The sequence below is a fragment of the uncultured Faecalibaculum sp. genome, from assembly GCF_910588395.1.
In the GTDB taxonomy this organism is placed as follows: domain Bacteria; phylum Bacillota_I; class Bacilli_A; order Erysipelotrichales; family Erysipelotrichaceae; genus Faecalibaculum.
Genome location: NZ_CAJUPA010000007.1, coordinates 1 through 57,671, shown reverse-complemented (window position 1 = coordinate 57,671; position 57,671 = coordinate 1). Strand labels below are relative to the sequence as shown.

The 57,671-nt window shown below is 55.7% G+C and carries 53 protein-coding genes and 3 tRNA genes (1 of these 56 running past the window's edge); 37 read left to right on the top strand and 19 right to left on the bottom strand.

What is annotated here, in order from left to right; translation table 11 throughout:
* From ligA to QZ305_RS03150, 10 genes are all read left to right on the top strand, one after another.
* A protein-coding gene (gene ligA / locus QZ305_RS03195; protein ID WP_294730049.1) for an NAD-dependent DNA ligase LigA crosses the window boundary here: on the top strand, positions 1-1,699 show its 3' portion. It extends 299 nt beyond the left edge of the window; 1,699 of the gene's 1,998 nt are visible here — the last part of the coding sequence; the start codon falls outside the window, past its left edge; its stop codon occupies positions 1,697-1,699.
* Entirely contained in the window at positions 1,689-2,753 is a 1,065-nt protein-coding gene (locus QZ305_RS03190) for a CamS family sex pheromone protein (protein ID WP_294730047.1), read from the top strand. The genes ligA and QZ305_RS03190 overlap by 11 nt, the downstream gene beginning before the upstream one ends.
* An 18-nt stretch (positions 2,754-2,771) precedes the next feature.
* Complete coding sequence (gene gatC, locus QZ305_RS03185) at positions 2,772-3,065, top strand: Asp-tRNA(Asn)/Glu-tRNA(Gln) amidotransferase subunit GatC (RefSeq protein ID WP_294730046.1); 294 nt, start codon at positions 2,772-2,774, stop codon at positions 3,063-3,065.
* 1 nt (position 3,066) lies between these two features.
* Positions 3,067-4,413, top strand: a complete 1,347-nt coding sequence (locus QZ305_RS03180; RefSeq protein WP_294730045.1) for an amidase family protein — start codon at positions 3,067-3,069, stop codon at positions 4,411-4,413.
* Positions 4,406-5,833, top strand: a complete 1,428-nt coding sequence (gene gatB / locus QZ305_RS03175; RefSeq protein WP_294730044.1) for an Asp-tRNA(Asn)/Glu-tRNA(Gln) amidotransferase subunit GatB — start codon at positions 4,406-4,408, stop codon at positions 5,831-5,833. Before QZ305_RS03180 ends, gatB begins: the two co-directional genes overlap by 8 nt.
* A gap of 61 nt (positions 5,834-5,894) precedes the next feature.
* Complete coding sequence (locus QZ305_RS03170; protein WP_294730043.1) at positions 5,895-6,500, top strand: hypothetical protein; 606 nt, start codon at positions 5,895-5,897, stop codon at positions 6,498-6,500.
* 113 nt (positions 6,501-6,613) lie between these two features.
* The gene (locus QZ305_RS03165) at positions 6,614-7,108 is read left to right on the top strand and encodes a GNAT family N-acetyltransferase (protein WP_294730042.1); all 495 of its coding nucleotides are present in this window, start codon (positions 6,614-6,616) and stop codon (positions 7,106-7,108) included.
* Positions 7,105-7,773 (top strand): Type 1 glutamine amidotransferase-like domain-containing protein, encoded by a 669-nt coding sequence (locus tag QZ305_RS03160; protein ID WP_294730041.1) that lies wholly within the window; start codon positions 7,105-7,107, stop codon positions 7,771-7,773. Before QZ305_RS03165 ends, QZ305_RS03160 begins: the two co-directional genes overlap by 4 nt.
* An 872-nt stretch (positions 7,774-8,645) precedes the next feature.
* Positions 8,646-11,240: a cation-translocating P-type ATPase gene (locus tag QZ305_RS03155; RefSeq protein WP_294730040.1), complete on the top strand. Its 2,595-nt coding sequence runs from the start codon at positions 8,646-8,648 to the stop codon at positions 11,238-11,240.
* Positions 11,241-11,416: 176 nt separating this feature from the next.
* The gene (locus QZ305_RS03150) at positions 11,417-11,635 is read left to right on the top strand and encodes a hypothetical protein (RefSeq protein WP_294730038.1); all 219 of its coding nucleotides are present in this window, start codon (positions 11,417-11,419) and stop codon (positions 11,633-11,635) included.
* A gap of 157 nt (positions 11,636-11,792) precedes the next feature.
* On the opposite strand, the gene QZ305_RS03145 is transcribed toward QZ305_RS03150, so the two are convergent.
* The 9 genes from QZ305_RS03145 to QZ305_RS03105 form a co-directional block, all read right to left on the bottom strand.
* Positions 11,793-13,922 carry a sensor histidine kinase KdpD gene (locus QZ305_RS03145; protein ID WP_294730037.1) on the bottom strand — a complete coding sequence of 710 codons (2,130 nt, stop codon included), beginning with the start codon at positions 13,920-13,922 and terminating at the stop codon, positions 11,793-11,795.
* The gene (locus tag QZ305_RS03140) at positions 13,919-14,620 is read right to left on the bottom strand and encodes a response regulator transcription factor (protein WP_294730036.1); all 702 of its coding nucleotides are present in this window, start codon (positions 14,618-14,620) and stop codon (positions 13,919-13,921) included. The genes QZ305_RS03145 and QZ305_RS03140 overlap by 4 nt, the downstream gene beginning before the upstream one ends.
* Positions 14,595-14,717 (bottom strand): hypothetical protein, encoded by a 123-nt coding sequence (locus QZ305_RS03135; RefSeq protein WP_294730035.1) that lies wholly within the window; start codon positions 14,715-14,717, stop codon positions 14,595-14,597. The genes QZ305_RS03140 and QZ305_RS03135 overlap by 26 nt, the downstream gene beginning before the upstream one ends.
* Before the next feature lie 241 nt (positions 14,718-14,958).
* Positions 14,959-15,294, bottom strand: coding sequence for a GNAT family N-acetyltransferase (locus QZ305_RS03130; protein WP_294730034.1), 336 nt, complete (start codon positions 15,292-15,294; stop codon positions 14,959-14,961).
* Positions 15,295-15,414: 120 nt separating this feature from the next.
* Positions 15,415-15,849, bottom strand: coding sequence for a MarR family winged helix-turn-helix transcriptional regulator (locus tag QZ305_RS03125; RefSeq protein ID WP_294730033.1), 435 nt, complete (start codon positions 15,847-15,849; stop codon positions 15,415-15,417).
* A 335-nt stretch (positions 15,850-16,184) separates the two neighbouring features.
* The gene (locus QZ305_RS03120) at positions 16,185-17,519 is read right to left on the bottom strand and encodes a dienelactone hydrolase family protein (protein ID WP_294730031.1); all 1,335 of its coding nucleotides are present in this window, start codon (positions 17,517-17,519) and stop codon (positions 16,185-16,187) included.
* 289 nt (positions 17,520-17,808) lie between these two features.
* Entirely contained in the window at positions 17,809-19,671 is a 1,863-nt protein-coding gene (locus tag QZ305_RS03115; RefSeq protein WP_294730030.1) for an ABC transporter ATP-binding protein, read from the bottom strand.
* Positions 19,661-21,400, bottom strand: a complete 1,740-nt coding sequence (locus QZ305_RS03110; protein WP_294730029.1) for an ABC transporter ATP-binding protein — start codon at positions 21,398-21,400, stop codon at positions 19,661-19,663. Before QZ305_RS03110 ends, QZ305_RS03115 begins: the two co-directional genes overlap by 11 nt.
* On the bottom strand, positions 21,394-21,876 hold the full coding sequence (locus tag QZ305_RS03105) for a MarR family winged helix-turn-helix transcriptional regulator (RefSeq protein ID WP_294730028.1): 483 nt from the start codon (positions 21,874-21,876) through the stop codon (positions 21,394-21,396). Before QZ305_RS03105 ends, QZ305_RS03110 begins: the two co-directional genes overlap by 7 nt.
* Before the next feature lie 120 nt (positions 21,877-21,996).
* Between QZ305_RS03105 and rlmD the strand changes: the two genes are divergently transcribed.
* The gene (gene rlmD / locus QZ305_RS03100) at positions 21,997-23,289 is read left to right on the top strand and encodes a 23S rRNA (uracil(1939)-C(5))-methyltransferase RlmD (protein ID WP_294730026.1); all 1,293 of its coding nucleotides are present in this window, start codon (positions 21,997-21,999) and stop codon (positions 23,287-23,289) included.
* A gap of 93 nt (positions 23,290-23,382) precedes the next feature.
* Here the strand turns inward: rlmD and QZ305_RS03095 are convergent, their stop codons facing one another.
* From QZ305_RS03095 to QZ305_RS03085, 3 genes are read right to left on the bottom strand one after another with little or no spacing between them, the layout of a single operon-like run.
* A complete protein-coding gene (locus QZ305_RS03095) occupies positions 23,383-24,213 on the bottom strand; it encodes a Cof-type HAD-IIB family hydrolase (protein WP_294730024.1) in 831 nt (276 codons plus the stop codon).
* Positions 24,214-24,271: 58 nt separating this feature from the next.
* Entirely contained in the window at positions 24,272-25,597 is a 1,326-nt protein-coding gene (locus QZ305_RS03090; protein ID WP_294730023.1) for an MATE family efflux transporter, read from the bottom strand.
* Entirely contained in the window at positions 25,594-26,040 is a 447-nt protein-coding gene (locus QZ305_RS03085) for a MarR family winged helix-turn-helix transcriptional regulator (protein WP_294730021.1), read from the bottom strand. The genes QZ305_RS03090 and QZ305_RS03085 overlap by 4 nt, the downstream gene beginning before the upstream one ends.
* A gap of 185 nt (positions 26,041-26,225) precedes the next feature.
* Between QZ305_RS03085 and QZ305_RS03080 the strand changes: the two genes are divergently transcribed.
* Positions 26,226-26,311: transfer RNA gene (locus QZ305_RS03080), tRNA-Leu, on the top strand.
* A gap of 13 nt (positions 26,312-26,324) precedes the next feature.
* Positions 26,325-26,409, top strand: a tRNA-Leu gene (locus QZ305_RS03075).
* Between the two features lie 385 nt (positions 26,410-26,794).
* On the opposite strand, the gene QZ305_RS11770 is transcribed toward QZ305_RS03075, so the two are convergent.
* Positions 26,795-27,010 carry an aldo/keto reductase gene (locus tag QZ305_RS11770; protein ID WP_366096603.1) on the bottom strand — a complete coding sequence of 72 codons (216 nt, stop codon included), beginning with the start codon at positions 27,008-27,010 and terminating at the stop codon, positions 26,795-26,797.
* A gap of 38 nt (positions 27,011-27,048) precedes the next feature.
* The gene (locus tag QZ305_RS11765) at positions 27,049-27,462 is read right to left on the bottom strand and encodes an aldo/keto reductase (RefSeq protein ID WP_366096605.1); all 414 of its coding nucleotides are present in this window, start codon (positions 27,460-27,462) and stop codon (positions 27,049-27,051) included.
* A 141-nt stretch (positions 27,463-27,603) separates the two neighbouring features.
* On the opposite strand from QZ305_RS11765, the gene QZ305_RS03065 reads away from it, so the two are divergent.
* The 9 genes from QZ305_RS03065 to xpt all read left to right on the top strand — a co-directional run bounded on the left by QZ305_RS03065 (position 27,604) and on the right by xpt (position 37,771).
* The gene (locus QZ305_RS03065) at positions 27,604-28,485 is read left to right on the top strand and encodes a LysR family transcriptional regulator (RefSeq protein ID WP_294730019.1); all 882 of its coding nucleotides are present in this window, start codon (positions 27,604-27,606) and stop codon (positions 28,483-28,485) included.
* The gene (locus QZ305_RS03060) at positions 28,482-28,739 is read left to right on the top strand and encodes a SemiSWEET family transporter (protein WP_294730017.1); all 258 of its coding nucleotides are present in this window, start codon (positions 28,482-28,484) and stop codon (positions 28,737-28,739) included. Before QZ305_RS03065 ends, QZ305_RS03060 begins: the two co-directional genes overlap by 4 nt.
* 225 nt (positions 28,740-28,964) lie before the next feature.
* Positions 28,965-30,641: a potassium-transporting ATPase subunit KdpA gene (locus QZ305_RS03055; RefSeq protein WP_294730016.1), complete on the top strand. Its 1,677-nt coding sequence runs from the start codon at positions 28,965-28,967 to the stop codon at positions 30,639-30,641.
* Between the two features lie 9 nt (positions 30,642-30,650).
* On the top strand, positions 30,651-32,681 hold the full coding sequence (gene kdpB, locus QZ305_RS03050; RefSeq protein WP_294730015.1) for a potassium-transporting ATPase subunit KdpB: 2,031 nt from the start codon (positions 30,651-30,653) through the stop codon (positions 32,679-32,681).
* Positions 32,682-32,693: 12 nt separating this feature from the next.
* Positions 32,694-33,275: a potassium-transporting ATPase subunit C gene (locus QZ305_RS03045; protein ID WP_294730014.1), complete on the top strand. Its 582-nt coding sequence runs from the start codon at positions 32,694-32,696 to the stop codon at positions 33,273-33,275.
* Between the two features lie 54 nt (positions 33,276-33,329).
* Entirely contained in the window at positions 33,330-35,972 is a 2,643-nt protein-coding gene (locus QZ305_RS03040) for a sensor histidine kinase KdpD (RefSeq protein ID WP_294730013.1), read from the top strand.
* Positions 35,941-36,639: a response regulator transcription factor gene (locus tag QZ305_RS03035; RefSeq protein WP_294730011.1), complete on the top strand. Its 699-nt coding sequence runs from the start codon at positions 35,941-35,943 to the stop codon at positions 36,637-36,639. The genes QZ305_RS03040 and QZ305_RS03035 overlap by 32 nt, the downstream gene beginning before the upstream one ends.
* Position 36,640: 1 nt before the next feature.
* Positions 36,641-37,138 carry a pyridoxamine 5'-phosphate oxidase family protein gene (locus tag QZ305_RS03030; RefSeq protein WP_294730010.1) on the top strand — a complete coding sequence of 166 codons (498 nt, stop codon included), beginning with the start codon at positions 36,641-36,643 and terminating at the stop codon, positions 37,136-37,138.
* Between the two features lie 33 nt (positions 37,139-37,171).
* On the top strand, positions 37,172-37,771 hold the full coding sequence (xpt, locus tag QZ305_RS03025; RefSeq protein ID WP_294730009.1) for a xanthine phosphoribosyltransferase: 600 nt from the start codon (positions 37,172-37,174) through the stop codon (positions 37,769-37,771).
* 197 nt (positions 37,772-37,968) lie between these two features.
* Here xpt and QZ305_RS03020 read toward each other — a convergent pair whose 3' ends face one another.
* Positions 37,969-38,577 (bottom strand): histidine phosphatase family protein, encoded by a 609-nt coding sequence (locus QZ305_RS03020; protein ID WP_294730008.1) that lies wholly within the window; start codon positions 38,575-38,577, stop codon positions 37,969-37,971.
* 282 nt (positions 38,578-38,859) lie between these two features.
* Between QZ305_RS03020 and QZ305_RS03015 the strand changes: the two genes are divergently transcribed.
* The 4 genes from QZ305_RS03015 to QZ305_RS03000 all read left to right on the top strand — a co-directional run bounded on the left by QZ305_RS03015 (position 38,860) and on the right by QZ305_RS03000 (position 45,287).
* The gene (locus QZ305_RS03015; protein WP_294730007.1) at positions 38,860-39,432 is read left to right on the top strand and encodes a helix-turn-helix domain-containing protein; all 573 of its coding nucleotides are present in this window, start codon (positions 38,860-38,862) and stop codon (positions 39,430-39,432) included.
* 224 nt (positions 39,433-39,656) lie between these two features.
* Positions 39,657-41,624, top strand: coding sequence for a TerB N-terminal domain-containing protein (locus QZ305_RS03010; protein ID WP_294730006.1), 1,968 nt, complete (start codon positions 39,657-39,659; stop codon positions 41,622-41,624).
* Entirely contained in the window at positions 41,617-42,945 is a 1,329-nt protein-coding gene (locus QZ305_RS03005) for an ATP-binding protein (RefSeq protein ID WP_294730005.1), read from the top strand. Before QZ305_RS03010 ends, QZ305_RS03005 begins: the two co-directional genes overlap by 8 nt.
* Positions 42,942-45,287, top strand: coding sequence for a DEAD/DEAH box helicase (locus QZ305_RS03000; RefSeq protein WP_294730004.1), 2,346 nt, complete (start codon positions 42,942-42,944; stop codon positions 45,285-45,287). Before QZ305_RS03005 ends, QZ305_RS03000 begins: the two co-directional genes overlap by 4 nt.
* Before the next feature lie 254 nt (positions 45,288-45,541).
* Here QZ305_RS03000 and QZ305_RS02995 read toward each other — a convergent pair whose 3' ends face one another.
* Together QZ305_RS02995 and QZ305_RS02990 are read right to left on the bottom strand one after the other, a co-directional pair.
* Complete coding sequence (locus QZ305_RS02995; protein WP_294730003.1) at positions 45,542-46,138, bottom strand: hypothetical protein; 597 nt, start codon at positions 46,136-46,138, stop codon at positions 45,542-45,544.
* Between the two features lie 108 nt (positions 46,139-46,246).
* Positions 46,247-46,331 (bottom strand) — tRNA-Leu (locus tag QZ305_RS02990).
* 243 nt (positions 46,332-46,574) lie between these two features.
* Between QZ305_RS02990 and QZ305_RS02985 the strand changes: the two genes are divergently transcribed.
* From QZ305_RS02985 to lgt, 9 genes are all read left to right on the top strand, one after another.
* The gene (locus QZ305_RS02985; protein ID WP_294730002.1) at positions 46,575-46,913 is read left to right on the top strand and encodes a hypothetical protein; all 339 of its coding nucleotides are present in this window, start codon (positions 46,575-46,577) and stop codon (positions 46,911-46,913) included.
* Entirely contained in the window at positions 46,910-47,173 is a 264-nt protein-coding gene (locus QZ305_RS02980) for a hypothetical protein (RefSeq protein WP_294730001.1), read from the top strand. Before QZ305_RS02985 ends, QZ305_RS02980 begins: the two co-directional genes overlap by 4 nt.
* Positions 47,174-47,364: 191 nt before the next feature.
* A complete protein-coding gene (locus tag QZ305_RS02975) occupies positions 47,365-47,742 on the top strand; it encodes a GntR family transcriptional regulator (protein WP_294730000.1) in 378 nt (125 codons plus the stop codon).
* Positions 47,739-48,626, top strand: a complete 888-nt coding sequence (locus QZ305_RS02970) for an ABC transporter ATP-binding protein (RefSeq protein ID WP_294729999.1) — start codon at positions 47,739-47,741, stop codon at positions 48,624-48,626. Before QZ305_RS02975 ends, QZ305_RS02970 begins: the two co-directional genes overlap by 4 nt.
* Before the next feature lie 16 nt (positions 48,627-48,642).
* Positions 48,643-49,263 carry an ABC-2 transporter permease gene (locus QZ305_RS02965; protein ID WP_294729998.1) on the top strand — a complete coding sequence of 207 codons (621 nt, stop codon included), beginning with the start codon at positions 48,643-48,645 and terminating at the stop codon, positions 49,261-49,263.
* Positions 49,264-49,498: 235 nt separating this feature from the next.
* A complete protein-coding gene (locus QZ305_RS02960; RefSeq protein WP_294729997.1) occupies positions 49,499-49,756 on the top strand; it encodes a hypothetical protein in 258 nt (85 codons plus the stop codon).
* A 92-nt stretch (positions 49,757-49,848) separates the two neighbouring features.
* Positions 49,849-50,529 carry an AzlC family ABC transporter permease gene (locus QZ305_RS02955; protein ID WP_294729996.1) on the top strand — a complete coding sequence of 227 codons (681 nt, stop codon included), beginning with the start codon at positions 49,849-49,851 and terminating at the stop codon, positions 50,527-50,529.
* A complete protein-coding gene (locus tag QZ305_RS02950; protein WP_294729995.1) occupies positions 50,526-50,825 on the top strand; it encodes an AzlD domain-containing protein in 300 nt (99 codons plus the stop codon). The genes QZ305_RS02955 and QZ305_RS02950 overlap by 4 nt, the downstream gene beginning before the upstream one ends.
* 85 nt (positions 50,826-50,910) lie before the next feature.
* The gene (lgt, locus tag QZ305_RS02945) at positions 50,911-51,684 is read left to right on the top strand and encodes a prolipoprotein diacylglyceryl transferase (protein ID WP_294729994.1); all 774 of its coding nucleotides are present in this window, start codon (positions 50,911-50,913) and stop codon (positions 51,682-51,684) included.
* A 126-nt stretch (positions 51,685-51,810) separates the two neighbouring features.
* On the opposite strand, the gene QZ305_RS02940 is transcribed toward lgt, so the two are convergent.
* Together QZ305_RS02940 and QZ305_RS02935 are read right to left on the bottom strand one after the other, a co-directional pair.
* Positions 51,811-52,797 (bottom strand): MATE family efflux transporter, encoded by a 987-nt coding sequence (locus tag QZ305_RS02940; RefSeq protein ID WP_294730065.1) that lies wholly within the window; start codon positions 52,795-52,797, stop codon positions 51,811-51,813.
* Between the two features lies 1 nt (position 52,798).
* Positions 52,799-53,179 (bottom strand): MATE family efflux transporter, encoded by a 381-nt coding sequence (locus QZ305_RS02935; RefSeq protein WP_294729993.1) that lies wholly within the window; start codon positions 53,177-53,179, stop codon positions 52,799-52,801.
* Positions 53,180-53,407: 228 nt separating this feature from the next.
* Between QZ305_RS02935 and QZ305_RS02930 the strand changes: the two genes are divergently transcribed.
* Together QZ305_RS02930 and QZ305_RS02925 are read left to right on the top strand one after the other, a co-directional pair.
* Positions 53,408-54,430 (top strand): aldo/keto reductase, encoded by a 1,023-nt coding sequence (locus QZ305_RS02930; RefSeq protein WP_294729992.1) that lies wholly within the window; start codon positions 53,408-53,410, stop codon positions 54,428-54,430.
* 938 nt (positions 54,431-55,368) lie between these two features.
* Positions 55,369-57,297 carry a hypothetical protein gene (locus tag QZ305_RS02925; RefSeq protein ID WP_294729991.1) on the top strand — a complete coding sequence of 643 codons (1,929 nt, stop codon included), beginning with the start codon at positions 55,369-55,371 and terminating at the stop codon, positions 57,295-57,297.
* Positions 57,298-57,671 lie beyond the last annotated feature (374 nt).

The following is a 57,671-nucleotide window of genomic DNA, read 5'->3' as shown; positions in this document are numbered from 1 at the left end:
ATATCCGGATGCGCAGTTTGTTGCGGAGTGCAAATACGATGGTCTGGCCATGGCCCTGCACTACGAAAACGGCCGGTTCATCCGGGCAGTGACCCGGGGAGACGGCATGACCGGCGAAGTGGTCAGCGCCAATGTACGCACGATCCGGTCGATTCCCATGTATATTGACGAACCGGGATTTGTGGAAGTCCGCGGAGAAGTCTATATGCCGAAAAAAAGCTTTGAGACACTCAACGAACTGCAGACCACACTGCATTTTCCGCTCTTTGCCAACCCCCGCAATGCCGCAGCGGGATCCATCCGCAACCTGGATACCTCTGTGGCAGCGAGCCGGAATCTGGACATCTTCCTGTACTGGTACCAGAACGGACCGGAGCACGGGATCCGGACCCAGAGCCAGGCACTGCAGGCGATGCATGAGCTGGGCTTTCCGGTGAATATGGATTTCTCGGTGTGTGACACGGTGGATGAGATCTGGGCGTTCATTGAAAAGACCGGCGCACAGCGGGCCAGTCTGCCCTATGAAATCGACGGGGTGGTCATCAAGGTGAACAGTCTGGAACAGGAAGCGGCTCTGGGACTGAATGCCAAAACCCCCCGGTATGCCATTGCCTACAAGTTTCCGGCGCAGGAGGTGCAGACAACCCTGGATGATATCTTCCTGACCATCGGCCGCACCGGGGTGGCCACACCCAATGCGGTGCTCACACCTGTGCGGGTGGCCGGCACACTGGTGTCGGCTGCCAGTCTGCACAATGAAGACCTGATCCGGGACCGGGATCTGCGGATCGGGGATACGGTGATCGTGCGCAAGGCCGGGGACATCATTCCGGAGGTCATTGCCAGCGTGAAGGAGCGCCGCACCGGCAGTCAGATCCCGTATGTGTTCCCGAAAACCTGCCCGGTGTGTGGCAGCGAGCTGATCCGGCTGGAGGGGGAGGCAGATCATTTCTGCACCAATCCGGACTGTCCGGCCCAGGTGCTGGGCAGCCTGATTCATTTCGTGAGCCGGGAAGCCATGAACATTGACGGACTGGGTGAAAAGAAAATGGCGCAGCTTCATGAAGCCCATCTGCTGGATACCATTCCGGATATTTACCATCTGGCTGAAAAGCGGCAGGATGTTCTGGCTCTCCGGGGCTGGAGCGACAAGGGGTTTGACAAACTGCTGGCAAACATTGATGCCAGCCGGCAGCGGCCCCTGGCGGATCTGCTGTTCGGTCTGGGAATCCGGCTGGTGGGAAAAAAGGCAGCCAGTCTGCTGGCAGACTCCTTCGGTTCCATGGATGCCGTCATGGCAGCGGATCAGGAGACACTGGCTGCGGTGAAATTCATTGGCCGGACCACGGCGGAAAGTCTGACCACCTGGTTTGCCCAGCCTGCCAACCGGCAGCTGCTGGCGGCTTTGAAGGACGCCGGACTGAACATGACCCAGGAGAAGAAGGAAGCAGCGCCGGCGGATTCTTTCTTTGCCGGCAAGACTGTGGTGCTCACCGGTACGCTGACAGGCATGAGCCGCAGTGAGGCAAAGAAGCTGCTGGAATCCCTGGGGGCCACGGTAGCCGGATCGGTATCGAAAAAAACCAGCCTGGTGATATATGGTGAAAACGCCGGCAGCAAACTGGCCAAAGCACGTGATCTGGGTGTGGAAACCATGCCGGAAGAGACGTTTCTGGCGGAGGCCGGACATGCGGCGTAGCGCAGGTCTGCTGGCTCTGGCGGGTCTGCTGGCCCTGAGCGGCTGTCAGGCGGATTCTGCTGCATCCGTACAGGCGGATTACCGGGCCGCCCAGCCCTTTGCGAATTCCGACAGCACCGCCAAGCACATCGGTCTGCTGGGCAGCGAAGATGTGCGGTTCGAGGCGGAGCGGGGACTGATGGATCTGTCCAGGCAGTACTTTCCGCCTTCGGATGTGGCCTTCCGGACCCATACCTTCCTGGATTTCGATGAACTGGACGCCACCGATGGCTCCCGGGGTCTGCTGGGGACGCTGCGGGATGACAACCCCAATGGCCTGAACCCCAATAACAACGAGGCCTTCGATACGGGAAACGGCGTGGTGCAGGGCGCCATCATTCTGGTGGATATCTATGAAGTGGACTGGTACAAAGGCGATACGCTGGCGGGTATTTCTCTGGGTCTGGTGGTCAATGACACACTGTCTCAGAATGGGGAAGACCACAAAATCGGGGACGAACAGCTGCGCAGCTACATCGAAGTCACCTCCAGCAAGCTGGTGACCTACATGCGGGAGCGGTTCAATGAAGTCTCCAGCCGGGTCCCCATCCTGACAGCAGCCTACCGGCTGGATACCTCGGAAGCGGCATCCAATGGGGGATATGTGATGGAAGGCTGGTTTGCCCAGGGATCGGCTCAGGGAAAATTCACAGCCGTGAAGGAGACCAATGTGACGGTTCCTTCAGCGCAGTTCACGGCAGATGCCCCCGAACTGGCTCAGGAATTCACCACCTTCAAGGATGATGTGCGTTCCGTCCTCTCCAACAACACCTATGTCACCGGCACCTGCCGGCTGCTCAACAATGAGCCCAGCCGGCTGGATCTGACCATCACGACCCACGGGAAAATGCTCTCGGAGGTCATGGCAGCCGCCCAGGCTGTGGAGAACAGTTTCGGAACTTTCACCGATACGGATGTGGAGTATCATGTCACAATCATCAACAATGACGAGCCCTATGCCCTGGGGCACCGTCTGTCCCAGAGCAAAGAGCTGAAAATGGTGACGGCGGGATAACAACTGGAAAGGAATTGCATGGAAAAATTCAGTACGGAATATTTCCGGAAGCTGGCTTCAGATCTGAAGTTCGAGCTTTCGGATGAGGAAATAGAGGCGCTGAAAAAAGACTTCGAGGCGGTGGAAGCCCAGGTGGAGCTTTTCAGCCAGGTGGATACAGAGGGTGTGGAGCCGATGATCTGGCCCTTTGAAACGCCGACGGTCTTTCTGCGTGAGGATGTGGAGTGCGAAACGCTGAATCAGAAAGATGCTCTGGCAAATGCGGGAGACATCCGCATGGGACACGTGCATGTGCCCAAGGTGGTGAAATAAAATGGCGTTTGAACAGACAATCAGTGTACAGGAGAGTCTCCGGCGGATTCATGAACTGCAGCCGGAACTCAATGCCGCGGTGACCATCGTGGATGATGCCCCCGAAGCAGGCATTCCCGTGATCCTGAAGGACAACATCAGCACGAAGGGCATCCGGACCACGGCCAGCAGCCGGATCCTGGACAACTATGTCCCGGTCTATGACGCCACCATTGTGACAAAGCTGAAACATGCAGGTTTCACACCGGTGGTCAAAGCCAGCATGGATGAGCTGGGCATGGGGGGCACCAACCGCAACGCAGCCACAGGTCCGGTGCACAATGCCTGGGACCAGGACCGCATTGCCGGTGGTTCTTCCGGCGGCAGCGCTGTGCTGACAGCCAGAGCAGCCGCACCCCTGGCCATTGGCACGGACACGGGAGACTCTGTCCGCAAGCCCGCCAGCTACAACGGCGTGGTGGGAGTCAAGCCGACTTATGGCCGCATTTCCCGGTACGGGATCATTCCCTATGCCTCCAGTCTGGATCATGTGGGGTATTTCACCACCAGCGTGAAGGATGCCGCTGCTGCCCTGGAAATTCTGGCGGGCCGGGATGACCATGACATGACCAGCAGCCTGGAACCGGTGGGGGAATACGAAGCCTGCCTGAATCCGAATCTGGCCGGGAAGAAAATCGCAGTCTTTGATACGGTTGCCGATGCCCTCAGGGACGAGGCCATTGCCGCTGCCTTTCAGAAACTCGTCAGCGATCTGGAATCTGCAGGGGCAGACGTGACGCATGTGACCATGCCGGAGCAGCTGATGGATCTGATTGCCCCGGTATACAAGACCATTGCCAACAGTGAAGCTGCAGCCAACCACTCCAACCTGGATGGCATCCGGTTCGGTGTGCGCAAACCCGGTGAGAGTGTGGAAGATGTAATGACGGCTTCCCGGACCGCCGGCTTTTCCAGCTATGTCCGGGCCCGGTTTGTGATTGGTTCCTATTCTCTGTTCGAGGAAAACCAGGACCGGCTGTTCCGGAAAGCCCAGAAGATCCGCCGGCTGATCTGTGAGGCCTATGCTTCACTGTTCCGGAATGTGGATGCCGTGATCTGTCCGGCGGCTCCCACTGTGGCCCCGCTGCTGGCGGAAAGCAGCGATGTCCGCTTCGGACAGGATGAGTTTGTGGAAGAGCACATGCAGCTGGCAAACTTCTCCGGCTATCCCTCCATGGTCATTCCTCTGGGAAAGAAGGATGGCCTGCCCTTCGCGGTGGAAATCGCCGCGAAGCCCTTTGAAGAGCAGACAATGTTTGATGTGGCAGCGGGTATGGAAGCGCTGCTGAAGGAGGGCCGTCATGAGTAAGTACAGGACAACCATCGGCATTGAGATCCACTGCGAGCTCAAGACCGGGACGAAGATGTTTTCCGGGGCGCCGGTGAAATTCGGAGAAACCGCCAACACCTGCACCAGCGTGGTGGACCTGGCCATGCCCGGCACGCTGCCCTGCGTGAACCGGGAGGCGGTGAAGCTGGCCATCAAAGCCTGCACCGGTCTGCACTGCGAGATCGATCCTCTGGTGAAGTTTGACCGGAAAAACTATTACTATTCGGATCTGCCCAAGGGATTCCAGATCACCCAGCAGTTCCATCCCGTTGGCCGGGACGGCTATGTGGAAATCGAGACGGAAGACGGCGAACGGAAGAAGATCCGGATCGAGCGCATTCATATGGAGGAAGACACCGCCAAGCAGTTCCACCGGGATTCCGGCACCTACATTGACTTCAACCGGGCGGGTGTCCCCCTGGTGGAAATCGTGTCCCGTCCGGACATGCATTCCGCTCAGGAAGCGGCAGCGTATGTGGATACCCTGCGGCAGATCCTGCTGTATCTGAACGTATCCGATGTGAAGATGGAAGAAGGCTCCATGCGCTGCGATGTGAACATTTCCCTTTCGGCGGATGACACACTGGGCACCAAGACGGAGATCAAGAACCTGAACTCCATTGCCAATGTGCAGAAGGCGGTGGCTGCGGAAATCGAGCGGCAGAGCCGGATTCTGGATGAAGGCGGCCAGGTGGAGCAGGCGACCCGGCGGTATGATGAAAGTCAGAAGACCACGGTGCTGATGCGGAAAAAGGAAGGGACTGTGGATTACAAGTATTTCCCGGAACCCAACATTTTCCCGATCCAGCTGGATCCCGCCTGGATCCGGGACATTCAGGAGAACATGGAAGAACTCCCCGGTCAGCGCCGTGCCCGGTTCATGAAGGAGTATGGCCTGGGCGAATACGATGCGCAGGTGCTGGTGGCAGATCCGGCCATGGCGGATTACTACGAGGCGGCGGTCAAAGAGGCAAAGGATGCCAAGAAGACAGCCAACTGGGTCATGGGTGATCTGACTGCCTGGCTGAACAAGGAAAACCGGACCTTTGCCGATCCGGGTCTTAAACCGGCATATCTGGCACAGCTGGTGAACCTGGTCAGCGATGGATCGATTTCCGGCAAGCAGGCCAAGACGGTCTTCGAGGAAATGATGGCCTCCGGCAGGGAGCCTTCCGTGATCGTGGAAGAAAAGGGCATGAAGCAGGTCAGTGACGACGGTGCAATTCTGGCACTGGTCACCGAGGTGCTGGATGCCAACCCGAAGTCCATCGAGGATTACAAGGCAGGCAAGGACAGAGCCATCGGATTCCTGGTGGGCCAGGTGATGAAGAAGTCCCGTGGAACAGCCAACCCGAAACGGACCAACGAGCTGATCCGGGAAGAACTTGCAAAACGGTAAGAAACCGCGAAGGACGCAGGTGCAGTCGGTATGGTATACTGACCGTTGACAGGAGGAAGCGATGGCAGAACCAAACAAAACCTCAGGCAGCAGAAAGCGGAAGGTCAGAACACCCAGACAGCCGAAGCAGAAGCAGGGTCATCTGCTGGTGTGGATCACGCTGATCATCATAGCGATTCCCTGTGTGATCGTGGGATATGTACTGCTGACTTCCATGGAGGAACAGAATCAGCCGGTGGTGGGTGTCCGATTTGATTCCGGAGACCTGAATCCGAAAATAGAACAGTCTCAGCTGGATCAGATTCAGCAGGAGCTCTCCGGCATTGGCGGTGTGGAGGCTGTGACGGACAATCTGAAAAGCGCCACGCTCCGGATTCATCTGAACATGGCAGATGATGCCGGCAGAGATACGGTGGAAGCGGCGCTGCATCAGGCCCGGGATGTGGTCAACAGCATCCTGCCTTTCGATACGTATTTCACGAATACGGAAAACGGCAAGAACTACGATGTGGAGATTGACTGCTACAACTGGATCGTGGATGACAGCCATCCGGCAGACGGGCAGATTTATTTCAAACTGACGAAAACCGGTGCGGGCAGTGAAGTGGTGGATGTGATTACGGAAGCCAAGGATCCGGATCTGGTGAGCGAAATCGTCAGAGAGTAAGCGGCAAAATGTACAGAAGGAGCAGGAACAGTCTGCTCCTTTTGCCATATCCGGACCAGCAAAGACAAACCGGGCAGGACAGAAAACGGGAAGAACAGGAAAGGGAAGAAGATATGAAGGCAAGGATCCGTGAAGTGGAACAAAGAGACAATGCGGCAGTGGAAGCAATCATCCGGTACTGTCTGAAGGAATACAGCGGTGATCACGAGGGGACAGCCTGGTGTGATCCGGATCTGGGACGGTTTTCCGAGATCTACGGAACACCGCAGATGCGGTACTGGGTGGCGGAGGATGAAACGGGAACAATTGTGGGCGGTGCCGGATACGGTCCGCTTCCCGGGCGCCCGGGAGTCTGTGAGCTGCAGAAAATGTATACGCTGCCGGCAGCCCGGGGCACCGGCGTAGCCCATGCGCTGGTGGAGAAGGTGCTGGAAGAAGCAGGCCGTCACTATGATCTCTGCTACCTGGAGACCTTCGGGAACATGAAACGGGCGCAGCGGTTTTATGAAAAGCATGGATTTGTCCGCAGCGATGCACCCATGGGTAGCACTGGCCACATTGCCTGTGATGTGTTCTTTGCAAAACCGCTGAAGGAAGAAACGGCATGATCCGGATCCTGACAAACACCGGAGACATTGCCAGGCCCTGGGCGAAAAAGCACCTGCAGAAGGTGCTGAAGCCGGGAATGAAAGCCTGTGTGGTGGCCATGTCGGATTTTGCGGATGTCCATGATCAGAAAACCTGGGAGCGGGACTATGGCGCCGGAGGGATCTGGAAGCGGGCGTATGAAGAGCCGCTGCGGTCTTTCGGGATCCGGGACGTGACCTGGATTTCACCGTACCGGGAATCCAGGGACGAGATGGTGAAAGCCATCGATGAGGCAGATCTGCTGATTCTGCCTGGTGGCGCACCGGATCTGTTCATGAAGAAAATCCGGCGGTTCGGACTGAAAAACGTCATCCGGCAGAAGGATCGGATCTGGGGGATCTCCGCAGGCGCCATGGTGCAGCTTGGGGACTATCACATTACGCCGGATGACGACTATGACACCTTTTCTTGGCAGACCGGGCTGGGGATACTGGACTTTGATCTGGAATGCCACTTCACAGGCAGTCGCCATCAGCGGGAGAGCATGGCCCGGGCCATGGCGGAAAGAGGCCTGGAGACCTGGGCGCTCTATGAAGAGGGAGGTCTGCTGATCCGGGATGGGGAAATCACGGTGATGGGGCAGGTGGAGCATCATCGGGCTGCAGATGTGTGTGCAGGAGCATAGGAAAAGACCGGGGGAACAGGTCAGCTGATATCCTCCGGGTTTTTTATGTGTTTTCAGATCATTGCAGTTGCAGCAGGCTTTGATTTGCCGGCTCTGCGAAGCAGAAGCTGTTGAAAGAGTCCATCTGCAGGACTTCAAATCAGTTTTGCAGTTGCGAGGTTTCAGGATTGAACCGGCTCGTTTCTGCTGTCCAGCTGTCTCAGAGCAATTTCAATGAGGCGATCTGTCTGATCTGCCAGATAGAGCGGAATATTCAGAAGATTGTTGTTCAATGTCAGGTTTTCCCCACCTGCCTGACTCCCCGCAGGACAAGAGGCTTGCGGGATGCAGATTCCTTCCATTCCAGCAGTTTGTTCATAGCTGTCCGCTTCATGATTGTCCCCCTTTCTGCTCTGTTTACTCTGCTAACAGTATACCCGATTCCGGAGGGAAACGGGAATTACGTGATATAACTCACGTTATTCCATGGAATTCTGTGATAACACTCACGTTATTCCGCGGAATTCCGTGATAAAATTCACGTTATTCCGTGGAATTTCGTGATAAATCTCACACTATTCTCGGGAATTCCGTGATGAATCTCACACTTTTCCCGCTTTCCGGTCAATCCCGTCAGTTGAACAGAATATTGCAACCCGACATTTCCGGACTGGACAGAATCCGGCAGCTGTCACACTTTGCCGGGTCAGCAGAAGTGGCAATTTTCTCCGTTCACGTTACAATGGTTTCAAATGAGGGAGTAGTCACCTGCTGCCATGGGCATCAGGCAGTTCAGTCAACATCCCGTACCCTGGTACTGGCTGGACTCTCAGGACAAGACTCATGGGACATCACGGCCCATCGGGTCTTGTCCTTTTTTGAAGGGAGCGTATATGAAACCTTACTATCAGCAAAGCACACAGGATGTGTTCCAGGAACTGCACACCAGTCCCAAGGGACTGAGTCCGGCACAGGTGGTGCAGAATCAGGAAACCTACGGCATCAACGAACTTGTCCAGGAAAAACCGGCCAGTCCGCTGAAAATCTTCCTGGGACAGTTCAAGGACCTTCTCGTCATCGTCCTGATCATTGCCGCCATCATCTCCGCATTCTCCGGGGAGCTGATCTCCACACTGGTCATTCTGGTGGTCATCACCCTGAATGCCATCCTGGGGACCGCCCAGGAAGTGCAGGCACAGAAATCTCTGGAAAGCCTGAAAAGCCTGTCCAGTCCTCATGTGAAAGTGATCCGGGATGGCCGGCTCACTGAAATCGAATCCCGTGACCTGACCGTGGGAGACATCGTCTATGTGGAAGCGGGGGATGTGATTGAAGGAGACGGCCGGCTCTTTGAAGCCGCCGCCCTGCAGGTCAACGAATCCGCTCTCACCGGCGAACCGGTACCGGTGGAAAAAACCACAGCGCCCATTGACCGGGAAGTGCAGATCAACGACCAGACCGACATGGTCTTCTCCTCGGGACTGGTCACCAACGGAACCGGAAAGTACATCTGCACCGCCGTGGGCATGGACACGCAGATCGGCAAAATCGCGGGCATGATCAACGAAGCCAAAGAACGCAAGACCCCGTTGCAGAAGAGCCTGGAGGATTTCTCCAAAAAGCTCACCATTTACATCGGACTGCTCTGTGTGATCCTGCTGTTCCTTCACGTCTTCGTGAACCATGAACCCTTCCTGCAGGCGCTGATGGTGGCCGTGGCCCTGGCCGTGGCAGCCATTCCCGAAGCACTGAACTCCATCGTGACCATCGTTCTGTCCATTGCCACGCAGAAAATGGTGAAAAACCACGCCATCATGAAAAAGCTGGATGCAGTGGAAAGCCTGGGGTGCATTTCCGTCATCTGTTCGGACAAAACCGGAACCCTGACCCAGAACAAGATGACCGTCATGGAAGTCTTCACGGACATGACCCCCTATACCGTCGAGCTGATGGATGCCCGGGAGAATTATCCCCAGGAAATTCTGCTGAAAGCTGCCAGACTGAACGCAAATGCCGTGGTCAATCCGGATGGCACCTCCATCGGGGATCCCACGGAAATTGCCCTGATCGACATGTTCAATCAGTACCAGAAAGCGCATCCGGAGTTTGTGATCAAAGCCGAACGGGTGGAAGAGGTGCCCTTTGATTCCGAACGGAAACTGATGTCCGTCTCCAGCCGTCACCACATCTACACCAAAGGAGCTCCGGATGAACTGCTCAAGCGCTGCACCGCTGTGCTTATGGGAAAGGAAAAGCGCCCCATGACGCAGCAAGACCGGGATCTGATCCTCACACAGAACGACCAGTATGCCAGTCAGGGACTGCGGGTACTGGGATTTGCCTACAGAGATCTGCCGGAGGATGCAGAAAAAATCGGTCTGGCAGACGAACAGGATCTTTGTTTTGTGGGACTCGTGGCTGAGCAGGATCCCCCCCGGGTGGAATCTGCCGCAGCGGTTCATACCGCCCGCAAAGCCGGCATCAAGCCGGTGATGATCACCGGGGATCACGTGGTGACAGCCCGGGCCATTGCGGAAAAAATCGGCATCTATCAGCCGGGGGATCTGGCGGTGGAAGGCAATGAACTGGCCCACATGTCGGATGCGGAACTGGCTGACAAGCTCAGCAGCATTTCGGTGTATGCCCGTGTGGCACCGGAGCACAAGATCCGGATCGTCAAAGCCTGGCAGGAAAAGGGTGACATTGTGGCCATGACCGGTGACGGCGTCAACGATGCACCGGCGCTGAAAGCCGCGGATATCGGCATTGCCATGGGCATTACCGGCACGGAGGTCTCCAAGGATGCAGCGAAGATGATTCTGACGGATGACAACTTTGCAACGATCGTCAAAGCCATAGAATCCGGCCGGAATGTCTACAACAACATCAAAAACGCCATTATTTATCTGCTCTCCGGCAACCTGTCGGCAATCATCACGGTGGTGGTGACAAGTCTTGTCTTCCTGCCGGATCCCTTCACGGCGGTTCAGCTGCTGTTCATCAACCTGGTCACGGATTCTCTGCCGGCGATCGCCATTGGCATGGAACCGGATCACCCGGATGTGATCGACCAGAAACCCCGGCGGTCCGATGAATCCATCCTGAACCGGGATGCCATTGCCCAGATCGGCATTGAAGGCATCATCATTTTCCTGGCGGTCATGGCTTCGTATCTGATTGGTCTGAAGATCAGTGCCGGCATGGCCACCACCATGGCATTCTCCACACTGACTTTGTCCAGGCTTCTCCACGGGTTCTCCCAGCGGGGCAGCAAGCCGGTCTGGGAACTGCCGTTCAACAAGTTCAGTGTGTATGCCTTCCTGGCTGGAGGTCTGCTGCTGATGGCAATCCTGAACATCCCGGCTTTGCAGCCGATTTTCGATGTGACCCCGATGCCGCTGGTCAACGCGGCGCTGGTTGTCCTGTTTTCTCTGGCAAGTTTTGCCGGTGTCCAGCTGTACAAAATACTGAGCAGCCGCAGCCACTGAGAATGATGGCGGCTGCCATCATTCTCAGACGCTGCGTTGCGGGTTGTGGTGGAGTGTTGAGGATGATGCCTGAATTATTAGAGTGGGTGGAGTTACCTGTGGATGCACTGGAATGCTGATGTAAAGAGCCATTGATCCCGCAGTTTTGAAATGGAACACTCATGGAGGAAAGAATCATGACGAAGGAAGAACTGAGAGACATGAATGAGAAATACGGTGATTATTTCACAAAGACATTCATGGATACAGACAATGGGCAGCACATGGACTGGAAGGAACAGGTGCTGCTGGACCTGAAGGCGGGGAAGAAACCGCCGGAAATTCCGCATTACAACGATGTCTTTGACAAAGAGAATCCGATGCCGGAGAATCTGGCAGATCTCTTCGTAAAGTAAACCCCCGCATGACAAAGGACTCTGATGGATGCACCGGAGTCCTTTTCATTTGCAGGATTTCATCCGGTCGTCGCTTCGTGTTCCGGAATTCCACCGGTGAAGCCCTGTCCAGGCCTGCAGCGCAGGCCGCATCGGCAGACAAAAGAAAAGAACCGCATCACTGCGGTTCAGATATTACCGGCGTCTCATCCTGTTCACTCACGGGAACCTCCGGGAGTTTTTCCGGTTTGGGGAGGATCACGATGGCACGGAAGAGATCGCCGTCGATTTCAATGCGGAAGCGCCCGCGCTGTACCTCGGCGAAGGACTTCACAATGGCCAGCCCCAGCCCGGAGCCGACTTCATGCCGGGATTTGTCGCCCCGGACGAAGCGTTCCGTGATTTCTTCTGCGGTGAAGTTCAGGGGAGCGGCGGAGGTGTTTTTGACGCTGACCACGTAACTGGACGGCGTTTCCTTCAGGTCCACAAAGACCCGGGTGGAGGGAAGGGCGTACTTTGAGATGTTCGAGAAGAGATTTTCGAAGATCCGCATGGTCTTATCCGGATCCAGGTGCACCTGGGCGTCCTGGAGGGAGATGACCGCCTGCAGATCCTTTTTCTTCCAGTTCTCCTCGGCTTCTTCCAGCGCCTGAGAAATCAGCTGGTCCAGCGACAGGTGCACTGGTTCCAGGGGCAGGGAACCGGCGTTGGCTTTGGAGACGTCGAAGAGATCCGTCACCAGGGAATCCAGCCGGCTGGTATACTGGCTGATTTTCCCGGCGTATTTGCGCATCTGTTCCGGGTCGTCGGTGAGCTGCAGCAGCTCGGAGTAGGAGCGAAGTCCCGTCAGCGGGGTTTTCAGGTCGTGGGAGACGTTGGAAATCAGCTCGTTGCGCATGTTGGTGCTTTCAATGCCCTCCTGCAGCGCTTTCCGGAAACTGCGCCGGACGGCCAGCAGCCGGTCGTAGATGGGTTTGAAGAGCGTCGGATCGCCCTGGGGTTCGGATTTGAAGTCACCGTTGGCCAGCTGATCGGCTTCCCGGGAGACAGTGATCCAGCCTTTGTGGACAATGATTGCCAGGGAAATCAGAACTGCGGTGAGAATGAGTCCGTATACCACAGCGACACCCGGGCTGCCGGTGAGAATGATGACCAGCAGGAAGAACAGATTCAGCACCACCGGGAAGGTGAGACTCCGGTCAAGGGCGCTTTTTGCCAGACTCACGGAGTACCGCTGCAGGTCCACCAGAAAACGGGATCTTTCGCCGATGTAGGTCACAGGGCCCCGGGTGAAGATTTCCCGGATCCAGAACAGCGGAAGACTGCAGTAGTACATGATGAAGATATAGCTGACAAACAGGACGGTTCTGGCGAAAACGATGCCGGTTTTCCCGCCGCCGGCGACGCCCAGAGACATCAGGTCTCCGCCCTGGGCGAGATGGGCGAGCAGTGAGAAGGCTGTGCCGGCGACCAGGGAGAGCATAACCAGCAGGAAGGCGTTGGCTTCCAGGCTGTTGCGGGCAATGAGCGACCAGGGACTGGTGTGTTCTTCCACCTGCAGGGGGACCCGGATCAGCACGATGAGCTCCAGAAGCAGGCCCAGAAGGAAGATGGCGATGGCAGCGATGGTGGACATATTGTTGTCCACCAGAACGTTGTAGAGATAGCTGCTGCTTCTGGCGGAATACACCGGCTGCTGCGGGATGGAGTAGGTGAAGGTCAGATTTTCGGGAAAATGGAAGCGCAGGTCTTCGGGTATCTCATAGCTGCGCTCTGTGTATTTCCCGGTCTCTTCGTTGTAGAGCGCGGTTCCGCTTCCGGCTTCCAGGGAGTCCCGCAGTGACTGGGATGTTTCCGGCGCAAATCCGTATCCCAGCAGGGAACCGGAGCCTTTCAGCTTGCCGTCTTCGAACCGGAAGGTGACGGAGTAGCTGCTGTTGCTGTCGGTATCCGGTTTTTCCACAGACTGCAGGGCGACATCCTTGCCGGTGACGGAGTAATGGAAGTTGGGGTCCCGGGAAAGCAGGTCATAGCCCACGGCGGTGTTGTCCAGCATGGTGTTCTGGATCTGCTTGAGGTCGGTGTCCTTGAGATTGGTGCCGGATACATAGGAGAAATCCGGTTCCAGCCGGTAGGCTGCCTGAAGCGTGAAATCCTCCAGAGAATCCATGAGATGGCTGGCGGTTTCCACGCTGTCATACAGTGACTGATAGGTGCGAAGACTGGTGAGGGCCCAGGTAAGTCCCATGGCGCTGATCACTGATATCAGGGCGATGGCGATGACAAGAAATTTCCGGGTTTTCGTCATGTGTCTTTCCTGATTTTATAGCCCACGCCCCAGACCACCTGGATGTACTGCGGCCGCCGTGGCTCCGCTTCGATTTTCTCCCGCAGTTTCCGGATGTGCACGGTGATGGTTTCCGTGGTGATGGCTTCTTCTTTCCAGATGCGTTCATAGATCTGCTGGGCGGAGAACACCTGTCCCGGGTGGCGCATGAGCAGTTCCAGGATGGCGAATTCCTTGGGGGTCAAGTGCACGGGATCGCCGTTCACGAACACTTCCTTGGAGGCAGGATTCAGCTCCAGTCCGCCGTTGGTGAGCACCGCCGGGGCCTCTTCGCCATTTTTCAGCTCCAGGATCTGCTCGTAGCGGCGCATCCTGGCTTTGACTCTGGCCACGAGTTCCACGGAGGAAAAGGGCTTGGTGAGATAGTCGTCCGCGCCGATGGTGAACCCGTGGAGTTTGTCCACGTCTTCGCTTTTGGCGGAGAGAAACAGAACGGGGATGTCCGAGGTTTCCCGGATTCTGGAGACCATGGTAAAGCCGTCCATTTCCGGCATCATGATGTCCACGACAGCCATGGCCGGGTGGTGTTTGCGGAAGACTTCCAGGCCTTCCAGCCCGTTTTCAGCCTGCAGGACGTGAAAGCCTGCGTGCAAGAGGTATATGGCGATGGCTTCACGGATGCCTTCATCGTCTTCAACAACCAGAATCTCGTGATTCATAGATTTCTTCCTCCTTGATGTGGTGCAGAAGCAGCCCGGCGGCGGTCCAGAGGACACCGGCGGTAATCAGCGCTGCCTGTATATAAAACATCATCATGATACAATGCTCCTTTCCATGAATGCATTGTATCTGTCGAAAATGAAAGAAACCGGGCGGTATTTCTTAAGAAAAGAAAAAGACACGACCAGCCGGCAGCTGCGCCAGAGTCGCAGACCGCCGGCACGTCGTGTCCTGTCAGATCGTGGAAGACGTTGACAGGGGGAAAGTCATGCGGGCTGGTGAAGGTGAGTGAGAATGCATGGGATTCCGCTGCATCAGTTATCCTGGACAAACAGCGTTATGCCGGTATGAATTCCAGGGCGATGTCGGCCCGGCTGTAGGGGGCTCCAGTCACGGCGATTTCCCTGAACCCGCATTTCGCATAGATGTGCAGTGCGGGCTTCAGTTTCCGGTTGGAGTAAATCAGCAGCCGTCTGGCACCATGTTCCAGCGCCCAGTTCATGCAGGCAGTGAAGACAGCCTGACCGGCTCCCCTGTGGGGAACATCGGGGTTGGAGCCCATCTTTTCCAGTTCCCATTCGCCATCCGACAGAGGGACGGCGCCGCAGAAGGCCAGAACGGTTCCATTTTCCACTGCGAAAAAACATACCGCCTTTTGCCAGAGATTAGTCAATCTGATCAAATGAAGCCAGGTCGGAGGGCTGCCAGCCGGCCGAAGTTATCCAGTATCCAGCGGCTGTTCAGGTCAATGAAGGTCTGTCTGTAAGACTCCTGAAACGGTACGGTTTTCATGTCATTTTTCCTTTCCAAGTATCTGCATGATGTCTGTCATGGCCTGCTGCAGGCGGATCTGTTCTGCCTTTGTCAGTCCCTGGATCTGCTCCCGGATGCGCCGGCTGGTGAGCTCGATCAGCGCTTCGGCGGTCTTGCGGCCGTTTTCCGTCAGCCATAGCCGCTGTACCCGGCGGTCGGTTTCAGATGGTTCAGACATGAGCAGACCTTCTTTCCCGAATCTGCGCAGGATCCGGCTGGCATAGCTTTTGTCCAGATGCAGCCCGTTGACAATCTGGGACTGTGTACAGCATTCTCTTTCGTGCAGTTCATACAGCACTCTTGTTTCGGCATTGGAGAGACTGGAATCCAGATAACGGGAATTCAGCAGATCCATGGCCGGCAGGTACATCCGGTTGAATTCCCGGATGACTTCAACGGTGTTTTCAGACTTCATGGTGTTCCTTTCTGACAACATCCCTGCAGCTTCAGATAGCCTGCGATCATAAGGCCGGAGCGGCTGTATAGTGGACATCGTCAACTATTATATACGCCAGAAAGTGGACACAGTCAACTATTATTCGGACCTGTCCGGACTTCCGGACGCAGTATTTGTGGCACAGAATACGAAAAAGCTCCATCCCCGCTTTGCGGTTCCGGATGGAGCTGAATGTTTCACAAGACCCTGAGTCAGACTGAACAGCCACACAGGATCTTCACAGTAACTGTATCGCAGCAGACGACCGGTCAGAATCAGACAGGACCCAACAGGACTGTCGATTCTGACGGGTCTTATTTCACTTTTTCACCAATCCAGTCAAAGACTGTCTGCTTTCCGTCCTCATGGGCCTGGTTGTGCACAAAGTCGAACCAGGAGAAGTGACCGTCATATTCCACCGGATCGCCGTTTTCATCGGTGATGCCGTTTTTGTCCAGCACCTTGTCCGGGTTGTAAACGGTGATGTCCTTTGCACCGGCATCCAGCAGCCGCTGAATCGTGGGACGTTCGTACTGATCCGGATCCACAGTCGGATCGCTGGAAGCAAAGATGAAGTACATAGGCAGATCCTTCATCGTTTTGATGTCCTCGTCAGTGATGTACTCGTTTTTCATCGCTTCGGCGATGGGCACATAGGCATCATAGGCACCCGCTTCTTCCATGGCCAGCATCATGGCCATATAGCCGCCGTTGGAGTAGCCCGCAATGACCACTTTTTCGCTGCCGGTTTCTTCCTTCACCTTGTCAATGAGTTCCACCAGAGACTTCGTATAGGCAGATTCCCGGTAACCGTAATCCAGACATTCCGCACCGATTTCCTTCGTGCCATCCGGATCCATCCAGTAAGTCGGACACATGGGAACCAGCACATTGGCACCGCCGGTGGCTTTCTGGAAATCCGCGCCGGTGAAGAAAGAAGCGTCACCTGCCAGTTCGCAGACTTTCAGATCCGTGGCATCCTTCGTGGTGTAGGATCCGCCTTCCCCCTGTCCATGGAGCCAGACAAAGAGGGTACTGGCTTTTTCAGCGGGTTCATACAGACCATAGTCATAGGAAATGCCATCCGAAGCCTTGAACTGCGCCTCTTTGTATTCATCCACCGCCGTGGTCTTGCCGGTGGCTTTTTCGTCAATGGTCACACTGGTCAGGGGATTGCCCTCTGATTCCAGTTTCTGGCCTTCCGCCACCGTGAATGTCAGAGTGTAGGGGTCGGCCCAGGTGTTGTAGCCGGTTTCACCGGAGAAATACAGAGGGTTGCCCCGGTCCAGTTCCGGTTTCAGCTTCAGGGTGACGTTTTTGGAAGGTTCTTCTGTTTTTTCACCTTTGTCATCGGTGAGCCAGGCCTCGCTGATAGTCAGATCGTTTTCTTTGGTCTTGCCGTCATCGGTTTCCACGGTTTCCTTTACATCAAAGGTTTCCGGAGTCACTTTGTCCAGGGGTCTGTCCAGCGACAGGGTGACTTCATCGACCCGGCCTCCCCAGTCATAACCGCCGATGTGATAGGCATAGGTGCCGGCTGCTTCAGCAGGGGCAGCCCCGGAGGCAGCGGGAGCGGAAGAACAGGCAGCCAGGGACAGTGCCAGACAGCCCGCAGCTGCCGGCAGCAGGAATCGGAAGTGTGTTTTCATAGTCGTCTCTCCTTTTCACGAACTGCCCCAATGGTACAGAAAATGACGCGGATAGGCACGTTAAACGCTTACAAAGACGATTCGTATGCGAATAATGGATATTTTTCGCGATTCTGTCACTCGTTTCGAAATGCTGAATGGTCTGCGGATCTGCGTTCCGGAAGAAATGACCAGGTCCCTGAACAGTGGGCCTGTATTCTGCCCGGGCACAGCCAGCCAGCAGAAAAGGAGCCCGGAGGCTCCCTGACAGTTTCAGATTTCGTCTACCCGTCCCGTCTGTGTCCGGACATCAGTCCATTTCCAGCTTGCCGGTATACAGCTGATAATACGTGCCCTTCTGTTCAATCAGGTCATCGTGGTCGCCGCGTTCAATGATCCGGCCGTTGTCCAGAACCATAATCGCATCAGAGTTCATGATCGTGCTCAGCCGGTGGGCAATGACAAAGGTTGTCCGGCCCTTCATCAGACGGTCCATGCCTTCCTGCACCAGCCGCTCGGTGCGGGTGTCAATGGAAGACGTGGCTTCGTCCAGAATCAGCACCGGCGGGTTGGCCACTGCGGCCCGGGCAATGGCAATCAGCTGCCGCTGTCCCTGAGACAGGGAATCACCAGATCCCTCGATCACCGTTTCATAGCCATGGTCCAGATGCCGGATGAAATCATCCGCACGGGCGAGTTTTGCCGCGGCGATGCACTCCTCATCCGTGGCATCCAGCTTGCCGAACCGGATGTTGTCCATGATCGTGCCGGAGAACAGGTTGGTATCCTGCAGCACGATTCCCAGGGAATGACGCAGGTCATCCTTCTTGATCAGCTTGATGTCAATGCCGTCATAGGTGATCATGCCGCTCTGGATGTCGTAGAACCGGTTGATCAGATTGGTGATCGTGGTCTTGCCGGCACCGGTGGCACCCACAAAGGCAATCTTCTGACCGGGTTTGGCAAACAGCGAGATGTCGTGCAGGATCTGTTTCTTCTTCGTATAGCCGAAGTTCACATCATCAAACCGGACATCGCCCTTCAGTTCCACCAGCTGGGTTTCTCCGTTGGGACGGGGGTGCTTCCAGCACCAGTGACCTGTGTATTCCTGCGTTTCGACCCAGTGACCGTTTTCCTCTCTGGCCCGCACCAGCGTCACGATGCCTTTGTCCACCTCGGAAGGCGTATCCAGCAGAGCGAAAATCCGCTGCGCGCCTGCGCCCGCCATGACCACGGCGTTGACCTGCTGGGAGATCTGGACAATGGGGTTGTTGAACGACCGGTTCAGCTGCAGGAACGCGGCAATGGTCCCCAGGGTCATACCGAACATGCCATTGATGGCGAACAGAGCGCCCACCAGGGCTGTCAGCACATAGGAGATATAGCCGATGTTCATGCAGATGGGCATCAGGATGTTGGCGAATTTGTTGGCATTCGTGCTGGCATCGCAGAGCCGGTCATTGACTTCGTCAAAGTCTTCCACAGATTTCTTTTCGTGGGTGAACACCTTGACCACCCGCTGGCCTTCCATCATTTCCTCGATGAAGCCGTTGACCGCACCCAGCTGTTTCTGCTGTTCCCGGAAATACCGTCCCGAGCGGGAAGAGATGAAGCGGCTGGCGTACAGCATCACGCCGCCCATCACCACCGTGACCAGTGCCAGCTGCCAGTTCATGATAAACATGGACACCAGCACAAAGACGATCTGTGCGCCGGAGGACAGCACCTGGGGGGCAGACTGGGAAATCAGCTGCCGCAGGGTGTCGGTATCGTTGGTGTAGATCGACATGATGTCGCCGTGTGCATGGGTGTCGAAGTAGGAAATGGGCAGGGTTTCCATGTGGGAAAACAGGTCTTCCCGGACATCGTTCAGGGTGCCAAGGGAAATGTTGACCATCAGCCTTGCCCAGGACCATGTGGCCAGGATGCCGGCCAGATAGATGCCTGCCATGCCGGCGATGGCCTTCAGCAGGGAACCGAAGTCCGGATTGGCCTGGGTGGACAGCGGTGTGATGTACTGGTCAATCAGCGTCTGCAGGAAAGTGGAACCCAGTACATTGGCCAGAGCGGAGAAGAGGATCAGGCAGACAACCGCCACAACCTGGATTCTGTAGTTTTTCCATACCAGGGAAAACACCCGTTTCAGGCCGCCCTTGTTCTGGTTACTGTTCATCAAAGTCTCCTCCTTTCTGCTGCTGTTCGTAGGTCTGCCGGTAAATCGGGCAGGTCTTCAGCAGTTCTTCATGGGTGCCCGTGGCAGCCACTCTGCCTTCATCCAGCACCATGATCATGTCGGAATCCTGGATCGAGCTCACACGCTGGGAGATGATGATCCGGGTCGTATTGGGAATCTTTGTCTGGAACGCCTCCCGGATCAGCTGATCGGTCCGGGTGTCCACTGCGCTGGTGGAATCATCCAGAATGAGGATCTTCGGCTTTTTCAGCAGGGCCCGGGCAATGGTCAGACGCTGCCGCTGACCGCCGGATACGTTGCTGCCGCCCTGTTCGATGTAGGTGTCATATTTGTCCGGCATCTTCTGAATGAATTCATCCGCCTGCGCCAGTCTGCAGGCTTCCCGGATTTCATCCAGCGTGGCATCTTCCGCACCCCAGCGCATGTTGTCAATGATGGAACCGGAGAACAGCACGTTTTTCTGCAGCACCATCGCCACGTTGTTGCGCAGGTCCTCCAGATCATAGTTGCGGACATCCACGCCGCCCACCAGGACAGAGCCTTTCGTGGTGTCATAGAGCCGGGGAATGAGCTGCACAAAGGACGTCTTCCCAGAGCCGGTGGCTCCCAGAATGCCGAAGGAGGATCCTGAAGGAATCGTGACGTTCACATCCTCCAGAATGTACGGATCAGCCGGATCCCCTGCGTAGTTGAAGCTCACATGATCGAACTGCACTTCTCCGTCCTTCACTGTGGTGATGCCGTTGGCCGGGGACTGCAGGCTGGAAACCTGAGTGATGACATCCACCACACGCCGGGCGCTGGCCATGGACATGATGATCTGAATGAACACCATGGAGAACATCATCAGCGACATCAGCAGCGTCATGATGTAGGTGAAGAGCGACATCAGGGAGCCTACCTGCATGGAGCCTTCCACCACCTGCTGGGCGCCGATCCAGCAGATCAGCAGGATGCTGGAATAGACAGCCAGCTGCATCACCGGCTGGTTGAGCACCAGCAGCTTTTCGGCTTTCTTGTTGATGTTGTAAATGTCCTTGCTGGTGGTATCGAAATGATCGATCTCATAGTCTTCCCGGACAAAGGACTTCACAGCCCGGATACCGGAAATGTTTTCCTGGGTGAACTCGTTGAGCTTGTCGTACTTTTTGAACATCTTCATGAAGATGGGGTGCACGAGCTTCATCATGCCGAAGATCACGAAGGCCAGCAGGATCAGGATCACCACGATGATCCATCCCAGTCTGGCGGACGCAGAGAAGATCATGAACAGGGAAGCCAGCATCATGAAGGGGGTGCGGACTGCAACCCGGATCACCATCTGGTAAGCCATCTGCAGGTTGGTCACATCGGTGGTCATCCGGGTGATCAGACCGCCGGTGGAGTATTTGTCCATGTCTTCAAAGGCGAAGTTCTGGATGTTGCGGAACTCTGCATCCCGCAGGTTTTTCGCAAAACCGCAGGAAGCCGCCGCAGCGTATTTGCCGGAGAGACCGCCCAGCACCAGGGCAATGATGGCACAGAGCAGCATGAAACCGGCGTACAGCCAGGTGGTCTGCATGTCTCCTTTGTTGATGCCGTCATCCACAAGTCTGGCCATGAGGAAGGGAATCAGAATGTCGAACACCACTTCTCCCATGACCAGAATCGGTGTCTTGATGGAGTCGGCTTTGTATTCCTTGATTTGTGCCAGAAGCACTTTCAGCATGTGCTTTCCTCCTTTATTTCTTCAGTCAGCAGTGCAAGCAGCCGGTTGAGCCCGGCCAGCAGGTCACGGTAAGCCGTTTCACCGTATTCCCGGCGGAGACGGTCTTCCGTTTCCAGATGTGCTTCCCAGAGAGATTTCTGAATCCCCCGGGCTTTTTCCGTGGGGCGGATATACCAGATCCGCCGGTCCTGTTCACTTCGGGTCCGCACCACATAGCCTTTCTGCTCCAGCCGGGAGATGATCCCGGAGACAGAAGGATTGGAAATGCGGAAGTAGCGTTCGATGTCTTTCTGCATCGTTTCCAGTTTGTCCCGGTCCTGCCTTCTGAAGATCCAGAACAGCACATCAAACTGCGAGGCTGTCAGATCGTACTGCTGCAGTTCCAGAACCCGGAGCTTTTCATACTGCCGGTTGATGCGGTGGACATAGTAGCTCAGTTCCTCGGGATGTTTCCCGTCAGTGTCGCATTCGCACACGGTATCCTCCTTCCAAAGCCCGCCGCCATAAAACATAGCAGGCTATTGAATAGTACGCTATGAGTTTATCCGCTGTCGCCAAAGTTGTCAATCCGGATACCGCAAATTTATAATGGGGCCATGAAACGAAACGAAGAATTCACCGGAGAGTGTCTGGACCTCTCCGATCAGGGTTACGGCGTGCTGCGGCACGACGGGGAAGTGGTATTCGTTCCCGGGCTGCTGCCACAGGAAAAAGCCAGGATCCGGGTGATCCTGGCTAAAAAATCCTTTGCCATCGGCAAAGTCCTGGAACGCCTGACCGACAGCCCCGACCGGGTGAAGGCCCCCTGTCCGGTGTTCGGCAAATGCGGCGGCTGCGCCCTCCAGGACCTGAACTATGAACAGCAGCTGGCCTGGAAGACAGACTGGATGAAGCGGAAATTCGCGGGCATCGAAGTCCGGGATATCCTGGGCATGAGAGACCCGTACCGGTACCGGAACAAAGCCCAGTTCCCGGTGCAGGTCACGGAGCAGGGACAGGTCATCACCGGTTTCTACCGGCCGAATTCCCACACCATTGTGGATACGGACACCTGTCTGATCCAGGATGAACGGCTCAATGAACTCTACCAGTATATAAGGAAAGCGCTGACACCCGAAACCGCGGCAGGACTCCGGCACATTTTCCTGCGCCGCAGCCGGAAAACCGGCCAGAGCCAGGTGGTGCTCATCGGCGAAGAAAACCATTTCCGGGAGCTGACCAGCCAGCTGGTCCGCCGCTTTCCGGAGCTTGTCAGCGTGGTGTTCAATCACAACAGCCGGAACGACAACGTGATCCTGGGAGAAGAATACGACGTCCTGCACGGCAGTGACAGCATCGAGGAAGACTGCCTGGGGATCCGGATCCGGCTGCATTTCAAGAGCTTTTTCCAGGTCAATCCGGAGATGATGGAGGTTCTGTACAAAACAGCGCTGGAGGCCGCGGATATTCAGCCTGGAGACCGGGTCATTGACATGTATTCCGGAACCGGCACCCTGGGGCTGCTGGCAGCCCGCCAGGGAGCCAGTGTCACCGGCGTGGAAATCGTGCCGGAAGCCGTGGACAACGCCCGTCACAATGCCCGTCTCAACGGTATTGACAACGCGGATTTCCGCTGTCAGGACGCTTCGGCGTTTGCGAAAGAGAATCAGGAACCGGCAGATGTGCTGATCGTGGATCCACCCAGGAAAGGCCTGAGCGAACAGGGCATCCGGGACATTGTGCGGATCAGCCCGAAGCGCATTGTTTACGTCAGCTGCGGCCCGAATACGCTGAAACGGGACCTGGAGCGCTTTGCCCAAGGCGGCTGGCAGGCCAGGTGGATCCAGCCGGTGGATATGTTCTGCCAGACACCGAATGTGGAAGCTGTCTGTCTGCTGGAGAAGGAATAACAATCATGAGGAAGTCTGCGGGCTTCCTTTTCTTTTCCTGCCGATGATTGCCGGGGCTGAAAAAGGCAGAAGAAAAAGAGGCAGGATCGCCTCTCAGGATTGCGGATTCAGACAGAAGCGGCTGATGGCTTCCGCCACTGCTCCTTCGTCATTGGTTCTGGTCAGGATGGCATCACAGAGATCTTTCATATCGGGATGGGTGTTGGCCACGCCCAGACCGAGTCCTGCAGCCTGGATCATGGGCAGGTCATTGAAGTTGTCGCCAATGGCCATGGTTCCTTCCCGGGGAATGTTCAGAAGATCTGCCAGCCGCAGCAGGGCAGCTCCTTTGTTCACACCCCGCTTGTTGAATTCCAGATACCGGTTGGAGGAATAGGAAATATCTACCTGTTCCCGGATGTCGTCAAACTGTGCTTCCAGGGATTTCAGGTACTCATAGTCCGTGTTCTCGAACAGCACTTTGATGATTGTCTGGCCTTTCAGGAAACCCAGATCCGTATCCTCAAACTCCCGGTAGTCCATCCGCCCGTCCAGAAACGCCTTCTCCTGGGCATTGATGTGCCAGATCCAGACAGTATCCGGGGTATATACATGAGCGCAGACATCGTAAGGAAGACCCCGCTGGAAAATGAGTTCGGCCAGATCGGAGTCCATGGGTTCCATGTGCAGGATCCGGTTGTTTCTGTTCTCCGTGATCACGCCGCCGTTGAAGGAAATGGTGTATTCCTCCGGCAGATCAAAGGCACCGATTTCCTTCAGCGTGCCCTGGATGGAGGGATAGCCCCGTCCGGTGGCGCAGACAAATTTGATGCCCTGCTTCCGGGCATCGGCAATGGCGTCCGCATTGAGCTGGGGAACCTGCTTCTCAGTATTCAGGAGTGTTTCGTCCAGATCGCAGGCAATCAGTTTGTATTCATTCATCATCGCAATTCCTCCTGTACTTTCTTCATGATTGTACAGGTTTTCTTTCAGCCGGAAAACATCAGTATCCGTAGCGTTTCTGTTCCTTCGCCAGAATGACCAGGTTTACGATCATGGCCAGAACCTCCGCTGCTGTCATGGACCACCAGATGCCTGCCACCGCAAAAAACTGCGGCAGGATGATGACACAGGATGCCTGGAACACCAGGGAACGCAGAAAGGCCACAGCTGCGGAGATGACTCCGTTGTTCAGTGCCGTGAACAGTGCCGAGGTGAAGATGTTGAAGCCTGCAAAGGCAATGCAGGTGGCGAAGATCCGCATGGCATGGATGGTCATTGCCTCCAGACCGGCATCATAGCCCACAAAGAGACTGGACAGCGGCTCAGCCAGAGTCTCGGCAGCTCCCATCATGACCAGACCGGCGGTGATGGTGATCACCAGGCTCTTGCAAAACAGCGAATGCAGTTCTTTGCGGTCTCCGGCTCCGAAGTGATAGGAAATCACCGGACTGGCTCCCACGGTATAGCCGAAGAACACAGCGACGAAGAAAAAGGACAGATACATCACCACACCGTAGGCTGCCACCCCCTGCTGTCCGGCATAGCGCATGAGCTGGAAGTTGAAGAGAATGGCCACCAGGGAACTGGAAATGTTGCTCATGAGTTCTGACAGACCATTGAGACAGGACTGCAGAATGGGTCGGACGCTGAACCGCACGGGCACCAGCCGCAGCGGGGTATGGGAAGATTTCATGAACCAGACCATGGGCCAGACACTGCCGATCACAGTGCCGATGCTGGTGGCCATCGCTGCGCCTGCCACGCCCCAGTGGAAAACAGCCACAAACAGCCAGTCCAGCACCATGTTGGTCAGTCCTGCCGCCACGGTGATCACAAATCCGAGTCCGGGCCGCCCTGCGGCGGAGAGAAAAGACTGAAAGAGATTCTGCACCATGTAGGTGGCGTTGAAAACCAGGATAACCCGGGCATAGGTGACGCAGTCAGCCATCATGGAACTGTCAGCCCCCAGCATACGGGCGATATCCGGGGCAAAGATGCATCCGATGATCCCCAGAACCAGACCGGCAATGGCAGCGGTCCAGGTGACCATGGAAAAGTATTCGCTGGCAAGTTTCTCTTTTCCTTCTCCCAGCGTACGGGCTGCCAGGGCTGTGCCGCCGGTACCGAACATGAAACCGAGACCGGAGAGGATCATCAAAGCGGGCATGATGAGATTGACCGAGGCAAACGCCGTCTGTCCGGCCCAGTTGGAGACGAAGAAACCATCCACGACGCCGTAGATGGAGGTGAATACCATCATGGCAACAGGGGCGGCACAGTATTTCAGCAGGCGCCGTATGGTGAAATGTCCCGAGAGCTGATTCATGTATGACTCCTTTCTGCCGGTTCCGGCTGTTTCATTCTGGATTCGAAGATGGATACATACTGCGAGAACAGGGAAACAAAGGTTTCCGCCTTTTCTTCTCCCATCTCTTCCAGAACCGACAGTTCCAGGTGCAGTGTTGGCGTAAAGAGCCGGTCACAGAAGGTCCTGCCTTCGCTGGTCAGGGAGATCGGGGACCGGGGGCTGTCCTGGCAGACGTATCCGCCGCTGCGGATGCGGTGCAGGGCGGAAGAAACTGTCTGTTTGCACTGACCGCTGTATTTTGCCAGCTGTGTGGCGGTTAATGGTACCGGGGAGCTCCAAAGCATGTACAGGGTCCAGTAAACGCTCTCGGAGAGTCCGGTTTTCAGAACCAGTTCCCTGTAGGCAAGATCCGTCGTATTGATTGCCAGTCCCAGTCTGGAGTTGAGAGAGGTTGTATCCATGTTTGTTCCTCCTGATTGCAAAATCGTCAGAAACCAGCATATTGGATATGAAATCGGTCTTCAAGTACGAAATCGTACAAATTTGGCGGAGCCGCCATCTTTGGGTTTCCAAATTGTTTTGACAGATGTCCCGGTCTCTGATAACATAACTAATGTTCCGGCAACAGCCGGATGCAATACAAAATGAGGTCGTGGTGGAATCGGCAGACACGCTACTTTGAGGGGGTAGTGAGCTTAGCTCGTGTGCGTTCAAGTCGCATCGGCCTCACCATTTTGTTTTTCACGGGGTCGTGGTGGAATTGGCAGACACGCTATCTTCAGGCGGTAGTGAGGCAACTCGTGTGCGTTCGAGTCGCATCGACCCCACCATTTGAAAGCAAACCGGAATCTTATGGGTTCCGGTTTTTTCACATATTTTGGCTTTTCCAGTTGATGGCAATCAGGGCTTCGACGGTGCGTTGATGCCATGAATGAGCAGAGAGAAACAAGCTGGGGAACCATCGAAGAAACCGGTTTTTCCCGACGGGCAGCAGTCAGTCAGACCGGTTTTTCGTATCCTGAAACCAGGAACATTCACCTGGTTATTACAGCTGAATCTGGAAGCATAAAACAACAGGACATTCCCGGAATGCAAGGGTGGCTTTCAGTGACTGTTATGGTCGGGAGCAGCATGTTCCTGGCCTTTTCTATTGGCAGGCATGCGAATAGGATGAGGTCGAAAGACGGAAAGAATGCCGGGAAGTTTTTTCTGCCGTCAGTCGTGAATTTTCAGGGAGTGCAGCATCTTGATGAAATCCACACTGTTGTGATCCACAATGTTGGATTTGCCCAGATCCAGACTGGATATGGTCTTCATTTCTTCGTCGGTCAGCTCAAAGTCCCAGATGTTGAAGTTTTCCTCAATCCGTTCTTTGTGCACGGATTTCGGGATCACCACCACACCCCGCTGCACATTCCAGCGAAGGATCACCTGACCGGTGGTCTTGTTGTGGGCTTTGGCAATCTCCGTCAGAACCGGATTGGTGAAAATCCCGAACTGTCCCTCTGCGAAAGGTCCCAGGCTTCCGGTATCACACCGTATTCCTGCATCGTCTTCGGTGCCTCCGGCTGGTGGATCAGAAGCAGATCCAGATAGTCCACACCGAGCTTCGTCATGGATGTTTCAATGGCTTTCTTCGCCTGTTCGTAGCCGAAGTCCTGCACCCAGAGCTTGGTGGTCAGAAAAATGTCCTTCCGGTCAACGCCGCTCTTGCGGATGGCTGCACCCACGGCTTCTTCGTTCATGTAGGCCGCTACGGTGTCAATCAGCCGGCAGCCTGCCTGCAGTGCTCCTGAAACAGCCTGCTCGCACTGTGCGGGATCGGGAACCTGGAATACCCCGAAGCCTTCCATGGGCATCTTCACGCCGTTGTTCAATGTCACATATTCCTTTGTATGTACCTGCCTTTCCTTTGAACGGATCTGTCTGCCAGTCCGTTCCTGCACCCAAAGCATATCCCCGGCATCGGAAGGACAACATTACGGATTCTGAATAGTGCTATCAGTCTGGTTTATCCTGAATGCATGATAGAACCCAGACAGTGGAAAGCGCTCTGGCTGTTCTCCCGGACAGGAAAGCTGACGAACACAGCCAGAGAGATGTATCTCTTTCAGCCGGCCCTGTCGGCCATGATGCGGAAAATGGAGGAGGAAACCGGCGTCAGTCTGTTCATCCGCACCGGGCACAACCGGATCAGCCTGTCGCCTGCAGGCCGGGTGGCAGCGGAGTTTGCCGGCCAGCTGCCGGATCTGCAGCAGACAGCTCTGGATGCCATCCGCCAGACCAGCCGGAGCCTGGGCATCTGTGCACCGGGGATCCGGTTTTACCTGGAAAAACCGGGGCAGCTGAAAACGGAGGAGAATCTGCAGGGCTGGGACACGGAGATGCTGGAAGATAACCGGGATCTGGAAGCGGGACTTGACAGCGGCAGATGGCAGGCGGTGATTCTGCATCATCCGCCGGAAGCCGGATATCTGGCCCAGCCGCTGTTTACGGAAACCCTGTTTCTGGCAGTCCCGAACCAGCATCCTCTGGCGCAGAAAGACAGTATCCGTCTGGCGGATCTTGCCGGTCAGAATCTGCTGCTGCATACCGGCATCGGATTCTGGAATGGCTTCGTGCGCAGTCGCCTGGCGGATGCCCACTTTGCTTCCATCGATGACTTTGCTGCCTTCCAGTCCGCCACGCTGGTGGGGGCCTTTCCGTATTTCACCACAAATGTGGTCCCCTGGACCATTCCGGACAACGTGTGTAATCTGCCCATTGATGACCCCCAGGTGCAGGCCACCTATTATCTGGTGTGTCAGAAAAAAGATGCAGCGCTGTTTCACCATCTGTGCGGGACGCTGTACCATCAGACTGGAACGAATGCAGTGTATCCTGCAGCAGAAAGGAAGTCTTCATGAACGAGAAACAGATTCAGACCCTTGGATGGGTGGGCTCTGCCATGTCCATCCTGATGTATGTATCCTACATTGCCCAGATCATCAACAATCTTCACGGAGACAAAGGAAGCTGGATCCAGCCGGCAGTGGCTACGGTCAACTGCATCCTGTGGACTCTCTACGCCCTGAAGACAAGACCTGTGCAGAAATCCATCGCCGCTGCCAACATTCCCGGCATTTTCCTGGCGGCAGCCACGGTCATCACCAGTTTTTAGGCGGAATCCTCCCCTGTCCCATGGCAGTCTGTGTGTGCGGCACAGACTTTTTTTGTGTTTTTCAGACTGCCTGCCACGGCCTGGATCGGCAGGAAAACGGTATCAGCGGTTACATGGTCTGAAAGCTGCGGGGATTTCCGAAATCTTAACAGGCCGGCTTCGTTCTTTAACGACTCTTTCACACTTTTTCCGGTATAACCGTGTCTGTGAAAAGGAGATGCACGTATGTCATTGACGATACTGACTCTGGTTCTGACACTGGTGCTGGCGGTTCCGCTGGGGCTCTGGTGCAAAAAAGTGCTGAACCACGATGTCCCGTTTGCAAACCGGACAGAGGAATTTGTGATGAAGAAGCTGCACATCAGCAGCAGGGAGATGAACTGGAAGCAGTACCTGCTGGCGGCGGGATTGCTGGCGGCTGTGTCCTTTGCGGTTCTGCTTGTGATCCTGCTGGCGCAGGGGATGGAGTTCTGGGTGGCGTTCAACACAGCCTGTTCCTTTGTGACCAACACCAACTGGCAGTCCTATGACCCTGTGCTGTCTCTGGACTGGCAAGCGCAGGCGTTTGGTCTGACGGTGCAGAACTTTGTGTCGACGGCGATGGGGATCTGCGTGCTGTTTGCGCTGATCCGGGGACTGATCCAGAAGCAGAAAAACGGGCTGGGCAATTTCTGGCAGGACATGCTGGGGACGCTGCTGTTCGTACTGCTGCCGCTGAATCTGCTGGTGTCGGGGATCCTGGCGCAGCAGGGTGTGCCGATGAATCTGAACAGCGAACAGTATTCCGCTTTGAGCGAGCCGGTGGCGGCGGATGCGCAGGGCCGCATTCTGGAGGATGCGCTGATTGAAAACGGACAGGTGCTGGTGGATGGAAAGCCGGTGCAGGATGCGGTGATCATCACGGAGCAGCGGATTCCCGGGGGTATGGCGGCGAGTCAGATCGCCATCAAGCAGAGCGGTACCAATGGCGGGGGGATCACGGCGGCGAATTCCGCGAGTCCCTTCGAGAATCCCACGCCGCTGACCAATGTGCTTGAAAATGTGCTCATTCTGCTGATTCCCATGGCGCTGTGTTTCTCTTTCGGGTTCATGACAAAGAACCGGAAGCAGGGATATGCGGTTTTTGCGGCGATGTTCATTCTCTTTGTGCTGGCAGCTGCCGCGGTGATGATACCCGAACTGCAGGCGATGGATATGGAAGGAAAGGAAGCCCGGATCGGAGTGGCGTCCAGTGCGCTGTGGTCGGCGAGCACCACGGCGGCTTCCAGCGGTTCGGTGAACTCGGCGCTCAACAGCATGAACCCTGTCAGTTCCATGATCTGTCTGGTGCTTATGCAGGTGGGGGAAGTCATTTTCGGCGGTGCGGGCAGCGGCTTGTACGGGATGCTGGCGTTTGTGATCCTGACGGTGTTCATTGCCGGGCTCATGGTGGGCCGCACGCCGGAGTTCATGCACAAGAAAATCGAGCCCCGGGAGATGAAGTGGGCGGTGATTCTCTGTCTGGCCACACCGGTGTGCATTCTGGCGGGATCCGCCATCAGCGCGCTGTGTCCCATGGAGGGACTGGATCCCGGTGCCCATGGCTTTACCCAGCTGCTCTATGCCTGGAGTTCCATGGGAGCCAACAACGGCAGTGCCATGGGCGGGTACAGCACAGCTGGCTGGCTGCTGAATGGTCTGGGGGGTCTGCTCATGCTGGCGGCGCGGTTTGTGCCCATGGCCGGTGCCCTGGCCATTGCCGGTTCTCTGTCGGCGAAAAAACCGCTGGCGGACAACAGCGGGGTACTGAAAACCGACAACGGAATGTTTGTCTTTCTGCTGATTCTTGTGGTGCTGCTGATCGGCGCTCTGAGCTTTTTCCCGGCACTGGCGCTGGGGCCTGTGGCGGAATTTCTGGGATAGGTGATGCATATGAACAAAACCATGATCAGACGGGCCATTCTGGACTCGTTTCGAAAACTGAACCCCAGAACCCAGGCGGAGAACCCGGTGATGTTTCTGGTGTATCTTTCGGCGATCGCCGTGACCTGCCTGTGGCTGGCGGGACTGTTCGGGTGGCAGGATGCTGCATCCGGCTACACCCTGGCGGTGGCTGTCATTCTCTGGTTCACCTGCCTCTTCGCGAATTTCGCGGAGGCCATTGCGGAGGGCCGTGGCAAGGCTCAGGCGGATTCCCTGCGGAAGGCCAAAAAGGACATTGAAGCCAGCCGCATCGAGTCTCTGGAGACCATGGAGCAGGTCACGGTGGTGAATTCCACGGATCTGCATGCCGGGGATCTGGTGGTTGTCCGGGCCGGGGACATGATCCCGGCGGACGGAGATGTGATATACGGGGCTGCCTCTGTGGATGAAAGTGCCATCACCGGGGAATCCGCACCGGTGATCCGGGAAGCCGGGGGCGACCGGTGTGCGGTGACCGGCGGCACCACCGTGCTGTCGGATGTCATTGTGGTATCCGTGACGGCGGAACCGGGGAAGGGATTTCTGGACAAGATGATTGCCGTGGTGGAGGGCGCTGCCCGGAAGAAGACCCCCAATGAAATCGCCCTGCAGATCTTTCTGATCGCCCTGACGGTGATCTTCGTGCTGGTGACCATTTCCCTGTACTGCTATTCGGCGTTTGCCTCCAGGGAACAGGGTGTGGCCAATCCCACCTCCATCACCACGCTGCTGGCGCTGCTGGTGTGTCTGGCCCCCACCACCATCGGTGCGCTGCTGTCGGCCATTGGCATTGCGGGGATGAGCCGGCTGAATCAGGAAAACGTGCTGGCGATGTCCGGGCGTGCCATTGAAGCCGCCGGGGATGTGGATGTGCTGCTGCTGGACAAGACCGGCACCATAACCCTGGGCAACCGCCAGGCAGCCGCGTTTCTGCCGGTGAAAGGGGTCAGTCAGCGGGATCTGGCCTATGCGGCGGTGCTGTCTTCCCTGGCGGATGAAACCCCCGAGGGGCGCAGCGTGCTGCAGCTGGCCAGGGAGCAGTTCGGCATCGAGCTGGCGGCGGATCCCTCCATGGAATTCATTCCCTTCACCGCGGCAACCCGCATGAGCGGGGTCATCTTCCAGGGGCAGTCGGTCCGCAAGGGCGCGGCGGATTCGGTGAAGAGCTTTGCCCGGGTGCAGCAGGTGGAGTGGCCGGCTGACTGCGATGCGATTGTGGAAGACATTGCCAGATCCGGCGGCACGCCGCTGGTGGTGCTGCAGAACGACCAGATCCTGGGCGTGATTCATCTCAAGGACATCATCAAGCAGGGTGTTCAGGAGAAATTCGCGGATATGCGCCGCATGGGCATCAAAACGATCATGATCACCGGGGACAACCCGCTGACTGCTGCAGCCATTGCGGCAGAAGCCGGCGTGGATGACTTCCTGGCGGAGGCCACGCCCCAGGGCAAGCTGGACATGATCCGGGAGTATCAGAAAAACGGTCATCTGGTGGCCATGACCGGAGACGGCACCAACGATGCCCCGGCACTGGCCCAGGCGGATGTGGCGGTGGCCATGAACACCGGTACCCAGGCGGCCAAGGAAGCCGGCAACATGGTGGACCTGGACTCTTCTCCCACGAAGCTGATTCAGATTGTGCGCATCGGCAAGCAGCTGCTCATGACCCGGGGAGCCCTGACCACGTTCTCCATTGCCAATGACGCCGCGAAGTATTTCGCCATCATTCCGGCGCTGTTCACGGTGCTGTATCCCGGTCTGGAGGTGCTGAACATCATGCACCTGCACTCGGCCGAGTCGGCGATTCTGTCCGCGGTGATCTTCAACGCGCTGATCATCGTGGCACTGATCCCCCTGGCGCTCAAAGGCGTGAAGTACCGGGAACTGCCGGCGGGAAAGCTGCTGTCCCGGAACCTGCTGATTTACGGATGCGGCGGCATCGTGACGCCCTTTGTGTGCATCAAGCTGATCGACATGGTCATCAGTCTGCTGATATAGGAGGTCTGTACAATGAAACAGCATGCAAGACAGGCTGCGGACAGCCTGAAGTTTCTGGCTCTGTGTCTGGTGGTCTGCGGGGGACTGTACTCTTTCGCGGTACTGGGCATCAGCCGGCTGTGCTTTCCGGTGCAGGCGGATGGCTCCATGACAGAGACCGCTGCGGGTCAGGTCAGCACCCTGGCGGGAACCGCTGACCGGTCGGCAGGTCATCTCTGGGGGCGCCTGCAGAAGCTGCAGACAGCGCAGAAGGAAGATGGCACCTGGTATGTGGTGGGTGTTCCCGCCAGCCATGATGTGCAGGATCCGGCATATCAGGCAGCCAGGGACGCCGAAATCCGGAAGGTGCAGGCAGCCAGTCCGGAGGCCGAAGGGGATGTTCCCGATGAACTGGTGACCTGGTCCGCTTCCGGCTGCGATCCGGATCTTTCCCTGGATGCAGCTTTGTGGCAGGTCCCACGGCTGGCCCGGGAAACGGGACTTGACGAAACCCGGGTGGAGGAAATCATCCGGGCGGCGCAGAATCCCGGGATGCTTGCAGCCCCTACAGTGAATGTGCTGCGGGTCAACATGGCGCTGGACCAGGCGCGGTAACGAACAGAGCTCTGCTGTCTCAGGATGGCAGAGCTCTTGTGATAGGATGAAATTATGGCTGAAGTGCACAGAAACACACCGGACCCCGCCACCCGACGGGGCCGGCTGAAGATCTTTTTCGGGTATGCCGCCGGCACCGGGAAAACCTGGGCCATGCTGGAGGCGGGAAAAGCCGCGGCGGACAAAGGCGCGGATGTGGTGATCGGGTATCTGGAACCCCATGACCGGCCGGAGACCGCAGCGAAAGCCCGGGGTCTGGAACAGGTGGACTGCAAAGTTCTGGACTACCGGGGACTCCGGCTGCGGGAAATGGACACCGATGCGGTGATTGCCAGAGCCCCGCGGATTGCCCTGGTGGATGAACTGGCCCACACCAATGCCACGGGCTGCCGCCATACCCGGCGGTACCGGGACATTCAGGAACTGCTGGTTCACGGAATTGATGTGTATACCACCCTGAACGTACAGCATCTGGAAAGTCTCAACGACCAGGTGGCAGCGATCACCGGGATCCTGGTGCAGGAGCGCATTCCGGATGATGTATTTGACATGGCGGATGAAATCGAGCTCATTGACATCGAAGTGACGGAACTGCTGGACCGCCTGCGGGAAGGGAAGATCTATCACGCAGATCAGGCCGGTCTGGCGGCAAAGAACTTCTTCACCCGGGACAATCTGCTGGCCCTGCGGGAAATCGCCATGCGGCGCTGCGCTGACCGCCTCAACCGGATCGCCCCGGAAACCCACGCCCGGGATCACGTGCTGGTGTGTCTGTCTCCGTCTCCCTCCAATGCCCGGATCATCCGGTCAGCCGCCAGGATGGCATTCGCCTTTGATGCGCGGTTTTCCGCTTTGTACATTCAGACCGGCGCGGATCAGGACATGGAAGAGGAAGACAGCGCCCGGCTTCAGGAAAACCTGCGGCTGGCCAACCGGCTGGGGGCTTCCATTGAATCTGCCTGGGGATCGGATGTGGCTGCGGAAATCGGCGCCTTTGCCCGGCAGACCCATGTGACGAAAATCGTCATTGGCCGCCGGGGGCGGAAAAGCGCCTTCGGTCCGGCGTCCTTTGCCCAGAAACTGGCAGCCAGCGCTCCGGAATCGGAAATTTTCATCATCCCGGATCCGGAAAGCGCCAGGTCACGGAAGAAGAATCCTTCCTGGATCCACCGGGTTTTCGGGACCGGACAGGATGCCGCCGGTCTGATCCTGCAGCTGCTGGTGACAGCCGGGGCCTTTGCTGTGGCACTGGCAGCCAGAAAGCTGGGATTTTCCCAGCCCAACATCATGGCCATTTTCATCTTTGCCAGCCTCATCGGGGCCCTGTGCGCCCGGAAGATGTGGCAGGCGGTGCTGACCTGGTTTCTGTGCATCCTGCTGTTCGGATACCGGTTCACCAGTCCCGTGCTGTCTCTGGTGATGTTTGACAAGGGGTACCTGGTGGCCTTCGCGGCCATGCTGGTGATCTCCCTGGTGGTCAGCCGCCAGGCCATCCGGCTGCGCCAGCAGGCCCGGGCCTCCAGCGCCGCGGCAGCCCAGAGCGCCCTGCTCTATGAAGCCAGCCAGAGTCTGCAGGCGCTGGAAGAAGACGAAGAAATCTGTACCTACATCACCCGGCGGATCGCAGAGTATCTGGGACGCAGTGTGGTGTTCTATCAGAACAAAGCCGGTTCTCTGGGCAAGCCGGTGTATTCCGGGCATACAGATCCCTTTCTTGGAACCCGGGAACAGGCAGTGGCGCTCTGGACGCTGAAAAACAACCGGCGGGCCGGGGCCTCCACCGACACCCTGAGCGCCGCCCGGGGGCTGTATCTGGCTGTGCGGCACCGGCACAACATCTTCGGTGTCCTGGGCATCGACCTGGAGGGCAGTGGGCTGAGCACCCCGGAAAATGTGGTGGTGCTGTCCCTGCTGGGACAGGCAGCCCTGGCGCTGGAAAACAATGAAAACGCCAGACAGAAGGAACGGGAAGCCCTGCACGCCCAGCACCAGCAGATGAAGACCTCGCTGCTTCGCTCCATCTCCCATGACCTGCGGACACCGCTGACCACCATCAGCGCCAGTGCAGATCTGCTCACCCGGTCTTCCTGCACACCGCAGCAGCAGCACAAACTGGCTGCAGCCATCAGCCAGGACGCCCGCTGGCTCCGGGACACGGTGGAAAACCTGCTGTCCCTGACCCGGCTGGATGACGAGACCCTCCGGCTGAACCGCCAGTATCTGGAGGTGGAGGAAGCCGTGGAACAGGCACTGTTTCACACCGCAGCCCAACGCCGCCAGCATCCGGTGGAGGTGGACGTGGCGCCGGATTGTGCCGGATCCTTTGACGGCCAGCTGCTGGTGCAGATGTTCGTGAATCTCATTGGCAACACCGTGGCCCACACGCCGAAGGGAACCACGCTGCGGATACAGGGGACAAGGGACCAGGACCGGGTGATTCTGGATGTCTGCGACAACGGCCCGGGGGTATGTCAGCAGGTCCGGGAGCATCTCTTTGAGCCTTTTGTCCCGAAATCCTCTACAATATCGGACAGTTACAGAAGCATGGGACTGGGACTGTCGCTGGTGCACAGCATTGTCCTGGCCCATCAGGGAAGCATTGAATACAGGGACGGACACCCCGGCGCCTGTTTCCATATCGAGCTGCCCTGTTCAGGAGAGACGGATGAAACCATTGATACTGAGTGTGGAAGATGACCTGCAGATGACAAGCCTGCTGCGGACGATGTTCGAAATCTCGGACTATCCGCTGATCCAGGCCAAAACCGCGAAGGAAGCACTGACGCGGTTTTTAAGCGACAAACCGGATCTGGTGGTGCTGGACCTGGGTCTGCCGGATGCGGACGGACTGGAGGTGATCCGGAAAATCCGGAGCTTTTCCCAGGCACCGATCCTGGTGCTGTCCGCCCGCAGCGAACCCGCAGACAAGATCCAGGCCCTGGACCTGGGAGCCGACGACTACCTGGCCAAACCGTTTTCCGTGGACGAACTGCTGGCCCGCATCCGGGTGATCTGCCGGCGGCTGGACCAGACAGGGACACTGCCGGAAGCGGCGGTTTTCCGAAACGGCGGCCTGGAAATCCGGTATGATGAACAGGAAGTCCGTCTGGACGGCCAGCTGCTGCATCTGACTCCCATGGAGTACAGAATCCTCGTGCTGTTTTCCCGGAACCTGGGAAAAGTGCTCACCCGCAACTATCTCACCACCCAGATCTGGAACAGCACCTGGAACTCCGACATGACCAACCTGCGGGTGTACATGACAATGCTGCGCAAAAAGCTGAATCACAGGTTCATCGAAACGAGCTTTGGTGTAGGATACAAAATGGTGCGGGAATCGGCAGATACCGCACAGGAGGCATAACATGTTCAGAGACATGAGACGAAAGAAACAGGCCCTGAGCCGGCAGGAAGCCGATGAAATCCTGGACCGGCAGACTCATGGCGTGCTGGCGCTGGCTGAAGAGGGAGACTATCCCTATGCAGTCCCGCTGAGTTATGTCCGCAGCGGCAGCACGCTGTACTTTCACTGTGCAAAAACCGGTCACAAGCTGGACTGTATCCGGTCCAATCCAAAGGCCTCTTTCTGTGTTGTGGACCAGGACCAGGTGCTGCCCTCCCGCTATACCACAGCCTTTCGCAGTGTCATTGCCTTCGGGACTGTGGAAATCATGGAAGATGAAGCCCAAAAGCGGGAAGCCATTGAGCTGCTCGCCCGAAAGTATGCCCCGGATGATGACCAGGAAAACCGCAGGCGGTACATTGAGCGGGACTGGAAACCGCTGTGCATGCTGAAAATGCATATAGAGCACATCACCGCCAAGGAAGCCATTGAGCTTGTCCGGCAGAAAACCTGCATCTGACTGTACACTGAAGAAAAAGAAAGAGGAAACAGGATGGAACTGCTGAAACGCGTCATCGAGGAAAAAGGAACGGTGCTCTCGGATCAGGTGCTGAAAACCGATTCGTTTCTCAACCACGCCATTGATCCCCGGCTGATGGATGCCATTGGCGCAGACTTTGCCCGGCATTTTGCGGATCAGGGCATTACGAAGGTGATCACCATTGAAAGTGGCGGCATTGCCCCGGCATATTCCGCTGCCCTGCATCTGGGGGTTCCCCTGGTGTTTGTGAAAAAAGCGCATCCGGTTACCATGACCAGTCCTTTGACCGCCAGGGTTCATTCCTTCACGAAAAACCGGGAATATGAACTGTGTGTGGAGCAGAGTCTGATCGATCCGGGAGACCGGCTGCTGTTCATAGACGATTTTCTTGCCAATGGGGATGCCTTCAAGGGTATCTGCTCGCTGGCGGATCAGGCACAGGCATCCCTGGCCGGGGCCGGGATCTGCGTGGAGAAAGCCTGGCAGAATGGTCATGCCCTGATCACCGGTCTGGGTATACCGCTGTATGTCCTGGCTTCCATTCAGTCCATGTCACAGGATGATGGCATTATGTGGGCGAGCCCAGTCAGTGATGCGATCAGTCGCGGCTGATCGCATCACACACTAAGCTGCTGCTTTAAGCGTATATGGAAACAGGACCTGTTGTGTGTGACAGGTCTCAGCCAGTCTGCTGCACAACCTGCAGTTGTTCAGCAAACCCGCTGAGTTTATGCGGTTATGCATACAACCGAAAACAGGACTTATCGCTGCATGTCTTTTTCCGGGGCAGCGGGTTCAATGACCAGATTTCAGCTGGTCATTGAACTGGCTGCTGCTCCCTGATAATTGGGGTTGCAGACGTCCAGCAGCGTGAAGGACTGGGCATCCGTATCATATTCGAAAACCAGAACTGCACAGTTATACAGCTTTCCGGGAATCAGAGCCTTGTCATCCGGGAACCAGTGTTTCTGGAAGTTCCGGATGGCGCCGCCGTGAGAAACAGCCAGGGCATTCTGCACATCACTGCGGTTCATGATTTCCGTCAGAGTTTCATTCATGCGGTCAATGAGTTCCTGCCGTCCTTCGCCTCCATTGGCCTGAAAGAAGGCGTCATATTCCTCCAGCGGAGGATTCAGATACTCCGGCTCTCCGTCCAGCTTTCCAAAGTTCCATTCCTTCAGGCCTTTTTTCCGTTCATAAGGCAGGGAAGTGACCAGTTCCAGCGTGTCACTGGCCCTTTCCGATGTGGAACAGAAGGCGTGATCAATGTCAAAATCCAGCCGGTCAATCCAGGCAGCCGCATGTTTTGCCTGCTGGATGCCCAGAGGCGTCAGCGGAGAATCCACCCAGCCCTGGATCCGTTTTCGCTGGTTGAACACGGTCTCACCATGGCGCATCAGTACGAGTTTTTTCTTCATTCTCTGTCCTTTCTTTCCGGCCCGGTAAACCATCCGGGCGCTTTTGGTTACCGTATCATGGTTCATTGCACAAAACCAGAACAGAATGTGAGATTCAGATTCCTGGACAAATACCCGCGTGTTCTGACACAAGAACAGAAAGATGGACCGAAACGTGCATGTCAAAGAGCTTTGACACAGGATTTCTGGTCATGACAATGGAATTTGCTATATGCTTCTGACAGTCGCCTGACACAATGGGTCCAGGTCACGGACCACCGGCAGGCAGTAAAGGAGCAGAAGATGGAAATTGCCGCGCAGATCAGAAAGCACCGCACAGAATCCGGATTATCCCAGAAGGATCTCGCAGAGAAAGTCTATGTCACCCGCCAGACTGTTTCCAACTGGGAGAACGGGAAGAGCTATCCGGACATTCAGTCACTGCTGCTTCTCAGCCAGCTCTTCGGCGTATCCGGGGACCAGCTGATCAAAGGAGACCTGGAAACCATGAAAAAAGAAATCAGTCAGAAAGCAGTGGACAGCTTCAACCGGGAAGCCCGGATCTTTACCATTCTGATGGCTGTCAGCGTACTGGCCTTCGTGCCGCTGCTGTTGTGGAACTACGGCTGGGGGCTGGCCATCTGGGCAGTCCTGTATGCCTGCACCATGTGGTATGCCCTGCGCGTGGAGAAACTGAAAAAGAACAGCGACATTCACACCTACAAGGAAGTGGTGGCTTACAGTGAAGGGCGCAGCCTGGACGAGCTGGAACGGGCGGAAGAGCGGGGAAAACGCCCCTATCAGACCGTGATCAAATTCCTGGCAGGAGCCGGCGTGGGAGCGCTGCTGGGCGCCATTGTCTGGCTGTTTCTGTAGAAGACTGACGGAGAGTACAGATTTTGAATGAGTCGAAAAGCCGGATGCAGCATCCGGCTTTTCCTGACGCTGCCGGCAACCGAAACTGGCAGGCAGCAGAGAAAATATGACAGATTCATCACCCCTGACAGACGGACGCAAGTTTGGTATTTCAATCCCGGGCAGTTGACAGTAAAATAACCATACATGAACAGCGGGAACAAGGTGTGGAAGGAGAAGCGGGAATGAATCTGCGGGATCTGACAGAGTATGCATCCAGTCAGCATGGCATCAGGGAAGAATGCAGATGGTCGGACCGTCCCGGCCTCTCGGTTCTCTGTCATCCCCGGTCAGAAAAGTGGCTGGCTGTCCTGATCCGCCAGTGGAATGAGGCAGCCGGTGAAATGCGGGAAATCTGTGAGCTGCGGGCAGATCCGAAAATTCTGGGCAGCCCGCACCCTGCCTGGATCCGGCGTCCGGTGAGAATGAGCGGCCCAAACTGGATCGCCATTGTGATGACAGACCAGACAGATGCAGCTTACGTTTTCCGGCTGCTGGATCAGGCGGTTCAGACCATGGATGCCGGATACACCTTTTCCCTGGCCGGCTCTGCCTGTACCAGCTCCTCTTTTCAGTACCAGGAAACCCCGCTGGTGTTCGCGGATACACCGGTTTCCGCCGGGACAGCCAGTCCCGGACCGGCTCCAGACAGCATTCCCGCCCGGCTGATCCGGATGATGGATCTGTATGACTATCAGGACCGGCAGCCCGGGCACAGAGCCCGGAATTTTCTCCGGCAGGCCCGGTTCATGGCGGATTTCCGGGACAGCCAGCCCTGGGACGGCCATGTCCGGAGCATGTTCCCTGTCTACCATGATTTGAATCTGCGACTTCTTCGGGGCTATTTCACCTGGCGAACGGCTGTCCGCCAGGGCCAGTGGCCCCGGATGGATGCCTCCGTGGCTGTGATCTATGTCTACGAGCTGCTGAACCTCGTGGGTGTCAGGACTCCGGAAGAGGCACTGGAGAAGCTCCGGGAATTCGAACAGAAATATGTCCTGACAGAACAGGGCACACCGGAGCTGCAGCGCAGTCTGCGCCGGTGGATCTGCGGTTTTGCCATCCTGCATCATCTGGATCCCGCTGTGGTCCGGGAATGCAGCCACCCGGAAACCATGAAGCGGGATGATGCCCTGTCAGTTCTGAAGAAACCGGCTGATTATGCAGACCGGGATGTGTTTGAGGCCTTATGCACGTTCGGGCCAAAGAAGATGTCCGACAGCATTCTGGCCCGGGAAGAAACTGGGCAGGGCATTCATCTGATGGCCCGCATCTGGTGCGGTCTGGCTTCTGCCGGAGAAAACGGCGGAGAATTCACCGCCTGTTTCGGGCAGCAGAAGCGGTCCGGCTGGTATCCGCTTTCCAACGCCGTCTGGCTGGATCCGGAACCTGCCCTGGAAACAGTGTATGTCCTCAGCACTGTCCGGTCCTGGCAGAAACAGGGAGGGAACTGGTATGAGTGGCGCCATGAATCGCTGTATTTTGACCAGAAGCGCCTGCATATCCTGCTGCGGACCGCAGACCGGCTCATCCGGGAACAGCTGAACCTGCGGGGAAAACTCAAACCCCGCCCGGAGGAATCCTGGGCAGAACCGGTCATCCGGCAGGCTTTGGAACAGGAACAGATCCGCCAGCGGCAGCGGCAGCAGGAAGCCGCAAAAGCAGCCATCCGCATCGACTTCTCCAGTCTGGAACGCATACGGCAGGATGCAGCCCTGACCCGGGACAGCCTGCTCACGGAAGAGGAAACAGCCCGGGAAATGCCGGCGGAAAACCCGGGAAAGGCGGCAGAAACGCCCTTGCCTGCTGGTGAATCCGCACCTGCCGGAAAGCCGCAGGAGGAAGCTTTGTCTGCTGAAGCACCCGGTGCGGCGACTGCCCCGGCGGACATCGGCAGACAGAACCCGCTGCCGCAGCTGGATGCGGTGCATATGGAGATTCTGAAAGCCCTGCTGGAAGACGATGCAGCCAGGGTGCAGACTCTGCTGCAGACCGGCTTTCTCATGCCGGCTGTGGTCACCGATGCCATCAACGAGGCGCTGTTTGACGGGATCGGCGACAATGCGCTGGAATGTGACGGAAACCGCATACTGCTGGCCGAAGACTATATTGAGGATGTGAGGTCCATCCTGGGAGGAGACAAAGATGCCTGAAAACAGAAAAGTGCCCCGGCGGATTGCCAGGACCGTGCTGAATTCCCTGAAAGGCGGTGTGGTGCCACGGATCGGTCTGCCGTATGTGACTGTGGGGCGGAAAAATGAAATCCAGGCGCTGCTGCATGATGTGGACATCATTTCGGAGGGAGGCGCATCGTTCCGTTTCATTGTGGGGCGGTACGGGTCAGGGAAGAGTTTTCTGATTCAGACCATCCGGAACTATGTCATGGACAGAGGATTCATCGTGGCGGATGCGGATCTCTCGCCGGAGCGCCGGCTGCAGGGGACCAGAGGTCAGGGATTGGCCACGTACCGGGAACTGATCGGCAATCTCTCCACGAAGACCAGACCCGAGGGCGGCGCTCTGACCCTGGTGCTGGACCGGTGGATCAGCACGGTGCAGATGCAGGCGGCTCAGGAAAGCGGTCTGATGCCCGGAGACCCCGGGCTGACCAAAGCGGTGGACCGGAAGATTTTCGAGGTGACAGCGCAGCTGTCCGAGCTGGTGCACGGATTTGAATTCGCCACGCTGCTGTCCCGCTACTATCATGCCTATGTGCAGGGGGATGACCAGACAAAGATGAAAGTCATCCGCTGGTTCCGGGGCGAATACAGTCTGAAGCGGGAGGCGAAGGAAGAGCTGGGGGTGAACATCATCATCACGGATGATGACTGGTATGACTATCTGAAGCTCTTTGCGGTGTTCTTCCGGCTGGCGGGCTATGCGGGGATGATGATCATGATCGATGAACTGGTGAATATCTACAAGATTCCCAACAGCATCACCCGGCAGTACAACTACGAGAAGATGCTGACGATGTACAACGACACGCTGCAGGGCAAAGCCCGGTATCTGGGGATCATCATGGGTGCCACACCCCAGGCGGTGGAAGACCGGCGCCGCGGGGTGTACAGCTATGAGGCGCTGCGGTCCCGGCTGGCGGAAGGGAAGTTCTCCCGGCCCGGAACCCGGGATCTGCTGGCACCGGTGATCCGGCTGGATCCGCTGAATGCAGAGGAAATGCTGGTGCTGTGCGGGAAGCTGGCTGCCATGCATGCGGATCTCTATGACTATGAAAAACAGGTGTCGGATGAGAATCTGGCGGTGTTCGTGCAGCTGGAATTCAGCCGGATCGGGGCAGATGCCAATATTACGCCCCGGGAAGTGATCCGGGATTTCATCGAACTGCTGGATCTGCTGTATCAGAATCCGGAGCTGGATATCCGGAGTCTGCTGGAATCGGAGGACTTTTCCTATGCGAAGTCGGAAGCGGTGTCTGATCAGAAGACAGATGCCTATGCGGAGTTCACCCTGTGAATGCCTTTTCCCGCTATGCGCCGTTTATCCAGGACTACATTTATGAATCCGGATGGCATTCCCTGCGCGGGGTGCAGAATGCGGCAGCCGATGCGATTTTCCATACCGATGACAACGTGCTGCTGACGGCGTCCACGGCTTCGGGGAAAACCGAAGCGGCGTTTTTCCCGATTCTGACGCTGCTGGACGAAGATCCTTCCCGGAGTGTGGGGGTTTTGTACATCGCGCCGCTGAAGGCGCTGATCAATGACCAGTTTGGCCGGCTGAATGAGTTGTGTGACCGGGCCGGGATCCGGGTATCCCGGTGGCATGGAGATGTGGCGCAGTCTCAGAAACGCCGCCTGCTGCGCAAGCCCTCCGGCGTGCTGCAGATCACGCCGGAGTCCCTGGAATCGCTGATGATCAACAAGCATATGGAGATTCCCTCTCTGTTCGGGGATCTGCGGTTTGTGGTCATTGACGAGATTCATTCCCTGCTCCGGGGCGACAGGGGGCTGCAGACATTCTGTCTCATCCAGCGCCTCTGTGCCCTGGCGGGCTGTTCTCCCCGGCGGATCGGGCTGTCAGCCACGATCGGTGATCCCCGGCTGGCGGGGAAGTTTCTGTCGGCGGGCAGCGGCCGGGGCTGCGTGATTCCGTCCTTTGAGGCAGGCAGGGAAGTCTGGCGGCTGAGCATGGAGCATTTCTTCAATGATGGTCCCCAGGCGGATGCGGGAAAGCTGAAGGCCGGGGTGCCGGTCCTGGCGCAGAATGAGGCAGCCACGGATCATGCTCCGGCTCAGGCGGATCCCGGACTGGGATACATTTTCGAGCACACGCGCGGGCGCAAGTGCCTGGTGTTCACGAACTCCCGGGAGGAATGCGAGTCTGTGTGCCAGTATCTGCGGCAGTACTGTGAGCAGCGAAAGGAACCGGACCGGTTTCTGATTCACCATGGCAACCTCTCGGTCTCCTACAGACAGAGCGCCGAGGAGGAAATGAAGGATGATGATTCCCTGATGTCGGTCTGCGCCACCTCCACCCTGGAGCTGGGCATTGACATCGGGCGGCTGGAGCGGGCATTCCAGATCGATGCGCCTTTTACCGTTTCCGGGTTTCTGCAGCGCATGGGCCGGACCGGCAGGCGGGGGGAACCGTCTCAGATGTGGTTTGTGATGCGGGAAGACCGCCCGGAGTCCCGGGCGATGCTGCCGGAGATCATGCCCTGGTACCTGGTGCAGGGAATCGCCCTGATCCAGCTGTATGTGGAGGACCGGTTTGTGGAGCCGCCCCGCATGGACCGCCTGCCGTACAGCCTGCTGTATCACCAGACCATGAGCACCCTGGCCTCCTGCGGGGAGATGACCCCTGCCGAGCTGGCCAGCCGGGTGCTGCCCCTGGCGTGCTTTCACCGGATCACCCAGGAAGACTACCGGATTCTGCTGCGGCATCTGATTGAAATCGACCACATTGCGCAGACGGAAAACGGCGGGCTGATCGTGGGCCTGACCGGGGAGCGGATCACGAACAGCTACAAGTTCTATGCGGTGTTTCAGGAAAACGTGGAGTATGCCGTGCGGTCCGAAAGCGAAGAACTGGGGACCATCTGCAAACCGCCTCCGGTGGGAGACAAGATCGCCATTGCAGGACGGGTGTGGCTGGTGGAAGAAGTGGATCACCGGAAGCGGGAGGTATACTGCCGCCATGTCAAGGGGCACATCCCGGCGTATTTCGGTGACTGCGCCGGGGACATTCACACCCGGATCCTGGAGCGCATGTACAAAGTGCTGGGTGAACAGACCCATTATCCCTATCTGATGAAGCACGCCGCTGCCCGGCTGGAGGAAGCCAGGGAGAATTTCCGGAAATCCGGCATGCTGCAGCATCCCCTGGTGCACCTGGGCGGCAATATGTGGGTGCTGTTTCCCTGGCTGGGATCCTATGCCTTTCTGGCGCTGGAACGGTTTCTGAAAATCCGCTGCGGCCAGCGGCTGGGCCTGAAGGGACTGAGTCCCACCAGACCGTACTACATCACCTTCACGATTTCCGTGAGCGAGGCGGAGTTCTATGAAATCACGGCGGAAGAAGCCAGGAAGGAATTCGATCCGCTGGAGCTTGTGTATCCCGGAGAAGTGCCGGTGTTCGAGAAGTACGACGAATATGTACCCGAGGAACTGGTGAAAAAAGGCTTCGCGCTGGGGGTCCTGGATCTGGCCGGCATGAAGGAGCGGGTCCTGAGCTGGCAAACGGTGTATGGAAAGAACAGCGCGGGGTACCTGGAGGAGAACAGCCGGAGGATGCTGAAGAAAGACGCAGATACAAATCAAAGCAATGATGTTTGTGCCAATGGCGGTTCCCGCTGACAGGGCATGACAGAAAAAGAAGCGGACAGCTGCCGGTTTCAGGAACAGGGGCTGTCCGCTTTGGTTTTACAGGAGATTTCCAAACTGCGAAAAAAAGCGATGCAGCCGGATTCAGGTTGGAGCAGGGCGCGATATGGCATCCCTGGATGGGGAACAGAAAAGTTTCTTTCTGCCCCTGGCATGCCATTCTGCAAGGTCATCACGCTGCATGCAGAGAAACATGAAAGATCACGATATGCTGAAGCAGCTTTTCATCATGACGATTCTGCCCTCAGATCACCGATCACCTTTCCGAAAGTGTTCAATGTAGTAGATTTATATAGAGGACAAAGTTCCTTCAGCACCGGGAAATCAAGATTCATGAATTCTTCCTGATCAATACGCAAGTCTTCGAACAGCATATACTTCAACTCTCTCTTTGAGCGGACCGGCTTCAATAAGCAGAGCTTGTTACACAAGGCTTTTTCAGGAGAAGCCATGGCAAAAGTCCGGTTTCCTGCTTTTTGCAATCTGATTTCAAAAGGAAATGCCTGCACAGGGATGTCCTGGTAAGTAAAAACTCCCATCTTGTTTTTGTATGTTTTGCGCTTCCGGAGGCCGGAAGAGGCACTGGTACAGGTATAAACAGCTTCCGGAATCAGGCCATAATAGGACAACGCATAGTCGAACGAAAGACAGGAAGGGGAGCATACAGCCCCGGCATTTACATAGCCGGGAGTATCCGGATCGGTCTCATAGAGATTTTTTGTCAACCGGATAATTTCATTTTTATCTGCCATTCTTTTGATTTTCATTTCCGGAGCTCTATAACTGGAAAGATCATCTTTTAGCATCGAACAGGTTTTCAGCATGTTTCCTCCTATTACTAACGTAATAAGTTAGTTAGAAGAGAAAATCTACCATTCGCAAGAGCGAATACAAAAAAACAGCACTTTTCAGTGCTGAATTCATGTTCAAGATGGTGGGGTCGATGCGACTCGAACGCACACGAGTTGCCTCACTACCGCCTGAAGATAGCGTGTCTGCCAATTCCACCACGACCCCATAATTGTTGCTGCAGTCGCTGACTGCCTGTTTATAGTACCAAAGGTATCATCCCGAATCAATGACTTTTGAAGAAAAAATGAAGATCCGAGCCAGAACCGGGTCGAACCGGCTCGAATACCATCTGCTGTGAATTCTTCGCATATCCGGCCTCCAGAGTGCCATGGGAACCGGCCTGCTGAAAGTCTGGTACAGTGAAACGGGCAGAACTCTCTGTTCTGACCAGGGAAAGAAGGTGGCGGAATGGAGAGCCGCAAAGAACAGACAGGTCTGCAGTTCGAATTTGACAAGCGGGGCTGCCGCAAACTGATGCAGAAACATGCCTCTCTTCAGGACTCTGTCCGACAGACAATCAGCCGCCAGGCAGAGAATGACTTTTTCAAAACCAAGTATGCAACCCGGAACAAATGGAAAGGCCTGCCGGTGCTGGAGTGCCGGGTGAATGATCCTGCAGCCGGTGCAGTCCGGGCAGCTTTCACCAGACAGGGAAATGAAATCCAGGTCGTGTATCTGACCCGCACGCTGCTGAAGAAAGACTTCACCCAGGAACTGGAGTCATTCCTGAAAGGAGCCTGGGCATGAAACGGATCCCGCTGCGGCAGGCACAGGTAAAATGGCTTGCAGCTCTGCGGCGGCCAGAGCTGGAGTCCATCACACTGTGGACCTTCAAAAAAGACCGCTGGGTGAAACTGGAGAGGGAAGGGGACAGCCTGCTCCTGACAGAATCCGGTTTTCAGAATACCCGCCAGGAACTCACTGCAGCCGGTGCAAAAAAACAGATGAAGGAAGCCTTCGCCAGGGAATTCCCCAGAAGCACGCAGCTTTACATCCAGGAAACCTGAATCACAGACGCTCTCCGGCATCAGACGGGGAGCTTTTTTGTATTCCGGATCAGGACCCCGGCATCTGCACCGGAAGCCCTGCCTTCCATCGGCCGGAAAACAGTGCTGTATACTGTTATATGCTGTTTACAACTGATAGCAACTGTTATATACTGTTTTTGCGACAGGAAGGAACCTGTCAGGAGGATGGCATGGATATTCAGATTTCACACTCATCCATGGAACCGATTTATGAACAGATCGCCAGCCAGATCAGGCTCCGGATCCGGGAGGGGTCGCTGAAATCCGGGGATCCGCTTCCCTCGGTGCGGGGATTTGCCCGGGATTACCGGGTGTCGGCACTGACTGTGAAGAAAGCCTATGACTTGCTGGAGGAGGAAGGTTTCGTGCATACGGTTCACGGAAAGGGAACGTATGTGGCGGAGATTTCGACGAATACCGTGCAGGAGGAACTGCAGAAGCAGCTGGAGACGCAGTTTCTGCAGGCGCTGGAAAAAGCCCGGCGGATGAAGATGACAGATGAAGAAATCCTGGAACTGGTCAGGATGCTTATGGAGGAATACAGATGACAAGTCAAGTACAGACCGGAGAGGACCTGGTTGTCTGCAGGGGATTGCAGAAGCAGTTTCCAGGTTTTGAACTGAATGTCTCTTTGCGGGTACCGGCGGATACCATTGTCGGGCTGGTGGGACTCAACGGGTCAGGGAAGACCACGCTGTTCCGGCTGCTGACGGGGCTGATCCGGGCAGATGGCGGTTCGGCGCAGGTGTTGGAGGCAGAAATTGACGGGCTTCCGGTGTCAAGGAAGGAAGAAATCGGCGTGGTGATGGCCGATGCGGGATTTCCGGGGATGTTCACGGTGAAGGAAGTGCGGAAATGTCTGGGTGCATTTTACGAAGCGTTCGATCCGGGGTTCTTCGATGAATTGGTGAAACGGTTCGGCATTCCGGCCGGGAAAAAGCTGGATTCCTTTTCCACGGGCATGAAAGCCCGGATGAAACTCATTGCGGCGATCAGCCACCATCCCCGGCTTCTGCTGCTGGATGAACCGACTTCGGGTCTGGATGTCTCCGCCCGAAATGAAATCCTGGACATTCTCCGGGAGTACATGGAAACACCGGGGAGGGCGATCATGATCAGTTCCCATATCGCATCGGATCTGGAACATCTCTGTGATTCCTTTTCCCTGATTTCCCGGGGAGAGATCGTCCTGGAGAAGGACATGGATGCACTGCGGGATGAGTTTGGCGTTCTGCACATACCTGCCAGCCGGGTGCAGGATGTGGATCTGGAAGGCGTTCTGTGCCGGCGTCGGGAAAAAGACGGTTCACTGTCGGTTCTGGTGAGCGACAGACAGTATTACGCTGACAACTATCCCTGGCTGGTCCAGGAACGGGGAAGTCTCGATGAAGCGCTGCTGATGTTTCAGAGGCCGGATGGAGAGTTTGAGTAAAGAGGGGTTATGTATCATGAAAGGATTGCTAACATATGATGGCTGCTGGCTGTTTTCACAGAAACAGCTGCTGATGATTCTGGCCGGCCTGATGGTTCTGTATGCGGTGATTGACTTGCAGAATGCGGGTCTGTTTCTGTCGGTGATCGTGCTGATGATTCTGATCCGCAGCATTGAATGGAATTTTCAGAACAGTACAGCCCGGTGGCTGTTCACGCTGCCTTTTACCCGCCGGCAGTTCGTTCTGGAGAAATATCTGTTTGTGACCGGGACCTCGCTGCTGTTTTCTGTTGTGAGTTTTCTGTTTTACGCTGCCCTGCATCCGGATGCCTTTACGGATCTGTTCAGCCTGTGGATCGGGACCCTGGTGTATATCCTGGTGTTTTCCGCAATCCTGATCCCGGTTACGATCCGGCTGAAGGCCAACCGGAATCTGTGGATCCTGATTTTCATGTTTGCCATGGCGGGGCTGCTGGGGGCTTTCGTGGAACAGCTGCAGACCGGGCTGGTTGCTGCGGTTGTGTGGATCCAGGGGCATCTGATGCTGACGGTGACCATCGCTTTGCTGACAACAGTGATCCTGTTCGGTTTGTCGGTGATGATCAGCCTCAGGCTTATGGAGAAGGAAGAGCTGTAGGAGATCCGGCCAGATTCGCAAAGGCAGAGCCATGAGATTCTGCCCCCCTTTGCGCAAGGCTGAAGGATGCTGCCGAAGGGCAGGGTGAACAAAACCTGCTGTATGGATGGCCGGTATTCATGTACGTTCATACAGTTCAGGAAAAATATACGATATTTCTGGAGATGTAATCCCTTCCATATATATTTACTCCGGTATACAATGGAGTTGCATCACAGAAGGGACTTGATAGTTGATGAAAGAATACCTGAACGCCGTACTGATCAATAAATCCGCTGCAACGTATGGAGAGCAGCCGGTCTACCGCATGGTATTTCAGACACCCAAGGGCATCTGCTCATTCCGGGTTGCCAGAGATGCCTACAATGCGGGCAGGATCGGAGAAAAAGGAACGCTGGTGTTTGCCGGCAACCGCATGGAGTCTTTTGGCACAATTCATAACAGCTGCAGTCAGACCGTGACCGAGCGGTCCTGGCTTCGTCTTCAGGCATAGAAACAGAACACACCGGGAAACCGGTGTGTTTGTGCGTAGTGAGCTCTGTCAAAGATTGCAGGCAGCCCCCGGATATTGGTAAACTCTGGGGTATGGGTCTGAAGGAATTCAAGAAAGGGCTGGTTCTGAGCATCCCGGTCATGACCGGCTATATACCAGTGGCAATCGCCTATGCAGCCACGGCTCTGTCCACAGGACTGACACCCTGGCAGACAATCGCCATGTCCCTGTTTGTGTACACCGGAGTCGGGCAGATGGCTGCCGTGGCCATGATTGGTCAGGGAGTTTCTCTGGCGGGGATCACCGCAGCGGTGTTCATCATGAATCTGCGGCATGTCATCATGAGTACTGTGGTCATGGAGCGGATGCGGCAAACACCGCTGGGGATCCGTGTGCTGCTGAGTCTGGGGATCACCGACGAAGTCTTTGCCCTGGAAACAGCGGACAGCAGCGCTTCCGGAAGCAGCAATGCTGCCTGTTTTGCGGGAATCGCTCTGGGTGCGTGGGGGTCCTGGGTCCTGGGAACATGTCTGGGCTGCGGAATTTCCACCATGATGCCCCCGAAACTGATGACGGCACTGTCCATTTCACTGTACGCCCTGTTCATCTCCATTCTCACCCCGCAGATCCGCCGGCACCTGCCGCTGATCACAGTGGTCCTGATTTCGGCGGCCATCAGTTCCCTGATCGGGTCCAGCCAGGGAATCATCATCGGTTCTCTGGCAGGGGCTGCTGCCGGTGTGTTCCTGGTGAAGGAGGAGGATCTGCCATGAACATGGGTCTGCTGATTGTGTGCCTGGCGCTCTCCACAGCCATTCCCCGCATCCTTCCGGCAGTTTTCATTTCCCGCATGCACTTTTCCCAAGCCGCCCGCAGATTTCTGCGGCTGCTGCCGGTTTCGGTTATGGCTGCGCTGATTTTTCCCGGTGTGGTGCAGGCAGCGCCCAGTACAGCCGCCTGTCTGCTGACCATCAGCCTGTCGGTGTTCTGCGGTCTGATGAACTGGCCGCCCATTGCAGCGGTGCTTTCCAGTGCCGGCGCCATCTGTCTGCTGCTGATCCTGACATAAAGCGGGATATAATGAACGATGCAGTACAACTGTGTACACCGGCTGCCGACAAGCCGGGATAAATGGAATTAGAACGGAGATCAACATGCATTTTGAACTGTTTCATCTGGGACCATTGACGGTGTATACCTACGGGTTCCTGATTGCGGTGGGAATTCTTGCCGCTTTCTTCGTGGCAGACAGGCGGGGCAAAACCATGGGTATGGATACCTCCAGGCTGGAAGCCATGACGCTGACGGTCTGCATTGCAGGATTTGCCTGCTCCAAACTGCTGTACATACTTACGCGTCTGCCGGACATCATCGCCGATCCGGGGATCCTGATGAATCTGGAAGATGGCTGGGTGGTCTATGGCGGCATTATCGGCGGTCTGCTGGGAGGGCTGTGGTACTGCCGGCGTCATCAGATGAATTTCATGGCCTGGTTCGACCTGCTGATTCCCGAAGTGGCTCTGGCACAGGGATTTGGCCGTCTGGGCTGCTTCTTTGCCGGCTGCTGCTATGGGGTGGAAGTCCCCTGGGGCATTGTGTTTCCGGAAAGGGGACTGGCACCGGCGGGTATTCCGCTGTTTCCCAGCCAGCTGATTTCTTCCGCCTTTGACTTCGGCATGTTTTTCTTTCTTTGCTGGATCGCGAAGAGAAAGAAGTTCAACGGGGAAGTGGGTGCCTGGTATCTGATCCTGTATTCTGTGGGCCGGTTCATCATCGAGTTCTTCCGGGGAGATCTGATTCGCGGGGCAGTGGGAACCTTGTCCACCAGTCAGTTCATTTCCATCTTCACACTGGCTGCCGGGATCATCATTCTGGTGGTAATGAAAAAAAGAACCGGCAAACCGGATTCTGCCGAACACAAGAGCTGAAGCTGAAGACTTCGGCTTTTTTGTTCTCATTTTTCTGCATCCGGTTCTGTTCCTGCGAAGAAAGAATAGAAGAAAGAAGAAAGGATACAGAAAACCCGCGACAGCATCATCGCGGGGAAAAGCGGTTCAATCAGCGGTTTTCAGCAGGTTCTGTTCAGCCGGCTGGCAGCTTGCGGATGTTCTCATTCTGAAAACATAGACAGTCACCAGCAGGATCGCTGCGCTGATCCAGGCAGAAACTTCGGCAGCCAGAACCCCGTCAAATCCGAACAGCTTCGGCAGCAGCATGATAAAGATGGTTCTGGCTGCGAATTCCAGGATCCCGGAGCACATGGGCCACACCGTATCGGACATGCTTTGCAGAGAACAGCGGTATACCCACAGGATGCCTAGGGGCACGAGCAGCCAGGAAAGGAATACAAGACAGTGGGTGGCGATGTCGATCACCTGCAGACTTTCTTCTCCCACCATAAGCTGGATCAGTCCTCTGCCACAGACAGCCATGAGCAGGCCGGTTCCCAGATTCATGGCAATGACCATCCAGTTGGTTTGCCGGACGCCCCGCCGGATCCGGTCATACTTTCCGGCGCCCAGGTTCTGCCCGACGAAGGTTCCGCAGGCCATGCCGAAGGTGCTGGAAATCTGTTCCAGAATCACAATGACCTTCTGTGCTGCAGAATATGCCGCCACATAGGCAGCGTCATAGGCGTTGATGGCAGCCGCCAGGAAAATCACGCCCACAGCGGTGATGGAATTCATGATGGCCACCGGCAGTGACAGCAGGAATGACTGTTTCAGAATCAGACCATTCCATATCCAGTCCTGTCTCTGCAGGCGGATCTGTTTCAGCCGCAGAAAGCACCACAGACAGTACAGGGCGCTGATACCCTGCGCGGTGACAGTGGCCAGGGCCGCGCCGGCTACACCCATGTGGAAGGATATGACAAAGAGAACATCCAGGATGGTGTTCACAATGAAGGCAATGATCATGGCAGTCAGCGGATTCCGGGAGTCACCAACTGCCCGGAGAATACCCGCCAGGAAGTTGTACGCCAGGGAAACCGGTATACCCCAGAAAATCAGCTGTATGTAGAGAACGGCATCTTCAAGGATCTCAAGATGTGTTCATCCAGACAAGCAGCCGGCGGACACCCAGGAGACTGACAATCATGATTACCACACCCACAGCCAGATTCAGAATCAGCGACATGGCGATGGACTGCCGCAGCCGCCGGAAATCACCGGCGCCAAAGGCCTGAGAAACCAGAATGGTTACACCCTGTGCCATCCCCAGGATAAATCCCAGCACGAGGAAGTTTACCGATCCGGTCACACCGACGCTGGCCAGGGCATTCATCCCGATGCCTCTGCCAACCACAACGGTATCCACCAGGTTGTAGAGCTGCTGGAGAATGTTGCCGGCGAGCAGCGGAAGGCCAAACAGAAAAATCTGTCCGGCACAGGAACCGCTTGTCATGTTTCGTGTCTGTGTCATGAAATCTCCCTTCCTTTCGAATTGCTTTCCATCTTAGCATGGCCATGCCGGATTGCAATGTCCTGGCAGGGTCAGGGGAAAACCATTTTTGCCGGAAGGAAGCGGACGGGGGTTGCCGGAACCGGATAGACGGTTCAATAAGAGTGAGTTACTGAAAAAACTGTAATTCTGTTTTTATTATTGTTTGCAGAGGCGTACTGTGGAGGATGAAAAGGAGACAGCAGACGCATGTACACAGCAAATCCTGACCGGTACAGCCGGATGGAATACAGGCGCTGCGGGAATTCCGGCTTGAAACTGCCGGTGATTTCCCTGGGTCTGTGGCAGAATTTCGGAGATACCGGCAAATACGAAACGATGCGGGAGATGATCCTGACGGCTTTTGACAATGGCATTACGCATTTTGATCTGGCCAACAACTATGGTCCGGAAAACGGAGCAGCGGAGAAAAACTTCGGACGGATTCTGAAGGAAGATCTGATGCCTTACAGGGACGAGCTGATCATCAGCACAAAAGCCGGTTATGACATGTGGCCGGGCCCTTATGGCAACTGGGGATCCCGGAAGTATCTGCTGGCGAGTCTGGATCAGTCACTGGAACGGATGGGAATTCCCTATGTGGACATTTTCTATCATCACAGAATGGACCCGGATACACCCCTGGAAGAAACCATGGGCGCCCTGGCACAGGCTGTACGCAGCGGCAAGGCACTGTATGCGGGACTGTCCAATTACGATGGAGAGACGCTGAAAAAAGCGACAGAGATCCTGAACAGGCTGGAAGTGCCTTTTGTGATCGACCAGAACCGGTATTCGATTCTGGACCGTTCGCCGGATGAAAACGGACTGCGGCAGGCAGGCATTGAAGAGGGCAAAGGCCTGATCACATTTTCTCCGCTGGCCAAAGGGCAGCTGACGGACCGGTATCTCAACGGGATCCCGGAAGACAGCCGCATCCGGACGGATGGCCGGTTCCTGCACGAGTCCGATCTGCCGGAAGAGAAGGTGGCTCTGCTTCGGGAACTGAATGAAGTGGCCAAGGCAAGAGGAGAGGACCTGTCGGTGATGGCATTGAAATGGATCCTGGACAAGGAGGGTGTCACCAGCGTTCTGATTGGTGCCAGCCGGGCCCAGCAGATCCTGAAGAATCTCCAGGTACTGGATTCCAGACCTCTGAGTCCGGAAGAGCTGGAAAAGATCGAAGTGATTGCTGACCAGATCAGAGAAATCGAGAAGAAGCACGCAGCCTGATAAAAACACCGAACTCACATACATGTCGATGAAAAGAGCCGCAGGAACCTGTGTAAGTCCTGCGGCTTGATTGTATTTGGCTGCTGTATGATATCTCCTGATATCAGCCCTAATGGTTTGTCTGTACGCTGGAATGTTTGCGATTGTACCTGGCTTCCAGCAAATGGCGACCGAACATTCAGCAGTTATAACCGGATCAACTTGTGATAATTGCAGCTATGCGTTGCGCTTTTTCCTATCGACCCGTTTCTCGTAAGCCTCTTCAAGAATAGCGGCGACCATTCGGGCAGCTGTAATGACGATTACTGTCAATACGTATGGAATTACAAAGTTTGGCATTTGCTTGTTCCTTTCTTTAGGATTATATAACGATTCTATAGTTCGATAACTGTAAAAGAGGTTTTTTCTTACCAACATGAACTAGAAGAGACTTGCCCATATGGCATTAACCAACATGCCCGTCAAAATGGCCAGAACACCTTGAATTCCATAACTGGCCCATCTGCCAATAAGAGACTTTTTGTTGTTCAACTTCTCAATTTCCGCGTGATTGCGTTTTTCCAATTCCTGTATCTTCAGAAATTGCAGATACAGAAGCGTATTAGTATCTATAAACTATATATTATTCCAGTTTTCGTTTTATTTTCATCTTCTTCCTGTGCCCGCCTCGAACAAATACTGTTTCTCCATTTGAAACGAGTACCGCTTCCGCAGGAGAGAATCCGCCACAGGCCGATTCTCTGTATTGATCAGAAACTGTTCTGATGGGTGAGTCAGAAAGCCCCTGCTGGTTATATTCGCCAGATTTCCGGAAATTTGCGGAAATGTTTTAAAATAAAGTTTCTGACAATGAATCTGGGTTTTACAGGTGTGAACCGGAATGATAGAAATGCAACTCAGAAATATGTTGCAGCTGTCTTGCTGGTGTTATAGTCTGATTGAAAAGAAAATCCAGATTAAAAATACTGGTTATGGTGGGAACTATGAAGTATTACAGAACAATGTGTCTCGGCCTGTTGTCCGGCTGCCTGATTGCAGCAGGATGTTCGCAAAAGAGGGAAGAATCCAATATTGAATCCGCGAATTCGGATAAAAGTACAGAAAGTACCGGAACAAACGCAGAGGGAATCGAATCTTATTTTCCAGCGGGTACAGCATCTGACAGCTGCAGCCAGGGCATTGTCAATCTCTCAAGTTTATGGAGAACAGACACAGACCTGTCAGTATATGCGAACCAGGAAGATGGTTCTCCGCAGACAGAGCAAAAGACAGGTGTATTGAAAAAAGATGCAGAGTTCAGAGTAACCCGAGTAGCGACGTTTCCGGTTGGTGATTCAGATCCTGACAGAGTTTATGGTCAACTGGCAGATGGACAGGGATGGACAGTGCTATACAACCGGCAGGAAGAAGACTCTCTGGCCACTTTGAAAGAAGGATCGAAATGGGCACAGAATATTCCGACTAAGCTTCGAGCGGAATCGAGGTTGCTGGTCAAACCTGACGGGTCCCCCGTGAAGGAAAAAACTACGACTGATCAGATCCTGACCAACCTGGAAACTGGAGCCGATGACACCATCTGGGCAAAAACGGATGATGGCTACTACAGATTGTATTCAGAGGATGGATCAGGTTTCTTCACTCCAATCGATGGGGTGGTTGAAGGCCAACCCAATGAAGATACATCACTATCACAGATTTATGCAGCACAGCTATTACAGGGAACATTTCAGAATTTCAACAAAGAACTTTGCTGGGGATATGTACTGTGTGATTTGGATGGAACTGGTCATCCGGAACTGCTGATCATCAATGGAGGACTGGAGTCTGATCAGACAGTTGGGGTTTATGGAGCGACTGATCAGCTTCTAAGTCACAAGGCAGACGGAACATTCACTGCTTCCAACAGTCTGCTCTATCAGGATGCTCAGCCAGGCCTGCTTCGATTCACAAACAGGAATGACCAAAAGACGGTCACCCGAATCAGTATGGAAAACGGAAAACTCAAAGAGAAGGAACTGGACAGTGGCGAAGTTTCAAAGCTGGATCTGCAAAAGCTGAATAAAGTGACCTTTGGGAACATCAACGACCAGAAGGGCCTGGAAGCGGTCAAAAATCTGACTCTGGGTGAAGTGTTCCCGAATCATGATTTCTCGGGCAATGGAAATGCTGAGTCAAAACCCGATGTGAAAGAAATGGAACCTTCTTCCAGAATCTGGGGCCTGCAGTACGACATGGTGATCCGTTCAGATCATGACAGGAAATCCGGCAAACTGGGAACAATGCCGGAAGGAAGTCAGATCACGATAACCCGTGAATATGACAATGGATCAGAAACCTGGGGATTGCTGGAGCAGGGGGGCTGGATCTGCCTGAAGGATGCTGATATGGTCTACGCAATTCCGGCTGATGAAAAAAGCCCAGTGAACGAATCACCGGTTGAAGATTCCTGGCGACAGATTTACCGGGAGACACTGACGACGATCGCATCGGATCCAAAATATGATTCTTACTCTGACTATGATCCTTCCTGGTATCTATGGTCAGATTCCGGCTATAACGTGCCGATGCTGGTTGTCAAAACCGGAATCTGCGAAGCTGATTACAAGCTTGAATTTTACATTGCCAGCGATGGAGAAGCGCAGAAAGTTGCTGAGACTTCCGCAGGTCATGCCACGTTTTATTCCACTGGCATGACCGGTCAGTTTGACCGGCTGATGGCGCATATGGGCGTTGAAGCCATTGACCGTTTGACTCTGTCCAATGGGAATCTGAGCAGCGAGCAGATTTCTTACCGTACCGATGTACTGGACTATCAGACACCTGCCGGGACACAATGGGATTTTCTCCCTATACATGCATTCCGGTAATTTCCGTTTATTCTGTACGTTTCAGAGAAAATGGTTAAAACCGCGTCAGTCATCCAAACTGAAACAGCCGCAGAGTGATGCTCTGCGGCTTGATTGCTTTATACAGTGATTCAGAATATGCAATCTGCCTGCACGTCTTATCCCAGGTCATACTGCGGCTGGATCATGGCAGATTTTCAAAGATTCGCTTGGCAGATATTGATTGTCTCAATTCTGTTTTCCGGCGTGTTTCCGGTTGTACCTGGCTTCCAGGACAAGGGCCAGTCCGCTGAGCAGGATAATAGCCATGGCTACAAGAATGATCAGAAAATCCAGTGTAGTGTTAGTGGTTAGATGAGTGTGTACATTTCTGGTGAAATAAGAGTTAACAGTTT

Excerpts from the sequence above, each read along its gene's own strand:
- QZ305_RS03190 (WP_294730047.1), top strand. The coding sequence starts at position 1,689 with ATGCGGCGTAGCGCAGGTCTGCTGGCTCTGGCGGGTCTGCTGGCCCTG.
- gatC (WP_294730046.1), top strand. The coding sequence starts at position 2,772 with ATGGAAAAATTCAGTACGGAATATTTCCGGAAGCTGGCTTCAGATCTG.
- QZ305_RS03180 (WP_294730045.1), top strand. The coding sequence starts at position 3,067 with ATGGCGTTTGAACAGACAATCAGTGTACAGGAGAGTCTCCGGCGGATT.
- gatB (WP_294730044.1), top strand. The coding sequence starts at position 4,406 with ATGAGTAAGTACAGGACAACCATCGGCATTGAGATCCACTGCGAGCTC.
- QZ305_RS03170 (WP_294730043.1), top strand. The coding sequence starts at position 5,895 with ATGGCAGAACCAAACAAAACCTCAGGCAGCAGAAAGCGGAAGGTCAGA.
- QZ305_RS03165 (WP_294730042.1), top strand. The coding sequence starts at position 6,614 with ATGAAGGCAAGGATCCGTGAAGTGGAACAAAGAGACAATGCGGCAGTG.
- QZ305_RS03160 (WP_294730041.1), top strand. The coding sequence starts at position 7,105 with ATGATCCGGATCCTGACAAACACCGGAGACATTGCCAGGCCCTGGGCG.
- QZ305_RS03155 (WP_294730040.1), top strand. The coding sequence starts at position 8,646 with ATGAAACCTTACTATCAGCAAAGCACACAGGATGTGTTCCAGGAACTG.
- QZ305_RS03150 (WP_294730038.1), top strand. The coding sequence starts at position 11,417 with ATGACGAAGGAAGAACTGAGAGACATGAATGAGAAATACGGTGATTAT.
- QZ305_RS03145 (WP_294730037.1), bottom strand. The coding sequence starts at position 13,922 with ATGACGAAAACCCGGAAATTTCTTGTCATCGCCATCGCCCTGATATCA.
- QZ305_RS03140 (WP_294730036.1), bottom strand. The coding sequence starts at position 14,620 with ATGAATCACGAGATTCTGGTTGTTGAAGACGATGAAGGCATCCGTGAA.
- QZ305_RS03135 (WP_294730035.1), bottom strand. The coding sequence starts at position 14,717 with ATGATGATGTTTTATATACAGGCAGCGCTGATTACCGCCGGTGTCCTC.
- QZ305_RS03125 (WP_294730033.1), bottom strand. The coding sequence starts at position 15,849 with ATGAAGTCTGAAAACACCGTTGAAGTCATCCGGGAATTCAACCGGATG.
- QZ305_RS03120 (WP_294730031.1), bottom strand. The coding sequence starts at position 17,519 with ATGAAAACACACTTCCGATTCCTGCTGCCGGCAGCTGCGGGCTGTCTG.
- QZ305_RS03115 (WP_294730030.1), bottom strand. The coding sequence starts at position 19,671 with ATGAACAGTAACCAGAACAAGGGCGGCCTGAAACGGGTGTTTTCCCTG.
- QZ305_RS03110 (WP_294730029.1), bottom strand. The coding sequence starts at position 21,400 with ATGCTGAAAGTGCTTCTGGCACAAATCAAGGAATACAAAGCCGACTCC.
- rlmD (WP_294730026.1), top strand. The coding sequence starts at position 21,997 with ATGAAACGAAACGAAGAATTCACCGGAGAGTGTCTGGACCTCTCCGAT.
- QZ305_RS03095 (WP_294730024.1), bottom strand. The coding sequence starts at position 24,213 with ATGATGAATGAATACAAACTGATTGCCTGCGATCTGGACGAAACACTC.
- QZ305_RS03090 (WP_294730023.1), bottom strand. The coding sequence starts at position 25,597 with ATGAATCAGCTCTCGGGACATTTCACCATACGGCGCCTGCTGAAATAC.
- QZ305_RS03085 (WP_294730021.1), bottom strand. The coding sequence starts at position 26,040 with ATGGATACAACCTCTCTCAACTCCAGACTGGGACTGGCAATCAATACG.
- QZ305_RS03065 (WP_294730019.1), top strand. The coding sequence starts at position 27,604 with ATGATAGAACCCAGACAGTGGAAAGCGCTCTGGCTGTTCTCCCGGACA.
- QZ305_RS03060 (WP_294730017.1), top strand. The coding sequence starts at position 28,482 with ATGAACGAGAAACAGATTCAGACCCTTGGATGGGTGGGCTCTGCCATG.
- QZ305_RS03055 (WP_294730016.1), top strand. The coding sequence starts at position 28,965 with ATGTCATTGACGATACTGACTCTGGTTCTGACACTGGTGCTGGCGGTT.
- kdpB (WP_294730015.1), top strand. The coding sequence starts at position 30,651 with ATGAACAAAACCATGATCAGACGGGCCATTCTGGACTCGTTTCGAAAA.
- QZ305_RS03045 (WP_294730014.1), top strand. The coding sequence starts at position 32,694 with ATGAAACAGCATGCAAGACAGGCTGCGGACAGCCTGAAGTTTCTGGCT.
- QZ305_RS03040 (WP_294730013.1), top strand. The coding sequence starts at position 33,330 with ATGGCTGAAGTGCACAGAAACACACCGGACCCCGCCACCCGACGGGGC.
- QZ305_RS03035 (WP_294730011.1), top strand. The coding sequence starts at position 35,941 with ATGAAACCATTGATACTGAGTGTGGAAGATGACCTGCAGATGACAAGC.
- QZ305_RS03030 (WP_294730010.1), top strand. The coding sequence starts at position 36,641 with ATGTTCAGAGACATGAGACGAAAGAAACAGGCCCTGAGCCGGCAGGAA.
- xpt (WP_294730009.1), top strand. The coding sequence starts at position 37,172 with ATGGAACTGCTGAAACGCGTCATCGAGGAAAAAGGAACGGTGCTCTCG.
- QZ305_RS03020 (WP_294730008.1), bottom strand. The coding sequence starts at position 38,577 with ATGAAGAAAAAACTCGTACTGATGCGCCATGGTGAGACCGTGTTCAAC.
- QZ305_RS03015 (WP_294730007.1), top strand. The coding sequence starts at position 38,860 with ATGGAAATTGCCGCGCAGATCAGAAAGCACCGCACAGAATCCGGATTA.
- QZ305_RS03010 (WP_294730006.1), top strand. The coding sequence starts at position 39,657 with ATGAATCTGCGGGATCTGACAGAGTATGCATCCAGTCAGCATGGCATC.
- QZ305_RS03005 (WP_294730005.1), top strand. The coding sequence starts at position 41,617 with ATGCCTGAAAACAGAAAAGTGCCCCGGCGGATTGCCAGGACCGTGCTG.
- QZ305_RS02995 (WP_294730003.1), bottom strand. The coding sequence starts at position 46,138 with ATGCTGAAAACCTGTTCGATGCTAAAAGATGATCTTTCCAGTTATAGA.
- QZ305_RS02985 (WP_294730002.1), top strand. The coding sequence starts at position 46,575 with ATGGAGAGCCGCAAAGAACAGACAGGTCTGCAGTTCGAATTTGACAAG.
- QZ305_RS02980 (WP_294730001.1), top strand. The coding sequence starts at position 46,910 with ATGAAACGGATCCCGCTGCGGCAGGCACAGGTAAAATGGCTTGCAGCT.
- QZ305_RS02975 (WP_294730000.1), top strand. The coding sequence starts at position 47,365 with ATGGATATTCAGATTTCACACTCATCCATGGAACCGATTTATGAACAG.
- QZ305_RS02970 (WP_294729999.1), top strand. The coding sequence starts at position 47,739 with ATGACAAGTCAAGTACAGACCGGAGAGGACCTGGTTGTCTGCAGGGGA.
- QZ305_RS02965 (WP_294729998.1), top strand. The coding sequence starts at position 48,643 with ATGAAAGGATTGCTAACATATGATGGCTGCTGGCTGTTTTCACAGAAA.
- QZ305_RS02960 (WP_294729997.1), top strand. The coding sequence starts at position 49,499 with ATGAAAGAATACCTGAACGCCGTACTGATCAATAAATCCGCTGCAACG.
- QZ305_RS02955 (WP_294729996.1), top strand. The coding sequence starts at position 49,849 with ATGGGTCTGAAGGAATTCAAGAAAGGGCTGGTTCTGAGCATCCCGGTC.
- QZ305_RS02950 (WP_294729995.1), top strand. The coding sequence starts at position 50,526 with ATGAACATGGGTCTGCTGATTGTGTGCCTGGCGCTCTCCACAGCCATT.
- lgt (WP_294729994.1), top strand. The coding sequence starts at position 50,911 with ATGCATTTTGAACTGTTTCATCTGGGACCATTGACGGTGTATACCTAC.
- QZ305_RS02935 (WP_294729993.1), bottom strand. The coding sequence starts at position 53,179 with ATGACACAGACACGAAACATGACAAGCGGTTCCTGTGCCGGACAGATT.
- QZ305_RS02930 (WP_294729992.1), top strand. The coding sequence starts at position 53,408 with ATGTACACAGCAAATCCTGACCGGTACAGCCGGATGGAATACAGGCGC.